The organism is Ruegeria sp. BB5, assembly GCF_056539405.1.
On sequence record NZ_JBQFUX010000002.1, the window covers coordinates 281,372 to 334,309 of the forward strand.

Genomic DNA, 52,938 nt, shown 5'->3' on the forward strand with positions numbered 1-52,938 from the left:
CGCCAGTTGCGCGAGCGTGTGATGCGATTGGTCGAGGCGCGCGTCGGTACGGGCAATGCTGTCGTTGAGGTCAGCGTCGACACCGTGACCAAGACCGAATCCATCCGCGAACGCCGTTTTGACCCCAATGGCCGCGTTGCCATCAGTACTGATGTCGAGGAACGATCGGACAGCGCCCGCAATCAATCCGCCGATGTCACCGTGGCGTCGAACCTGCCGGATGGCGATGGCGCGGGTGGAGACGAATCGAATTCGAACGCAACGCAGACGCGGGAACGGGTGAATTACGAGGTCTCGGAAACCGAATTCGAAGTCCACAATGCACCCGGTGCGATCAAGCGTCTGACGGTTGCGGTTCTGGTCAACGGCACACGGTCCGTGGATGCGACCGGAGTCGAGACATTTGAGCCGATGCCCGAAACCGAGATGGAGGCCTTGAAGGAGCTTGTGGCCTCGGCCGTGGGGTTCGACGCCGAACGCGGGGACGTCATCACCCTGAAATCGCTGGACCTGCCGGTGGTAGAGCCGCAGGGCACATTGGCAGCGGCCTCGATCTGGCAAAAGGTTCATTTCGACGCGATGTCGCTGATCCAGATGGCAGTGTTGGCGATTGTCTCGCTGGTGCTTGGGCTCTTCGTGATCCGTCCGATCCTGACTCAACCGGCGATGGCCCCGGCCTTGCTGCCCGCCGGGGCACCTCCTGAGCCCGAGGCCATTCTGACCGGCGAGATAGCGACTGACGAAAACGGACAATTTAGCGCGCTGCCGGGCCAGACTGCCGCTGGCGACGTCCCGGCGCTGGCCGCGCAGGCGGGCGCTGATCCGGTCGACCGGTTGCGGGCTATGATCGGCGAAAAACAGGAAGAAACCGTCGAGATCCTGCGCAGCTGGCTTGAAGAAGGTGAGGAGCGTGTCTGATGTCGATTGCTCATCTTCTTGAGGATTTCACGCTGCAAGCCGGGGGTGGCAAGCTGCACCTGCTGGACGAGGACGCGCTGGAGGAACAGCGGCTGGCAGCGTTCGAGCAAGGCTATAGCGCCGGTTGGGAAGACGCGCTTCAGGCGCAAGAACAAAGCCGAGGTCAGGTCTCAGACGGGCTGGCCAGATCGTTGGAGGATATGTCCTTTACTTATCATGAGGCTGTCACCCGCATGACTTTGTCGCTGGACCCGATGTTCAAGAGCCTGGTGGACACTGTCCTGCCCGAAACGCTGGATCGCGGTTTTGCTGTCCGGTTGGCCGAACAGCTGACCGAAATGGCGCGGGAACAGATTGGCCAGCCGATGCAAATCTTCGTGCCCAAGGGGCGCGCGGCTGGGGTAGAGGCCCTGCTACCGCAGGAACTGTCCTTACCCACTCGCATGATCGAAGACCCATCGTTAGAGCCAGGACAGGCCCGGTTGCAGGTCGGCACAACCCAGCGTGAGGTGGATTGCAGCGGTCTGCTCGCCGCGGTCGCGGGGGCATTTGACGCATATGTATTTGAGGCAAAAGAGGCAGTGAACCATGAATGATCCCCAGACTCCGAAACCCGAAAAAGCCAATCCGTTCGAGGCGGTTCCGATTGAGGTAACGGTCTCGGTCGGGCGTGCGCGCCCGCTGATCCGCGACCTGCTGAACATGGGGGAGAACGCCGTGCTGACGCTGGACAAGCGGATCGAGGACCCGGTCGACCTGTATGTCGGAGACCAACTGGTCGCCCGCGGCCTGCTAGAGGAGATGGAGGGCGATCAGGCCGGGCAGCTTGCTGTGCGCCTGACAGAGATTGCGGATTTGCAGAACGGGATCGGTTGATGCGGCTTCTGCTTTGGTTGGTTGTTGCGCTGGCGACGCTGTCCCCGTCTCTGGCTGCGGCGCAAGAGCTGTCGCTGTCATTGGGCGAGGGGGGGTCGATCTCGGCGCGGACCATCCAGCTGATCCTTTTGATCACGATCCTCAGCCTGGCACCTGGGCTGGCGATCATGGTCACCTGTTTTCCGTTTCTGATCACCGTTCTGGCCATTCTGCGTCAAGGGATCGGATTGCAGCAATCGCCACCGAACATGCTGATCGTCAGCCTGGCGATGTTCCTGACCTATTTCATCATGGAGCCCGTATTTTCCGAGGCCTGGGCCACCGGTATTCGACCGATGGTCGAAGAAACCATGGCGGTCGAACCCGCGTTGCAGATTGCCATTCAGCCCTTCCGAGCCTTTATGACCGCGCGGCTGGACCCGGATACGTTTCACGCGATGGCGGCCTTGCGACCTGGCGGTGACGCTATCGTCCTGACGCCCGAGGCGCCGCTGTCGATCCTGATGCCGTCCTTCATGCTGTCCGAGATTGCACGCGCCTTTCAGATCGGCTTTCTGATTTTCCTGCCATTTCTGATCATTGATCTGGTTGTGGCGGCGGTGCTGATGTCGATGGGAATGATGATGGTGCCGCCTGCGACGGTATCGCTGCCATTCAAGCTGGCGTTTTTTGTTATTGCGGATGGATGGTCTCTGATCGCTGGCGCGTTGGTGCGCAGCTATATGACATGAGATATCACTGCCGGGTGATTTGCAACCGCGCACGCAAACCCTGATCCCCGGCCTCGAAGCTGAGGGTGCCCCCATGCTGTTCGGCAATTGTGGCCACGATAGTCAGGCCCAGACCGAACCCGTCTGAGGATCCGGTGTTCGACCCGCGCCGGAACGGTGCCATCAGGTTTTCAATATCAGTGACGGACAGATCGGCACCCTTGTCCTCGACCGTGATGGTCGCGGTGCGGGCGTCGGTTTCCAGCTGCACCTCGGCATGGCGGCCGTATTTCAGGGCGTTGTCGATCAGATTTGTTAACGCCCGTTTCAGAGAGATTGGCCGCCCCATCACCAGCATCCGCCGTGTCTCGGGCAAGGATCCATGCCCGCGTCGGGACATGAAGACCGATGGCGCGCCTTCGACTGCGACCGGGGCGATTTTCTTCAGGGTCACCGGCAGGTCCATGTCCTGATAATCAGCGACCACAGACTCGACCAGCGCGGTCAGGGAAATCTGACGGGGGTCTTCAACGCTGAGTTCCGAGCGTGTGTAAGTCAGCACGCTTTCGATCATGCCCGTCATCTGATCCACATCGGCCTCAAGCTTTTCGCGCAGTTCGTCATCGGCAATCAGGGCCGCGCGCAGGCGAACACGCGTGGCAGGGGTGCCAAGATCGTGACTGACACCAGACAGAACGGTAGCGCGTTTTTCAAGCTGCATGCGCTCTGCATCCAGATGGTCGTTCACGGCTGACACGATGTCGCGCAGTTCCGCCGGGCCGTCGGCATCATAGCTGCTCGGCCCGCCCCGGCGCTTGCGGCCGCGCAGGGCGTTGGAAAACCGGGTGAAACTGTCCGAGACATTGCCGATCGATGTCAGGATGACCGCCAAAGCCACGATGGCGGCCAGAATGGCGGGCAGGCGCAGGTCGGCAGGGGCGGCCTTGCAACCCCAGATATCGGTGCCGTCCACCTGCTGCCAGCCCCTGTGTCCGAACCGGGCGACCAGGATTGGCTCGCTGCAATAGGTGGCCAGAAGGCGGGTCAGATTGCCCATCTTCTCGGCCCCGGTCTGGTCAACGCGGGACAGAAGATCAGACACCGGATAAACCAGCCGGTCGGACATCACCGCCAGCGTCAGTTCGCGCCCGGCCAGGGGGGCGGTGTTGTCGGTCAGGATCGACAGGTTGGTGACAAAGCTGCGATCCGACAGGCCGGGCAGTTGCTCGAACCGCCCGGCATCGGCCAACTGCGCAGCTTCGGGGGACAAGGGGGTGATCCTGATCCCCGGCGGCGGGATTTTGCTGACCCGCAGCTCTTCATAGACGGAAAACCCTGCGACATAGGCGCGGGTTAGAAAGTTGTCCCAGGCGCGGGCCGAAGAAAACCACAGCCCGGCGGAGAGAAGCCCCGAGGCAAAGGCGGCCCCTGTCCAGATCCAGCCCAGACTGCGCAGGCGCGGGGCGTGTGTGGTCATGCGTCCTCTTCCACCGACACTTCGGCCGCAAAGACATAGCCGACCCCGCGTTCGGTACGCAGCATCTGCGGGTCTTTCGGGTTGACCTCGATTTTCGAACGCAACCGACCAACCAGCATGTCGATGGCCCGCCCTTGCGCCTCGGGTTTGTCGGCGCTGCCGGTGACGTCCAGCGCAGCGGCGATTTCATCCCGGGTCAGGGGGATATGCGGGTTGGCCAGCAAAACCTTGAGCAGCGCAGTTTCCCGTTGCGACAGAGGAACCAGGTAGCCTTCGGGTGAATGCACCTCATCCCGTTTGCCGTCATAGGCCCAGTCGTTGAACCGAAAGCTGTGTGTGCGGCGGCGATAGGCCAGCGACGGCGTACGCCGGGCGCGTTGCATCACCGCACGAACCCGCGCCAGCATCAGCTGCGGATTGAAAGGCTTGGCGATATAGTCGTCGGCCCCGACCTCGTACCCCGCCATGCGCTGATGGTCGGCTGACAGGGCCGAAACCAGAATGATCGGCACGTCCTGTTCAGCCCGCAGGCGGGCGCAGATCTCAACTCCGTTCTCATCCCCAAGCATCACATCCAGCAGGATCAGGTCGATCCGTCCCGCTGTCAGATGGTTGCGGATTTCAGCCTCGGAACTGGCGGGCAGGGCGACGAACCCGTTCTGATGCAGGAATTGGGTCATCATCGACCGCATTTCAGGGTCGTCATCCACCACCAAAAGTCGCGGAATGCTCACGCGGTTTGTCCTCCCAGTTTCTGCTGCTCCGACATCATCCATTGTAACGAACGGAAACAGATTCAATGTCAACGTAACACGCTGTAACAAAAGCAGTGAATTTTTGGGTGGTTGCCGGGCTTTGGCGCGGATTCAGCGTTGCCAGATGACGAACTGGTCTCAGAATAACGGGCATCGCTGCATCAGCAGTCACTAAGTTCTCTAGGGAGGAGACAGACAATGAAGCATTTTGCATTCGCCACCGTTTCGACATTGGCCGTTGTGGCCGGGTCGTCGGTTCTGGCCGAGCCGCAGGCCGAGGTTCTGCATTGGTGGACGTCGGGTGGTGAGGCCAAGTCGGTCGCCGTACTGCAGGAAGAGTTCGCGTCGAATGGCGGAACCTGGACCGATATGCCGGTTGCAGGTGGCGGCGGTGACGCGGCCATGACCGCGTTGCGTGCCCGGGTGCTGGCCGGAAACGCGCCGACCGCAGTTCAGCTGAAAGGCCCCGCAATTCAGGAATGGTACGAAGAGGGCGTTCTGGCCGATATCTCATCCGTGGCCGACGCCGAAGGCTGGGCGGATGTGCTGCCCGCATCCATCGCAGGTCACATGAAGTGCGAGGGCACATGGTGCGCCGCACCAGTGAACGTACATCGCGTAGACTGGATCTGGGCCAATGCTGATGTTCTGGCCGCAAACGGCATCGAGATGCCGACAACTTGGGATGAGTTCAACGCCGCTGCGACCAAGTTGATGGATGCCGGTGTTATCCCTCTGGCCCACGGTGGTCAGTCGTGGCAGGACGCCACTGTGTTCGAAGCCGTTGTGCTGGGTATCGGCGGCCCCGAGTTCTATCAGAAAGCACTGGTTGATCTGGACCCCGAAGCCCTGACCTCGGACACGATGGTTCAGGTGTTTGACCAGATGCGCATGATGCGCGGTTACGTGGACGAGAACTTCTCGGGTCGTGACTGGAACCTGGCCACCGCGATGGTGATGAATGGCGAGGCCGCTTTCCAGATCATGGGCGACTGGGCCAAGGGTGAATTCCTGGCGGCTGGCAAGAAGCCCGGCGAAGACTTCCTGTGCGCCTCGACCCCCGGCGACGGCTATCTGTACAACGTCGACAGCTTTGCCATGTTCAACGTGGACGGTGACGACAAGAAAGCCGGTCAGGATCTGCTGGCCAAGCTGATCGTCGCACCGAACTTCCAGAAAGTGTTCAACCTGAACAAGGGCTCGATCCCTGCTCGCACCGACGTGGCGCTGGATGACTTTGACATCTGCGCCAATCTTTCGGCCGAAGACATGGGGTCGACCTCGGCAGCTGGTTCGCTGTTGCCGTCCTATGCCCATGGCATGGCGCTGCGCGGGTCGCAGTCCGGTGCGATCACCGACGTTGTGACCGCGCATTTTAACTCGGATATGTCCTCGGCTGACGCGGTTCAGCAACTGGCGGACGCGGTGGCAAACAGCTACTGATCCAATACGCTCTGCCCCCTATAATGCGGGGCAGAGCATCTTTCCCCGGAGGAAAAAATGTCCGAATGGCTGGAAAACCACCTGCCCAAGGTGGTGCTGGCACCGTCGTTCATCGCCGTATTGATCTTTGTTTACGGATTTATCGGATGGACCGCATGGGTGTCGCTGACACGATCTAAACTACTGCCGAAATATGAGATCAACGGGTTCATCCAATATGAGCGCCTGTTTGATTCACCCCGCTGGGATACGGCAATCAACAACCTGTACATCTTCGGTGCTCTGTTCATCGTGATCGCGATGGTACTGGGTCTGCTTCTGGCCATCCTGCTGGATCAGAAGATCCGCGTCGAAGGAGCGATCCGGACGATTTACCTGTACCCCATGGCGCTGTCGATGATCGTGACTGGCACGGCTTGGAAGTGGATTTTGAACCCCGGGTTGGGCATTGAATCCATGGTGCAGGGTTGGGGCTTTCCGAATTTCGAGTTCGACTGGCTGGTGAACCCTGACTACGCGATCTATACGATCGTAATCGCTGCTATCTGGCAGAGCTCGGGCTTTGTCATGGCGTTGTTTCTGGCAGGTCTGCGGTCTGTGGATGGCGAAATCATCAAGGCCGCGCAGGTCGATGGTATTCCCACTTGGCGCATCTATACGGCGATCATCATCCCGTCGATGGCTCCTATCTTCCTGTCGGCGTTCATCGTGCTGGCGCACCTTGCGATCAAGAGCTTTGACCTGGTCATCGCCCTGACAGGCGGCGGTCCGGGCTACGCGACCGATCTGCCTGCCACTTACATGTATGCCATGGCGTTTTCGCGCGGCGATATCGGTCAGGCGGCATCCTCCGCGATGATCATGATGCTTGTCGTCTTTGCCATCGTGGTTCCCTATCTTTACTCAGAGCTGAGGGCGAAAAATGACTGATCTGTCGATGCCCCAAACACAAACCCGCACCCAAAGCGCCACGGGCAAGATCGCCTTGCGCTGGTTGCTGTATGTCCTGCTGGGCCTGTTCGCGCTGTATTACCTGATGCCGCTTTTCGTGATGTTGACCACGTCGCTTAAAAGCCTTGAGGAAATTCGCACAGGCAGCCTGATCTCGCTGCCGCGTGAGGTCAGCTTTGACGCCTGGAAAACCGCGTGGTCCGGGGCTTGCACCGGTATCCAGTGTGAAGGGCTGCGGCCTTACTTCTGGAACTCGGTCCTGATCGCGGTGCCTGCGGTGGCTCTTTCGACCCTGCTGGGCGCGCTGAATGGCTATGTCGTGGCGCAATGGCGGTTCAAAGGCGCTAATATCATCTTCTCGCTGATGCTGTTTGGTTGCTTCATCCCGTTTCAGGTTGTGCTGCTGCCGATGGCGCGGCTGCTGGGCATGATGGGGATCGCCGGGACCATTCCGGGTCTGATCTTCGTCCACGTGATCTATGGCCTCGGTTTCACCACACTGTTTTTCCGCAATTACTATGTCACCATTCCGGCCGAGCTGACCAAGGCGGCCCGGGTCGATGGGGCCGGGTTCCTGCGGATATTCTGGTCGATTTTCCTGCCGCTGTCGCTGCCCATCATCGTGGTGACCGTGATCTGGCAGTTCACGCAGATCTGGAACGACTTCCTGTTCGGCGTGTCATTCAGCCAGGCAGGCACTCAGCCCGTGACCGTTGCGCTCAACAACATCGTAAACTCCACCACCGGCGTCAAAGAGTACAACGTCGACATGGCCGCCGCGATCATCGCGGGGCTGCCGACGCTGCTTGTCTATGTCGTTGCCGGTAAATATTTCATCCGCGGCCTGACCGCTGGCTCAGTGAAGGGATAACCCATGGCTCCCATCCTCGATATCAACAATCTGTACAAGAATTACGGCGCAACCGAGGTTCTGAAGGACATCAACATTTCGATCGAACCGGGTGATTTCCTGGTGCTGGTCGGCCCCTCGGGTTGCGGCAAGTCCACCCTGCTGAACTGTATTGCGGGGCTGGAGGAAATTACCGGCGGCACGCTGTCCATCGGGGGCAAGGACATGACGCATGTCAGCCCCAAGGATCGCGACATCGCGATGGTGTTCCAGTCCTACGCCCTGTACCCGACAATGTCCGTGGCCAAGAACATCACCTTTGGCATGAAGGTACGCGGGGTCGATCAGGCGACACAGGAGGCCAAGCTGAACGAGGTTGCCTCGTTGCTACAGATCGAGCCGCTGCTGAACCGCCGCCCCAGCCAATTGTCAGGCGGTCAGCGTCAGCGGGTGGCGATGGGTCGGGCACTGGTGCGCGATCCCAAACTGTTTCTGTTTGACGAGCCGTTATCGAACCTTGACGCGAAGCTGCGGGTCGAGATGCGAACCGAGATCAAGAAACTGCATCAAACGCTGGATGCCTCGATCGTCTACGTGACCCATGACCAGATCGAGGCGATGACGCTGGCGACCAAGATCGTGGTTCTCAAAGGTGGAATCGTGCAGCAGATCGGCAGCCCGGCTGAAATCTACAACAACCCGGCCAACCTGTTTGTGGCTGATTTCATGGGCTCACCGGCGATGAACCTGATCCCGGCGCGAGCGTCCAAGACCGGCCCGGGCACGCAGATCGCCATTGCACGTGAAGCGGGCGAGACACTGGTTCTAAACGATGCCCGCGATCTGTCACTGCCCGAGGATGTGATTCTGGGCCTACGCCCCGAAGACATTGCCGAGGCCGGGTTCCGTGCCGGTGATGGTGTGCAAGAGGCCTCCTGTATGGTCGACATGGTCGAACCGGCGGGGGCTGACACTTATGTGGTGTCGGAACTGGGCGGCAAGCAGGTCACTGCGCGGCTGCACGCGGAAACCAGTGCGCAGGCGGGCAAGATGTTGAACCTGGCCTTTGACATGAGCAAGGTGTCCTATTTCGCCAAGGAAACTGGCGAACGCCTGAACTAAAACCAAAAAAGCGCCGCGCGAAACCAATCGCGCGGCGCTTTTTCATTTGTGAACCGGATCAGCTGAGCTTGTTTCGGCTCATATCCTTGATCAGGCGGTTCAGATCGCCCCCACGCGCATCCAGCATGGCGCCGACCTCTGTCCGTTCGGTCAGCAGCATGTTCACCCCTTCGATGAACATGTTGAAGAACTTGTCGCGGCCCGATTTGTCCGACACCAGGAATGTCACCTCAAACGGGGAAGACCCCTGCAACTTGACCGAGGTGCGCACCTCGTAGCCCGCCTTGATTTTGCGGGCATTGCGAACAGTGACTTGGCCACCAATGAACTCGCGGAAGCGGCGGCCATATTTGTTGGAAATATAGCCTTGAAACGCTTTGGTGAATTGCTTGATCTGCGAGGGGCTGGCTGAGCGGCCATCGGCCCCCAGCACATAGCGCGCCATGATCGGCACATCGGCATATTGCACGAAGATCTTTTCAAAATCGCGGATCATCGCCTTTTCGGATTTGCCGGAGGCGATCACGCGGTTGATATCGTCCACGACACTGACAACCAGTGCCTTGGCGCTGGCCTCGGTCTGGGCAAAGGCGGGCAGGGCGGTCAGCATCGCACTGGCTAGGCCAGTGGCAATAAAACCACGTCGGTTCAGATGGTTATTCGGCATAGGGGTCCTCGTAGGGGTCTAGGTAGGGGTCCCTGACTGGGTCAGTCCCGATATCTGCATAAGGGTCATCGTACAGACCCAGATAGGCGTCCTCATCGTCGCGTGCCAGTTCAAAGCGGCGGTTTTGGATGTAAATTGTCTGTGCCTGCGCATAGCTGTCGGCGCTTTCATACAGGATTGAATCCACCGTATCCGAGAACCGGCCCCGATCACCCATGCGGCGGACGACCTCGGCATATACGCCGATATTGTCCACCGGACGGACCGGTGTGAAATTGATCGGATTCGAGAATAGATTGACTACAACACCAATCGCATCCCGTTGGGTTGACGGGCCATAGAAAGGCAGTTCGACATAAGCGCCCTCGCCAACGCCCCAAACATGCAGGGTCTCGCCGAAATCGGTATCCACCGGCGGCAAGTTCAACTCGGCAGCGGGGTCAGACAGGCCCAAGCCGCCCACAGTGGTATTGACCACAAAGCGCAGCAAAGCGTTGCCGGATTGTTTGACATTGCCTTGCAATAGGTAGTCCAGCGCCTGCCCGGGCATCGTCAGGTTTTCAGCGAAATGGTTAAAGCTTGTCACCATCGGATCGGGTACGATCTTGACATAGCCTTTCGAGGCCGGACGGAACAGAAACCGGTCAACGCCCAGGTTGAATTTGTGAATGCCCCGGTTGGTGTTCTCATAGGGATCGAACACCTCATTCGACGGGGTCCCCTCCGGCGGTCGCGTGGCGCAGGCGCTAAGGACCGCCATCACGGACAGGACGATAAGGTGCTTCAGGCGGGGTCTGCTCAACACGGTCTTTGCCACTCCTAAACGTTCGGGTTCCACACGCCCGAACTGTCAATCAATACTGCCCGTGGCCACATAGCATGGCCCAATCCGATGTCACATATACGTTTCGCAACCAGTATGAAACAAAAAGCGTTTAACCTGTGCGACGTACTTACGTAAAGTGGTACAGGTTCAACTGTTCGGCATAGGAAGAGTTACGCTGACCGCTCTGGGTCGTCTATCCCCGTTTTCGTACTTTCCGATCCCGGTCTTCCCGGTTAGCTTCGCCCCGACTCAAAGATTGGGAGGAAACTTCATGAGCATCGCAGCAAAACTGGAAAGCCTGGGCGTCACCCTGCCGGACGCGCCTGCGCCGGCGGCGAACTATGTACCCTTCGTTCGGGTGGGCAACATCGTCTATGTCTCGGGCCAGATTTCCAAGGATGACGATCTGATCACCGGCAAGCTGGGCGATGACATGGAAATCGAAGCCGGTGCCGCTGCCGCGAAGGTTTGCGCCATCAATCTGCTGGCGCAGGTCAAGGCAGCCTGTGGCGGTGACATCGATAAGCTGGTGAAAGTGATCAAGCTGACCGGTTTCGTGAACTCGACCGCCGATTTCACAGCACAGCCCCAGGTGATCAACGGGGCGTCGGATTTCCTGGTCGAGGCGCTGGGCGAGGCTGGCCGTCATTCCCGCTCGGCCGTCAGCGCCGCGGCACTGCCGCTGGGCGTGGCCGTCGAAATCGAAGGTATTTTCGAGGTTCAATGACACCGTCCTTGCCGTCCGTATTCCTGCAGGCCCCGATTGCGCATCGGGCGCTGCATGACTTTTCGGATAACCGCCCGGAAAACAGCCGGGCGGCCATCCGTGCGGCTGTCGAGGCCGGGTACGGGATCGAGATTGATTTGCAGCGAACCTCGGACAGCCGGGCAATGGTGTTTCATGATTACGACATGACACGCCTGACCGGGCAGCCCGGCCCTATTCAGCAGGTGACGGCGACACAGGCGCAAGCGACGCAGCTGCTGCATGCTGATGATGGTATTCCGACGCTGGACGACGTGCTTGCACTGGTGGACGGCAAGGTTCCCCTGCTGATCGAGTTCAAGGATCAGGACGGCGCGATGGGTCCCAATGTCGGATCACTTGAGGCTGACGCAGTGCGGGCCTTGCAAGGGTATGACGGATCGGTGGCCTTGATGTCTTTCAATCCCAACAGCGTGGCCGAACTGGCGCGTCTTGCCCCCCATTTGCCGCGCGGGTTGGTGACTTGTTCTTACCAGCCCAAGGTCGAGCTGCTGCCGCAGAAGGTCTGCGATCGCCTGCGCGACATACCCGATTTTGACAGGGTCGGTGCCAGCTTTATCAGCCATGAGGTCGCCGATCTGTCCCGCCCCCGCGTGGCCGAATTGAAAGCGCGCGGCGTGCCGGTTCTGTGTTGGACCGTACGCTCGGCCGAGCAAGAGGCTCAGGCCCGAAGGGTTGCCGATAACGTGACCTTCGAAGGGTATTTGGCCCCACATCCGGGTTGAACCTGCCCCTCGGTGTCACAGATAAAGATCAGACGCGGAGGGCACATGGATCAGGCGCAAATCGAAGTTCAGGTTCTGAGATCGCTTTCGCAGATTTCTGCGACCGAATGGGATGCCTGCGCCTGCCCCGAGGCCGCCGACGGTGGTCGACCGCTAGATCCCTTTACCACGCATCGATTCCTGCTGGCGCTGGAAAACAGCGGTTCGGTTGGGCCGGGCACTGGCTGGCAGCCTCAATACCTGACCGCATATCTGGATGGGATGCTGATCGCGGCCGCGCCGATGTATGCCAAATCGCACAGTCAAGGCGAATACATCTTCGACCACAGCTGGGCCCATGCTTATGAAAACGCAGGCGGGCGGTATTACCCCAAACTGCAGATCGCGGTACCGTTCACTCCGGCCACCGGGCGGCGGTTTCTGGTGCGACCGGGGTACGAGGTTCCGGGCATGTCGGCCCTGGTGCAAGGGGCCGTGCAGATTGCAGCCGATAACCGGGTGTCTTCGGTTCATGCCACGTTCTGCACCGAGGACGAAGCGCTGGCGGGCGAACAGATGGGTCTGTTGCTGCGTCAATCACAGCAGTTTCACTGGCTTAACGGCCAATATGCGGATTTTGATGGGTTTCTGGCCGCGCTGTCCTCGCGCAAGCGCAAGAATATCCGTAAGGAACGCGCGCAGGCCTGCGAATTTGGCGGAGAAATTCACACCTATTCCGGTGATGATCTGCGCCCTGAACATTGGGATGCGTTCTGGCGGTTCTATCAGGATACCGGCGCGCGGAAGTGGGGATCGCCTTACCTGACGCGACAATTCTTTGATATCGCTCAGGAAACCATGACTGACGATATGGCGTTGGTTCTGGCAGAGAGGGATGGCTATCCGATTGCCGGGGCACTGAATTTTATTGGGCGCGAAACGCTTTATGGCCGCTATTGGGGCTGCGTCGAACATCACCCCTGTCTGCATTTTGAATTGTGCTACTATAGGGCGATCGACTTTGCCATTGCAGAAGGATTGGCCCGTGTTGAGGCCGGTGCGCAGGGCGAACACAAGCTGGCGCGGGGCTATCTTCCCATGCGCACGTATAGCTTGCATTGGGTCGCCGACCCCGGCTTTGCCGATGCGATCAAGAAATATCTGGACGCCGAGGCCCACGCAGTGGGACAAGAGATTGAGATTCTGACGGAATACGGCCCGTTCAGGAAATCGAACCCGGAGGAACAGCAATGACCGAACTATTGTCGCCCGAGACCCGCGGACCGCTTCTGGACCCGCTGTTCAACAACGGCTGGACCATGGTCGAAGACCGGGATGCGATCACCAAGACCTTTATCTTCGAAGATTTCGTGCATGCCTTTGGCTGGATGACGCAGGTGGCGATTTTTGCCGAAAAGTGGAATCACCACCCCGAATGGTCCAACGTCTACCGCACGGTCGAGGTGACGCTGGCCACCCATGACGTCGGTGGCATTTCGGCGCTGGATGCCAAGCTGGCGCGCAAGATGGACAGCCTGGTTTAGCCTCTGTCGCTCTGCGAGCCTTCGCCGCCGGCCAGGGATGCAGCAATACCCAATTGCCGGAACTCATCAGGTGTCACGGTTCCGTCGCTGACGTTGATATTGCCAGGAATTTGCGTCGTCCGATTGCCGATTTGGCGCACACTGCGGGCTGCCGGATTAATATCCAGACATTTGGTGTTATAGCAGGTCAGCCCGGAAGTGTTGATCTGGATAAATGTCTGCCCGTCCGGTCCGTTCACAACCGGCGCCTGCGGTACATCGCAGGCCGCCACCAGTAAAAGCGCACCCAAACGGATCCATTTGTTCATCGTGCGCTCCTGTTGCTAGTCCAGTTGACCGTTGCCGTTCTTATCCGCCGCGTTGAAATCGTCGTTCATCTGCGCGTCGTATTCCGCCCGAGAGATAAAGTCGTCATTATCGCGGTCAACGTCCTGAAACTGTTTTATGTCCAGAAACGGCTTGGCTTCGTCCAATCCCAGCGTGCCGTTCTTGTCGTCATCCATTTCCTGAAAGGCATAATCGGAAAAGGCATCGAACTCATCACGGGACAAGAAGCCGTCATTGTTCTTGTCGATGGCCTTCAGTTCGTTTTCATGCAACTCGCCCACGGTCTCGGCTGTGGCCGCACCGGCCAGTATAAGGGCCGCAGCAATCAAAATTCCACGTGTCATCTCGGCTCTCCTCAGCATGCGTATCTGTTGCCTTCAATCGCGCCTGCGGCTGCGCCTGCCGCAGTCAGGATGGATTTACCTGATCCACCACCGAATTGGTTGCCGATCGCGCCGCCGATCAATGCACCGCCCAGTGATCCGCTGAGACATGCGATTTCATGCTGCCGCGCCGCCTGTTGCTGAGGGGTGGGTGCCGGGCCGCAGGCGGCCAATGCCCCCGCTGTGCCCAGTAATAGAGTGAATACTTTCAGTTTCATCAATGAACTCCCTGATTGTATGCCACAACTATTGGCTGATCAGGGCGTTGCATCAAGTTAAATGCGTTTGCGGCCCCGAGGTGACCCAGGGCCGCGCGCAGGATCAGATCGCGTCCAGCAAAGTTTCGCCTGCCGAAATCTCGCAGGTGCCGGGGCTTTCTTCCAGGTTCAGCGCAGTGACCTTGCCGTCTTCGACCAGCATGGCATAGCGTTTGGAACGGGCATATAGTCCGGCGGGCGGGGCGTCGAATTCCATGCCAATGGCCTTGGTGAATTCGGCTGAGGCATCGCCCAGCATAGTCAGGCCTGCATCGGCCGCGCCTGTGGCCTCGCCCCAGGCTTTCATAACAAACGGGTCGTTGACCGAAACGCAGATGATCTCATCCACGCCATTGGCGGTAAACTGGTCTTTGGTGCGAATGAAGCTGGGCACATGGGCCGAACTGCAGGTCGGCGTGTATGCTCCGGGCACCGCAAATATCACCACTTTGCGCCCTTTGGTTTTGTCTGAAATCCGCACCTCTTCGGGGCCGTCTGCGCCCAGTTGCGTCAGTGTGGCGTCGGGCAGTGTCTCACCTTTTGAAATCATTTTTTAAGCTCCTGTCGTTTGGATTTGCAGAGTCGGGCTTAGCCGCAATATAGGTGGTCGCGTGGATGAGACCACGGGAATTCGACACGGTGGGAGGAACATGAGCCATATTGTCGTCATCGGTGCCGGGCAGGCGGGGTCGTCGCTTGTTGCCAGGCTGCGCAAAGACGGGTTCGAAGGGGACGTCACTCTGATCGGGGCCGAGCCGCATCTGCCTTATCAGCGCCCGCCGCTGTCCAAGGCTTATCTGCTGGGTGAAATGGAGCTGGAGCGCCTGTTCCTGCGGCCCGAAAGTTTCTATGCCGAGAACAATATTACCCTACGTTTGGGTCAGCGCGTGACGGCGATTGATCCGCAGGCCAAAACCGTGACCGTAGGGGATGAGGTCATCGCATATGACGAACTGGCCCTGACCACCGGGTCGGACCCGCGCTACCTGCCTGCCGCGATTGGCGGTGATCTTGAAGGTGTCCACGTAGTACGCGATCTGGCCCATATCGACGAGATGGAGCCCCGCGTGAAAGACGGCGCGCGCGCCCTGATCGTGGGCGGCGGCTATATCGGGCTTGAGGCCGCGGCAGTCTGCGCCAAGCGCGGGGTCAAGGTGACTTTGGTCGAAATGGCCGACCGCATCCTGCAACGGGTCGCCGCGCCCGAGACCAGCGATTACTTCCGCGCATTGCACAGTGAATATGGCGCCGATATCCGCGAAGGTGTCGGGCTGGATCGTCTGGTGGGCGACAACGGCAAGGTGGTTGGTGCGGTTCTGACCGATGGCACCGAGATCGAGGTTGATTTTGTTGTTGTCGGTGTCGGCATCGTCCCATCAACCCAACTGGCCGAGATCGCAGGGCTTGAGTTGGAGAACGGCATCAAGACCGATGCGCATGGTCGAACCTCTGATCGGGCGATCTGGGCGGCAGGCGACTGCGCGTCCTTCCCACATGGCGATGCCCGTATTCGTCTGGAAAGCGTGCCGAACGCGATTGATCAGGCCGAGATCGTGGCCCAAAACATGCTGGGCGCAGCCAAGGACTATGTGGCGACACCGTGGTTCTGGTCGGATCAGTATGACGTCAAACTGCAGATCGCGGGCCTGAACACCGGCTATGACCGCGTGGTGACCCGTCAGGGTGACGGTCAGACCGTGTCCTTCTGGTACTACAACGGCGATCAGCTGATCGCCGTTGACGCGATGAATGATCCGCGCGCGTATATGGTTGGCAAGCGCCTGATTGAGGCGGGCAAAACCGCTGATCCGGCCGTGGTCGCCGACCCTGACGCGGATCTGAAACCGCTGCTCAAGGCGTGAGGATCATCGCCGGAGAGTTCCGGGGCCGGGCCTTGGCGTCGGTCGGCAAAGGGGATGCGGGCGCTCATTTGCGCCCCACCACCGACCGGGTGCGCGAAAGCCTGTTCAACGTGTTGGGTCATCAAATCGACTTTGACGGGCTGCGCGTTCTGGACCTGTTTGCCGGAACCGGCGCGCTGGGGCTTGAGGCGCTGTCGCGTGGCGCTGCACAGGTGACCTTTGTGGATGACGGGCGGGTGGCGCAGGGGCTGATCCGCAAGAATATCGACCTGACCCGCAGTGCCGATCGCACAACCTTGATCCGCCGGGACGCCACGCGGCTGGGCGAAAATTCAGGCGCGCCCTATGATCTGATCTTTCTGGATCCGCCTTATGGAAAATCCATGGGGCAAAAGGCCATCGCTGCCCTGTCCCATGGCTGGATCGCCGACGACGCGCTGATCGTGTGGGAGGAAAACAGCCCCATGGCAGCTCCGCAGGGGTTCGACCTGCAGGACAGCCGGAAATACGGTGACACGCATATCTCGTTGATGTGGCGAAATGTTTCAGGCTGAAACCCTGCGGGCAAGGTTCTGCTGACACCCGGTTTGCACCTGCGCGCACGGTTGGTTAGGCACAGTGCAAAACAACGAGGGCAGGCATGCACGATCTGGTCATTTTCGATTGCGACGGTGTTCTTGTGGACAGTGAACCGCTGTCCAATCAGGTGCTGGTCGACAATCTTGGACGGTATGGGCTGAACTTGACGCTGGAAGACAGTGTTGCGTTCTTTCTTGGGGGTACAATGACCGGAGTGCGCGACAAGGCCAGCGCGCTGGGCGCAAACCTGCCCGAAGATTGGGTCGATGAGGTTTATGCAGAAACCTATGATCGTTTGCGGCAGGGCGTGGAACTGGTTTCGGGTATTCCGGAACTGCTGACCGCGTTGGATGCCAAGGGCATCCCCTTCTGTGTGGCGTCAAATGGAAGTCCCGACAAAATGCAGATCACTCTGGGCCAGAACGGTTTGTGGGAGCGTTTTAGCGGCGCAATGTACTCCGCCCATGTCTTGGGAACCGCCAAGCCTGATCCGGTCATGTTCCAGACGGCCGCCGATCAATTCGGGGCCACCGCACCAGTGGTGATCGAAGACAGCCAGAACGGCGTAATGGCAGCCAAACGCGCGGGCATGCGCTGTCTGGCCTACGCGCCGCATGGGCAGGGCGAGAAGCTGGCGGAACTTGGGGCCGAAGTCTTTACCGATATGGCCGAGGTCCCGACGCTTTTGGGAATCTGACCCGGACGTGCTAGCATTCGGGGCATGGACCGTACCTTAAATCCCCCGATCTGGACCCTTTCAAAGGATACGGAATCGACTACCGGCCCCGAACGCAATCCCATGCGCGCACCGGTATTCATCCACGACGCAGTGACGCCGTGGCGGGATGAGACATTGCTGCTGAAGCTATTGCGCGATCAGGCCATCAATCAGGACGAATAGGTTGGGTGAAACTTGTTGCCCGGTGACAGGGTAAAGATCTCAACCCCATCTGCCGTGACACCCACCGAATGTTCGAACTGCGCCGACAGTGACTTGTCACGGGTCACGGCGGTCCAGTCATCGGCCAGCGTTTTGGTCTCGGGGCGGCCCAGATTGACCATCGGCTCGATGGTGAAGAACATGCCTTCTTCCAGCTTCGCTCCGGTCCCCGGACGGCCATAGTGCAGCACGTTGGGCGGGGCGTGGAACACACGACCCAACCCGTGGCCACAGAAATCGCGGACAACGCTCATCCGGTGCGCCTCGACATAAGCCTGAATCGCGTGGCCGATATCGCCGAAGGAGTTGCCCGGCTTGACCATCTCAATGCCTTTGAACAGCGCATCATGGGTCACCTGAATCAGACGCTCTGCCTTGCGGGGCAGTTTACCGGCCACGAACATGCGCGAAGTATCGCCGAACCAGCCGTCAACGATGACGGTAACGTCGATATTCAGGATGTCGCCATCCTTCAGGCGCTTGTCGCCTGGGATGCCGTGGCAGACCACATGATTCACGCTGATACAGCTTGCGTGCTGATAGCCCTTGTAGCCGATGGTGGCCGACGTTGCGCCTGCATCCTCGACCATCTGAGTGATCAGGCGGTCGATCTCACCGGTTGTTTGGCCGGGAAAGACATGATCCGCAATATCGTCGAGTATCCGCGCAGCCAGTGCCCCTGCCGCGTGCATGCCGGCAAAGTCACCCTGTTCATAGATGCGGATGCCATCCTTGGTCAGACGGCCACGATGTTCTTTCATGGATGCGAGGCTCCAAATGTTTCGCGCAGCACTCCTTTTACGCTGCTTGTGCAGAAAGTACCAGAGGGCGTTGGGTCGTAATGTCAAGTCCGCGCCCGGTCTGGTACCTGATCGCATATAGACCCTCAGGTAATTTTCAACTAGCACAAAGCAAGGCTGCGCGGGTGCGCGAAACAGGAGAAGGCGTGCAAATGCAAAGAAAAGCAGACCAGTTGAGGGCCGAGATCACCAATATCAGCGCGCTTCTCCAGGCTGGTCGGCTGGATCAGGCCTTTAAACGCGCCACCAAGGCGGCCAAGAAATGGCCTAAGGCTGCGGCGTTGCCCCGAATTGCCGGTCTGTGCGCAATTCAGCAGCAGAACTTCAAGCAGGCCCAGATGTATTTTGAACGCGCTTGGCGGCTGGACCCCGGCAATGCCGAACTGATCCAGAACTATGGTCTGAGCTTGATTCAAGGCGGCGAACCGGCTGCTGCCTTGAAGTTTCTGGAAAAAATTAGCGCACGTGGTCCTCTCAGCCCGGCGCAGCAGTTCATTCAGGCGTTGGCCCAGCTGCAAGAGCAAGAAGCGGAAATGGCCCTTGTAGCAATCGAACAAGTCCTGAAGCGCGAACCCGCCAATGTGAATGCGCAAATTCTGAAGGCGGACATTCTGGACGCGTTGCAGCAATGGGATAGTGCTGTAGACATGTTGAATACGCTGGTTCAAAAAAACCCGCGATTTCTTCCCGGTCTGTTACGTCTTGCCAGATCTCAGTTGGGTTTGGGCCAGCTTGGCGAGGTGTTAAAGAACCTACGCGCAGCCCTGGTGCTAGCGCCTGGTCACCCCGAGGCGCTTGAGATGATGGCGGGGTTGCCCAACCTGACCTTCGAGGATGCCGCAACGCTGAAGACGCAGATCGCAGCTGCGCTGGAGCGCGGCGTGCCAAACCCTAAGGATGCTGTGATGGTTTGCTTTGCTGCGGCCAGCCTGGCACGCCGCGAAAAGAACACACCGCTTGAAATGCAGCACCTGTCTGAGGCTCATTTGATGCAGCGTGCAGGGTTTGACTCTTGGGAAGAACGCAGCGTGCAGGAATGCGATAAACGGCTGGCTGCGCCATTGCCCGCTGCCCAGCCCAAACCATCCAAGGGCGGTACCCGGCCGATTTTTGTGGTTGGTCTACCCCGGTCGGGCACCACGCTGGTCGAGCGTATTCTGGGCCGTCACTCTGCTGTTCAAGGTTTGGGTGAGCTGGCATCAGTACACCAATGGGCCAGACAGGCCGAAGCGCAACCACCCGAATGGCGCGAGGCTCATAATCTGGCCGATTTCTACATGGGTAAGCTGCCTTCGTTGACAGATGGCGCAGTGGCTTTTGTGGACAAAGCACCGGGCAACTACGCTTTTTTGGGTGAGATTGCGCAAGCTTTCCCCAATGCCGTGATTATTAACGTGCTGCGAGACCCGCGCGATGTCGCGCTGTCCATGTGGCGCGCGAATTTTGGCGCGGGCGGGTTGTATTTCACCCATGACCTGGACTGGATGGCGGCCGAGGCCAACCGGTATCAGCGCTATATGCGGCACTGGCACAAGGTACTGCCCGGGCGCATTCACGACATTCGGTATGAGACGTTGGTTGGCAATCTGGAAAAAACCGCAAAAGAACTGGCTCAGGCCTGCGGTTTGCCCTTTGAGGAAGCGATGCTGTCACCGGACAAGTCCCCGAACGCGATTAAGACGGCCAGTAACCTACAGGCGCGCAAGCCGGTCAATGCCGCCTCGGTCGGGGGCTGGCAGGCGGTGACAGATGAGTTCGAGCCGTTTGTGAACGGACTGGATGCCGAGTTGTGGGCAGAGTTTCTGGATGCGCCAGGCGATGCTGAGGAACAGCAAGCCTAAAACCGGTTGCGCCCTCAACCATTGGGGCCGCTTCGGTTCAGTCCCTTGCGGGCAAACGATCGCGCGCAAGCGCAGTCCAGAAATCGACCCCCAAGGGTAGCAATTCATCATTGAAATCGTAATCGCTGGAGTGCAGCGGTTGCCCATGCGGTCCGGTTTCGCCATTCCCCATCAGCAGAAAACAGCCCGGAACGGCCGCGCTGAAATGGGCGAAATCTTCGGAAAAGCTCATGGGCTGGCGGTCGGGGATGGTGTCGGCGCCGATGGATTGTGCGGTCCGAACAACGGCCTGTGTGGGTTCCTCGGCATTGATTGTTTCGATGAATTCCGTGTTGAACATGACATCGACCGAGACCCCGTGGGCGATGGCCACACCGCGTGCGATTTCGCGCATCAGGCCCTCGATAGTGATGCGGTCTTCGGGGCTGCGGGCGCGGACGTCGCCTTTCAAGGTCGCATGTCCCGGCAGAACATTGCGCTGCCCATCGGTCAGAAACTCGGTCACTGACACCACGGCCCCGGCACCGGGGGCAAGTTTGCGCGATACGATGGTCTGCAATGCCTGCACCATGTCCGCGCCAATGGTGATCGCATCGCGCCCTGCTTGCGGCATCGAGGCATGACCCCCCTGACCGGTGATGGCAATCTCGAACAGGCTTTCTGAGGAACAGATCAACCCGGTCCGCGTCGATATCTGCCCGACAGGGGCACCGGGAAGGTTGTGAATGGCATAGATCTCGTCCACCGGAAACTGTTCCAGAATCCCTTCATCAATCATCGCCCGCGCGCCGAGCCCATGTTCTTCATTGGGCTGGAACAAAAAAACTATGGTGCCATCGAAGCTGGGATCAGCAGCCAGTTCCTGCGCGGCGCCCAATAACATCGACATGTGGCCGTCATGCCCACAGGCATGCATCACGCCGTCGGTCTCCGAAGGGTAATCGTGCTGGCTGGTCTCATGGATTGGCAGGGCATCCATATCAGCGCGCAGCCCGATGGCCCGGTTGCCTGTACCCGCTTTCAACACCCCCACGACGCCGACGCCTTCGTGAACGTCCAGCCCAAGGTCGCGCAGAAACTCCGCTACTTTGGCCTTGGTACGTGTCTCATCGAACCCAAGTTCCGGGAAGCGGTGAAAATCTTGCCGCAAGGCAACTAGCTTTTCTTGATTGGACTCCAAGTGCGTTCCCCTGACTGGTTAGTAAATCGTTGGTGCGGGTGACCCGGGCATAGTCAAACGCGCGGACCGGGAAATGGCAACGGGTGCAACAGATAAAATCCGGCCTTACCCGGGTTGCGCTCGAATCCTTTCGCCGACCGTGATTTCGGTGGGTGCAATGCGCGTGCCGTAAATCAGCCGCTCGACCCCTTGCCCCTGCGCGACCTCGAACGCGGCCGCGTAGGCTGGGTCGATATCCGCGGCCAGCGCGAACCGGTCGCAATCGGTGCGCTGCACCAGATACAGCATGATCGCGCGGTGCCCCTGCGCCGCCATCTCCGCCAATTCGCCCAGATGTTTTGTGCCGCGCGCAGTGACGCTGTCCGGGAACTCGGCCAGTCCCGGTTGGCGAGACAGGGTGACGCTTTTGACCTCGACATAGGCATCTGGCAGGCCCGGTTGGGTCAATAAAAAGTCGATGCGGCTGTTTTCGCCGTATTTCACCTCGGGGCGGACGGTCCTATAGGCAGCAAGTTCCTGAATCTCACCAGCTTCCAGTGCCGCGCGCAGGGCTTTGTTGGGAACCGAGGTGTCGACCCCGGTAAAGTGTCCATTTTCATGATCGACTAAACGCCAGCCGTATTTCAGTTTCTTCTTCGGGTCGTCATTGGGCTCAAGCCAGATTTTCTCGCCCGGCTCCGCCAGACCCATCATTGAGCCCGGATTGGCGCAGTGTGCGGTCACCTCGCGCCCGTCCTCCAACGTGCAATCGGCGAGGAAGCGTTTGTAGCGTCGGATCAGGCGGGCGGGGACAAGGGGGGTTTCAAATTTCATGCCTCAGGGCCTATACCTGCCCCAAAGGTCGATCAAGAGGGAGGCACGCGCCATGGCCAATCCAACCGCTGCAATGCTGGTGATCGGGGATGAAATCCTTTCAGGCCGCACCCGAGATGCGAATATGCATTACCTCGCCGGTGAACTGACCAAACATGGCATCGATCTGAAAGAGGTGCGCATTGTCAGCGACGACGCATCCGCCATTGAAACGGCGGTCAAGGCGTTGTCGGAAGCCTATGACAATGTCTTTACCAGCGGTGGGATCGGCCCGACCCATGACGATATCACCGCCGACAGCATTGCCCGTGCGTTCGACACGCCTATCGACGTGCGCGAGGATGCGCGCGCTTTGTTGCAGGCCCGCTATGACAAATCCGGGCAGGAGTTGAACGCGGCCCGCCTGCGTATGGCGCGCATTCCGGACGGGGCGGCGCTGATCGACAATCCGGTTTCGACCGCGCCGGGGTTCACCATTCAGAACGTGCATGTGATGGCCGGGGTGCCCTCGGTGTTTCAGGCGATGGTTGCCAGCGTGTTGCCCGGCCTGACCGGTGGCAGCCCGTTGTTGTCGCAAACCCTGCGCGTAGAACGTGGTGAGGGTGATATCGCGGGACCGCTGTCCGCCTTAGCTGAAGATTTCTCGGACCTGTCCATCGGCAGCTACCCGTACCAGATCAACGGCGTGTTTGGGGCGAACGTGGTTGTGCGCGGCACAGACGGGGCACGGATCGACGCGGCTGTCACCCGGTTGGCGAAAGAGCTTGATCTGTGAGCGTCAACTGGTCCGACATCGTTGACGGCACCTGGCCCGCTGCGGGCTATGAACGGCTGGGTCCGTTTCAGCTGCGACAAGGGCAGGGCGGCGGATCGCGGGTGTCAGCGGCCAGTGCATTGGGTCCGGCGACCGAAGCTGATATCAACGGTGCCGAGGCTGCGATGCAGGCGATGGGGCAAAAGCACCTGTTCTGTCTGCGTCCGGGGGATGAGGCATTGGATGCTCAGCTTGCCGCGCGCGGGTATGAGGTTCTGGATCCGGTTAACATCTATGCCTGTCCGACAGGCCTCCTCACCGATACACCGATCCCGCGCGTGATGGTCTTTCCCACGCCGGAACCCCTTGCGATCATGCGTGAAATCTGGGCGCAGGGGGGAATTGGCCCGGCGCGGGTTTCCGTGATGGATCGGGTGAAAGGCCTAAAAACAGGGCTGCTGCTGCGCCGCGACGATCAACCCGCCGGTACTGTATTTGTCGCGATACAGGACGGTGTTGCGATGGTTCACGCGCTTGAGGTTCTGCCGCAGCACCGGCGACACGGGTTGGGTGCCTGGGCGATGCGCGCAGCAGCCTTTTGGGCACAGGAAAACGGTGCCGAAACACTCAGCGTGATCTGCACCAAGGCGAATGCTGCGGCCAACGGGCTTTATCACGCACTTGGGATGGAGATTGTCGGCGAATACCACTACCGTCAGCTTGTCCAAGGAGAGAGCCTGACGTGACCGACCAGAATATGCCCACCGCGCTGAATTTGCCGATGGTGGACCCGCTGCCGCCCGAGACGCAGAAATATTTTGATATCTGTGTGGAAAAGCTGGGCTTTGTACCGAATGTGCTGCGGGCCTATGCGTTTGATATCGACAAGCTGAACGCATTTACGACGACGTATAACGATCTGATGCTGGGCGACAGTGGGCTGAGCAAGCTGGAACGGGAAATGATCGCCGTGGTCGTGTCGGCGATCAACAAATGCTTTTACTGCCTTGTGGCCCATGGCGCAGCGGTGCGGCAATTGTCGGGCGATCCACAACTGGGTGAGATGCTGGTGATGAACTACCGTGTGGCGCCACTGGACCCGCGACAGCGCGCGCTGCTGGATTTCGCCGCCAAAATGACGACTTCCAGCGCCGAGATCGAAGAGCCCGATCGCCAACACCTACGGGATGTCGGGCTGACAGACCGGGATATCTGGGACCTTGCCAATGTCACCGGATTTTTCAACATGTCGAACCGGGTTGCCAGTGCTACGGCCATGGCCCCGAACGACGAATATCACACGCAGGCCCGATGACCCGAATTGCCTTTCTGATCCTGGTGTTGCTGGCCGGACCGCTTGCCGCGCAAGACCTGACCCTGCCTAGCGGCGCGCGCCAGCTCAGCGACCGTGTCAGCCCCTTGGACAGTTACGATCTGCCAACTGGTCCCTTTGCCGATGGCAGCCTGCCCGTGCGCCACGTCGAAGGGCAGGTTGAGCGCATCACATGGCGTGTGCAATCGGGCTCTAGCACCACGTTGCAATTGTTGGCGCCATTGCGTGAACAGATCATCGCGCAGGGCTATGAGGTCTTGTTCGAATGCGAAGCTCGGAACTGCGGCGGATTCGACTTTCGCTTCGGAACCGAGGTGGTGCCGACCCCCGACATGTATGTCTCGATCCAGGATTACCGCTTCTTGGCTGCCACGCGCGGGGATGAGGTGCTGAGCCTGCTGGTCAGCCGCAACCCGCCCAGCGGCTATGTGCAGATGATCCGTGTCACCCCGGTTGGTGTCGCTGCTCCACCACCGCTGGTGATCGAGGAAACGGTCAGTGGTTCGGACGGCCTGCTGAGCGAATTGGCCCAGAACGGGCATGTGATTCTGGACGACCTGCATTTCCGTACCGGTGAGATCACGCTGGGTGACGGGCCCTTTGCCTCTCTGGATTTGATTGCCGGGTATTTGGCCGACAATCCGGGTACGCGGCTGGCGTTGGTGGGCCACACAGATGATACCGGCGCGCTGGATGCTAACATCTCGGTTAGCACGGGTCGGGCGCAAGCGGTGCGAACCCGCCTGATCGAGGCGCATGGGGTTGCCGCCGACCGGCTTGAGGCGCGGGGGATTGGGTATCTGGCGCCGTTGACGTCAAACGCGACCGCCGAAGGGCGCGACCTGAATCGCCGGGTTGAGGCCGTATTGCTGGTCAATTGATCGCACCGACTTAGGTCAGTGAGAGGACCAAGAGTGAAGGAGCCCGCCATGGCCGATCAGACACAAACCCCTCAGGCATTGATCATCGGCGCGGGGGCAGGCCTGTCGGCCTCATTCGCGCGGGCCTTGGCGCGGGATGGATATGCGCTGCACTTGACCGCGCGCGATATCGCGAAACTGGAACCACTGGCTGCCGAAACGGGTGCGACGCTTCATCAGCTGGACGGTACGGATGCCACGGGCGTGGCGGCGTTGGTCGCCGATCTGCCGGGTGAATTGCGTGTGGCCTGTTACAACCCCTCGGCCCGGCAGCGTGGTCCCATCACCGATCTGGACCCCGAAATGGTACGCATGGCGGTTGAAGTAACGGCCCACGGGGCCTTTTTGTTAGGGCAGGCCGCTGCCCGCCGCATGCTGGACCAGCCGATGCGGGACAACCGGCGCGGAACGATTCTGTTCACCGGTGCCTCGGCTGGGGTCAAAGGCTTTCCGCTGTCCGCACCCTTTGCCATGGGCAAATTTGCACAACGCGGATTGGCGCAATCCATGGCGCGCGAGTTGCACCCCAAAGGCATCCACGTGGCGTGGGTCAATATCGACGGTGGCATCCGCAATGCGTCCCGTCCGGAACGGGTTGAGGCCACGGACAACCCCGACAGCATGTTGGACCCGGACGCCATCGCGCGGGAATACATGCATTTGGTACATCAGGACCGATCCGCCTGGAGCAACGAGCTGACCTTGCGTCCTTGGGTCGAGCGTTTCTAAAAGACAATCAAGAAAAAAAGACCCGCACTGATGCGCGGGCCGTCGAGGTTCACCGGGGGAGATATTTCCTGTTACTTGCACTGTCACTGGCAAAAGAGACGATTTGTCGACAAAACGAAGACGATCTGTGGTTGTTCTTAGACTAATCGCCTTCGGTTGGCTCTGACCGTCAGGGTTTCTGACTGCGACGTTGATTTCGCAAGCGCGCAATCAGGCCATTTTCCGCGATCCAGTCAGCATAGGCGTGATAGTCCTCGTCGGTCATAAGATGCTTTTCTTCCGTCTTGGCGCGCGCGTAATACAGTGCATTCACCCCCAACAACAAAATGCAGCTTTGAAGGGCGGCCGCTGGTCCGACGGCCGAAAGAAATGGCATGTAAAGCATCCACCACATGATGTTTTTGGACAGATAGGCAGGATGCTTGGAATAGCGAAACGGCCCGGTCGTGATAATCCCGCGATGGGTCAGGTTCGAAAAACGAAGCCCGAACGCAGCGGTTGCCCAGGCATAGATTATGGCAAGCAACAGAATTACGCCGCCCCAAACAATCAAAAGCACAGGCTGATCCGACAGCCAATCCGTCCATGATTGCGTGCCTGCGCGATAGTCGAGCGGGCCGCCAGCGGTCATCAACGCGAAGGGGGGATAACACACCAGCGCAGCGACCCAGGCAGACAGATACGGGTTCGCAGTTCTAATATGTGAATCGAGAACCCGGAACGTGCAGACATAGCCAATCGACCCGATGCACACATCCACAAGAAAGGAAACCTGGATCAAGAGCAGGATGAGCGACACTGGATCGGCAAAAAAGCTCTCTAGATCCGCGTTGGTCACGAAACTGACGATCTGCGGTAGGATGGTGATCATGAAGGCCAGGAAAAACCCTTTGACCAGCCATGTCCTGCAATGGTCTTTGATCTTGTCAGAATCCACGACGGAAAGCTGCAGGGTGATCAGCTTACCAAAGTGCCAAAGTTCGTCGCGCGGCTCGACCATGTGGCGGGTGGTGAAGGCAATATAAGCTGGGGACAGAATCCAAATTATAGGAAACCACGCAAGGGTCAGTGCGCGAACCAGCTCGTATTTCGACGAGTCGTAGGTCGGAATGATCTGGTAGGCCATGGCGATGACGAAAAAGGTCGCCCCAAGGCCCAGGGTCTTTGTTACCGTGATTGAGACAACATCTGAAGAGTGCCTCCTAAGCCTATAATCCAATCCTGTTGAGGCGCGCAAATGGGCCTTGTCCAGCAGGATAGACGACACAATCATCGGAAGCGCGGCACCCGCCAACAACAACTGAATGGACTGCAACAACGGCGTGTCGAAATAGACGGCTGCCAATGTTGCTGCAAAAAGGCCGACTACGCCAATCAGGCCAGTGATTTCGCTTACGGCTGAAACCGGGGGCGTTTTCGACCCTGTTGACGATGCAGGACGTGCGTCGCCATCGGCGTGCTCGGTGCTATTCTCGGTCTGAATAGCTGTATTCATTTGTTCAGCCTGTTGAGCATCGGGTCAGTCCACCCAATCCATCAGGCCTTTTTCCGCAAAGGACTGAACCAGGAAATCGATGAACGCGCGTACTTTGGGCTGCGTGAAGCGGCCGGGTGGATAGACGGCATAGATACCCTGCACCTCATCGGGCAATGACGGCATCGCATCCAGTACCTCGCCGGATTTCAGCGCCTCGGCATACAGGTAGCTGGGCAGATACGCGATCCCCAGCCCCGAGATCGCCGCGTTCAACAGCGACTGACCGTCATTCACGCTGAGCCAACCGGCGGTGCGCACTTGTCTTTTTTCACCTGACGGTGCCGTCAACCTCCAGACATTGCCCGAGGATTGGCTCGAGTAATGCAGCAGCTTGTGTTCATTCAGATCGTCGATTTTCTGCGGACGACCGAATTTCTCGATATAGCTGGGCGCGGCGACCATCCGTTTCACGGTTTCGGTCAGTTTACGTGCGCGCAGGGTGCTGTCCTCAAGCTCACCAATGCGTACGGCGACGTCGAAGCCTTCGGAAATCAATTCCACGTAACGGTTGTTCAGAACCATATTCACGGTGATATCCGGGTACGCGGCCAAAAAGTCCGACAGCACCGGCGACAGATGGTTCACCCCGAAATCCGTCGCCACGCTGATTCGCAGCAAGCCAGAAGGTGCCGATTGCATTGAGGTGACCAGCGCATCCGCTTCGCCCGCGTCATTCAGTACGCGGCGCGCGCGGTCGTAATAGGCCAGCCCGATTTCGGTCGGGGATACCCGACGCGTGGTGCGGTTCAGCAATCGTGCGCCCAGCCGTGCCTCAAGGCTTGATACATGCTTTGATACTGCAGATTTAGAAATACCCATCTTCTTGGCCGCATCGGTGAACCCACCCTGATCCACCACATTGGCAAAGGCTTCCATTTCGGTCAGTCGGTCCATACTCGTTCCCCGGGTGTTTTGTCTCTGCCTGACTTTGGCGCCCAATCTGGGCGGAAACGGGGCAGACATGGGATAATATCAGGGATTTAATTGCTATCGTTTGCAGATGGGAAACGCGGAAACAATAGTTTCCAAGGTGACTACACCCCAAAAAAGACAAAGGGTTTAGGGGCATTGGCGCGAATATGCTAAGATGAGAATGGCAAATTTGTGACCACGGAGGAGATCATGAAAGCCTTTTTCGCCCTTGCTGCCCTGTGCCTGTCCGCAACCCTTGCGTTGGCCGGTGGAGAAACGCCATCCAACCCCGAAGCAAAGGTTTATTTCGTCAATCTGGCGGACGGGGATACCGTCAAGTCCCCTGTGACGGTGGTCTTTGGTCTTAGCGGCATGGGCGTGGCCCCGGCTGGGACCGAGAAGGAAAACACCGGTCACCATCATTTGCTGATTGACCGCCCACCGCTAGGTGAGGGCGAAGACGGCGCAGATGAGCTGGCCTATGGTTTGCCCGCAGACGACAATCACCTGCATTTTGGTGGCGGTCAGACCGAAGTGACGCTGGACCTTGCCCCCGGTGAACACACGCTGCAACTAGTGTTGGGCGATGCAGGGCACGTGCCGCATGCAACACCAATTGTGTCCGAGGTGATTACGATTACGGTGGAGTAGTCACCAGAACTGCCAGCGAAAACGGTTTACATTAATTTGATTGTCGGAAACTCTGCCTCGGAACAAGTTGGAGGCGGCATGTCGCTTGAGTTTTTTCTGACATCTCTAATTGTGGTGCTATTGCCCGGGACCGGTGTGATATACACGCTGGCCGTTGGTCTTGGGCGCGGTTTTCGCGCCAGCCTTGCGGCCGCAGTTGGATGTACAATTGGAATCGTTCCGGCAGCGCTTGCCAGTATCATCGGGCTTGCCGCGCTTTTGCATACCAGCGCGCTGGCGTTTCAGCTCATCAAGTATCTGGGTGTCCTTTATCTGTTTTATATGGCTTGGGGGATTCTCAAAGATGGCGGCGCATTGGAGGTCAATGCCGAGAAATCCTCGGTAAGCCACGTCAAAATCGCGGTGACCGGAACTTTGATCAATGTTCTGAACCCCAAACTATCCTTGTTCTTTCTGGCCTTCCTGCCACAGTTCTTACCGGCAGGTACGGCGAACGCAGGGCTGGAACTGATCAAGCTCGCCCTTGCCTTCATGGCACTGACCTTTGTGGTCTTTGTTGGATACGGAGCCTGCGCGGCGCTGGCGCGGGATTATGTCATTCACCGACCATCCGTCATGACCTGGATCAAGCGGTGTTTCTCAACCGCGTTTGGTGCGCTGGGCGTCAAGCTCGCGCTTTCCGAGTAACCTTTGTACGAACTCAGAGGCTAGCCGCCAACCGTGTGCCCTGATTGATCGCCCGCTTGGCGTCCAGCTCTGCCGCTACATCCGCGCCACCAATCACGTGCGGGGTGATGCCGCGATCGATCAGCGCGTTGGCAAGGCAGCGTTCAGACACCTGACCAGAACACAGAACAATCGTATCCGCTGGGATGACAGTCGGATCAGCGCGTTCTTCGCCAAAGGTTACATGCAGGCCGTCCTCGTCGATGCGTTCATAGTTCACGCCGCCTACGAAATTGACGTTTTTCATCTTTAGCGTTGCGCGGTGAATCCATCCCGTAGTTTTGCCCAGCCCTTTGCCGTGTGCCTGCTTCTTGCGCTGCAACAGGGTGATCTGCCGCTTAGGAGCCTCGGGCTGCGGGCCTTCGGGGGCCAGGCCCGAGCGGTGATCCTCGGGGTCGGTCACACCCCATTCCTTCATCCAGACGGGCAATTCGGTTGTGGGGCTATGTCCGTCTTCAATCAGGAATTCGGACACATCAAAACCAATGCCGCCTGCGCCGATCACGGCGACGGACGCACCGACCTCGGCCTTGTTGCGCAGCACGTCGATATAGCTGAGGACGTTGTCCCGATCCTGTCCCGGTATCTGCGGATCGCGAGGGGTAACACCGGTGGCGATGATCACTTCGTCAAAACCGGTCAGGTCATCGGCACTAATCTCGCGGTTCAGTTCCACTTTCACACCCAGATCAGCCATCATGGTGCGGTACCAGTCGACCAGGCCCCAGAACTCTTCTTTACCCGGTACCTGTTTGGCCATGTTCAGCTGACCGCCAATTTCACTGGCGCGGTCGAACAGGGTGACCTCATGGCCGCGCTGGGCGGCGGTCATGGCGGTGGATAGACCAGCCGGGCCAGCACCGACAATAGCCACCGTCTTGACCGTATCTGCCTTGGCAATCTCCAACTCGGTCTCGTGGCAGGCGCGCGGGTTAACCAGGCATGAGGTCAGCTTGCCGCTGAACGTGTGATCCAGGCAGGCCTGGTTGCAGGCGATACAGGGCGCGATCTTGGCGCTGTCCCCGGCAATCGCTTTGTTCACGAAATCCGCATCCGCCAGCATTGGGCGGGCCATTGAGACCATATCGGCGCAGCCTGTCGCCAAAACCTTTTCGGCCACTTCCGGTGTATTGATCCGGTTTGAGGTGATCACGGGGATCGAGACCTTGCCCATCAGCTTTTTGGTCACCCACGCAAAGGCGGCGCGGGGAACACTGGTCGCAATCGTCGGAATCCGTGCTTCGTGCCAACCGATGCCGGTGTTGATGATCGTCGCACCGGCCTGTTCGACCCGCCGCGCCAATTCCACCACCTCATCATGGGTCGAGCCGTTGGGGATCAGGTCAATCATCGACAGGCGGTAGATGATGATGAAGTCCGTTCCCACCGCCTCGCGCGTGCGGCGTACGACTTCGATGGGCAGGCGCATCCGGTTCTCATACGACCCGCCCCAACGATCGGTGCGCTTGTTGGTGTGGGTTACAAGGAACTGATTCAGGAAATACCCTTCAGAGCCCATGATCTCGACCCCGTCATAGCCTGCCTTCTGGGCCAATCGGGCAGCGTTGACGATATCGCTGATCTGTTTCTCGATGCCGTCTTCGTCCAACTCGTTTGGCGGAAACGGCGAGATCGGAGACTTCACAGGGCTGGGGGCCACACATTTCGGGCCATAGGCATAGCGGCCCGCGTGCAGGATCTGCATCGCGATCTTGCCGCCTGCTTCGTGTACCCGCTGCGTCACGATGGAATGGTTCGCCACTTCTTTGTCGTTGGTCATCATTGACGCACCCGGCAGGACCGAGCCTTCAAGGTTCGGGCCAATCCCGCCCGTCACCATCAGTGCCACGCCACCCCGCGCACGGTCGGCATAGAACTCGGCCACGCGGTTCCAGTCGCCGGTTTCCTCAAGCCCTGTATGCATCGAACCCATCAGCACGCGATTCTTCAACGTGGTAAAACCCAGATCCAGCGGGGCCAGCATGTTTGGGTACGCAGTCATGGCGAAACTCTCCCTCACGAATTTGCAACCTAAATTGACGCGCGCGTAAACTTTGTCACGCGAAACCTAACGTCACCCCCTTTGCGGACCTCGCGGCGCTTGTTAGAGGTTGCCTGAACATCCCCATGAGGCCACGCATGACCCCCGAAGAAATCGCCAAACTGCCCTATCGCCCCTGCGTCGGGTTGATGCTGATGAATGCCGACGGCAAGATTTTTGTCGGCCAGCGTAATGACCGCCATAAGGACGCGTGGCAGATGCCACAGGGTGGGGTGGACAAGGGTGAGAACCCCCGCGTTGCTGCCTTGCGTGAGCTATGGGAAGAAACAGGCGTGACCGCTGATCTGGTCAAGGTGGTGGCCGAGACCGATGGCTGGCTGCCTTATGACCTGCCGCATGAGATTGTGCCCAATATCTGGAAAGGCCGTTTTCGCGGGCAGGAACAGAAATGGTTCCTGCTGCGCTTTACCGGCCGCGACGATCAGATCAATATCGCAACGGATCACCCGGAATTCACCCGCTGGAAATGGCAAGACCCCGGCAAGCTGATCGCGGAAATCGTGCCCTTCAAGCGTGAGGTCTATGAGCAGGTGGTGGACGCGTTCGCCGATTATCTGTCATAAACCAGCATGCAGATCGAAGATATTTGGCCGAAATATCGCGCTCGTCTAAAGGCGTTTTTGCATTCGCGCGTGTCCAATGCGGCGGATGTGGATGACCTGCTGCAAGAGATTTCGGTCAAGGTCTTCACCGGCCTGCCTGATTTGAAAGATCCGGCCAAGCTGCAGCCGTGGCTGTTTCAGACGGCGGATCGCACTATCATTGACCACTATCGCAAATCGGGCCGTGCGCAGGCGCATCCGGATGACCTGTGGTATCATCGTGATGATCCCGAAACCCGTCAGGATCTTGAAGGCTGTGTCGAACCCTTCATTCGGGGTTTGCCCGCCGAGACCGCAGATAGGTTGATGGCCATAGACATCAATGGCATGTCACAACGCGATTATGCACAGGCGCATGGGCTGTCCTATTCGACCCTCAAGTCACGCGTTCAAAAAGGTCGGTCCGAGCTGCGCAAGGCGTTTGAAGACTGCTGCAATATTTCGATGGATGTGCGGGGAAACATCTCGGACGTGCAGGAAAAATCCACCAATTGCAGAAAATGTTGATCTGATCGTCGTCTTTTTGGCGTGGGCTTCGTCTGACAGGTGAAGCAACCAAAAGGAAAGACCAATGATCCGTATTATCAGCTTTAAAATCTGCCCCTTCGTTCAGCGCGTCACGGCGCTGCTTGAAGCCAAGCAGGTGCCTTATCAAATTGACTTCATCAGCCTTAGCGACAAGTCTGATTGGTTTCTTGAGCTGTCGCCCACAGGCCAGGTGCCGGTGCTGGTGACCGAAGGCGGCACGCCGCTGTTCGAGTCAGACGCAATCGCTGAATATCTTGATGAAGTCGCTGCCCTGCTGCAACCCGATCTGACGCCCGAACAGCGCGCCTTGAACCGAGCGTGGAGCTATCAGGCCAGCAAACACTATCTGGTTCAGTGCAGCACCATGCAAAGTGCGGACAGCGCGGTATTTGGTGAACGCGTGACCAAATTGAACGCCGCCTTTGCCAAGGTGGAAAAACAACTGGGCGATGGTCCGTTCTTTGCAGGGGAAACGCTGGGCAATGTGGATATGGCATGGCTGCCCTTGTTGCACCGCGCTGCGATTGTCGCCGATCACAGTGGGCACGACATGCTGGCCGATTATCCCAAGGTGAAAGCGTGGCAGCGGGCCCTACAGGCCACGGGCATTCCGCAGAAATCCGTGTCCGACGACTTTCACGACCGCTTCACCGATTTCTATCTGACTGAGCGCACCTGGCTGGGTCGGGGTGCGAATGTGAACGAGGCTCCGTCGGCGACCGAAGTGAAACAATCCGGTGGCTGCTGCGGCTGATCGTTCACCGGCCCGCACGTTGGCGTGAGAGGGCGTGGTCGCATGTCCTAGCCCTCTCTAGCTTGGTGCGTATGAAAGACACCGCGCATCCCCAGCCCGCCATTGCCCCTGCCGGACGCAAGTTCACAGGCACCGACCGTCGTGCCCCCTTGCGTGGCGGTTTGCAAAGTTGCAGTGAATTTGGCGCGGGACAGACAGCGGGGCGGTTTTACCCCATCGCCTGCGTCGCGCTTGAGGTCACCCAGCACTGCAATCTGGATTGCACGCTATGCTACCTCTCGGACCGGGCCGAGATGACCTTTGACCCACCGCTTTCGGTTCTGTTTGCACGGCTCGCCACGATCCGCAGCCACTATGGCACAGGTGTCTCGGTACAACTGACGGGCGGTGATCCGACCCTGCGCAAGGTCGAGGATCTTGAGGCCCTGTGCTGCGAGATCCGCCGTCTGGGCATGCGGTCCTGCCTGATGACCAACGGTATCCGCGCCAGCCGGGCTTTTCTGACGCGGCTGGCAGCGGCAGGGTTGGATGATGTCGCCTTTCACGTCGACCTGACCCAGGAACGAAAAGGGTTCAGCTCCGAGGTCGAATTGAACACCGTGCGCCGCGCCTACATCCGCCGCGCGCGCGGGTTGGGGTTGCGTATCCTGTTCAATACCACCGTGTTTGGCGGCAATTTCGGCGAGATACCGAAATTGGCCCGGTTTCTGCGTGACCGCCCCGAGGTTACCTTTGTGTCGTTCCAGATGCAGGCCGATACCGGGCGTGGTGTTCTGCGCGTGCGGCCCGATGCGATCACGCAGGACAGTGTGACGCGCGCGATCGAAGCAGGCTACGGCACGCCGCTGCATTTCGACACTGCTGCCGTTGGGCATTCCAAATGCAATCGTTATGCCAGTGTGGTCACCGCTGGAGGGCGCGCGGTCTCGTTGCTGTCGAACCGGCGGCTGGTGCATCGGGTGATCGCCGCGCTTGAGGGCGTTGACGATAAGCAGGACGCGCATATCCGCATCCGCCCCAAACTGCGGCGCATGATCTGGCGGCACCCGCTTCTGGCCTTGCGGGCGCTTGGTCATCTGGCGTTAAGCGTGGTGCGTCTGGGATCAGGGCTGCTGCGCGGCCCGGTGCGGCGGCAGGCCGTGTTCATCCATAACTTCATGGCGGCGGATGCGCTTGAGGAGGATCGCTGCGCCTCATGCGTGTTCATGGTCGCGACGGCCAACGGACCGCTGTCGATGTGTGTACACAATGCGCAGCGCGATATGCATCTGGTCAGCCCGGACCGGATCGAAGGCCCGACCGGCCCAAGCTGGTGGAACGCCGCCGTGCCGCGCCTGTCTGGTGGGCCGGATCTGCCCGAGCTTGGCGACCCCTCGCTTGCCCCGCTGAAGCGGCTCAAGGGTCAGATGCGGGCCCTGCGCCAGACCCGGAAGGACGCGTCATGAGATACCTGCTGATCCTGCTGCTGCCCTTGCTGGCCGCCTGCGCCAGTGTTGAGCGTTTGGCGCTGCCCGCGCCTGAGACCTTGCCGGGGCAGACCTTGACCAGCTACGCGCCACTGCCCGGACAACGGGTTGATCACGGTGATTGGACGGCTTTCCTGTCCCGTTATGTCGCGCCGGATGCGCAAGGTGTAAATCGGCTGGCTTATGGGCAGGTGACGCAGGCCGACCGGGCGCGGCTGGATGGTTATCTGACCGATTTGCAAGCCGTGGATCCGATGCAACTGACCCGCGATCAGCAGCTGGCCTATTGGATCAATCTCTATAATGCAGTGACGGTGGATGTGGTTCTTGATAACTATCCCGTGGCCTCGATCCGCGACATCAAAGACGGGCCGCTGTCGATCGGCCCCTGGAACCGACCTCTGGTTGAGGTGGCGGGGCAGACGCTGACCCTGAACGATATCGAACATCGCATCATTCGACCCACATATGATGAGCCCCGCATTCACTATGCGTTGAACTGCGCGGCCGTGGGTTGTCCCAATCTGATGAGCCGCGCTTGGCAGGCCGAGACCTTGGAGCAGGACTTTGCCGCGGCCGAGCGTGCCTATGTCAATGATCCGCGCGGGGTGCGGTTCAATGATCGCGGGAGGCCTGTCCTGTCAAAAATCTACATCTGGTTCCGCGAAGATTTTGGACCAAATGAACAGGCCGTGCTGTCCTATATTCGAACGGCCGCCGATCCCGACTTGCGGGCCCGATTGCAGCAAACACAGCGGGTCAGGGCGTATGATTACGATTGGCGGCTGAACGACGCGGCCGGTTCATAGCACGATCTTCCGATCACACCTGGCCGAGAATACCCTGCGGGAGTTCCACGACGCGGTTCATGTCGGGTGTCGCAACAGGCACAAGGATACCGCGCCGATACCAGGCCGGTCTGTGGCGATTGCTTTGAACGTTCCGGACGTGACTTAGATGAGCATCGCTATCATCGACCTGACCCAAAGCAATGTGGTCAAGAATAATCCGTTCCCACTTGTCCAGATTCTTCCACGAACGCGGCGCGTTCTTCATCATGATCTTTCGGTCACGATGGGCCTGATGCACGGCGTTCGAACACATCCGCATGTGCAGCAGATACAGCCCTTCAGGCATGTTTACAGTGTAGGAAGATGACCCTCGAGGGTTTATGTGAACCCCATGGTTTTCCAGCCGCATGCCATTTCGTACCGCAAACGCCTTGGAATACCTGGCAAGAACCAGACCATAGCGCCGCTGGGCGGTGATAGGGTCTGGCGTCAGTTCCTTTTCGCTTTCGTGCTGGAAAACCTCAAGGCCGAGAGCAAAGGCGAACGGAACATCCTGACGCTGCAGGATCTCGGGCACGGTTCCATATGCCCTGTCCGCGACAATGAACTCATCCGAATCCGTGCGAATGACCCATTCATAGGAACTGGACAGAAATTGAACGAAGCGATGCAGCATTTCGAACCGCCACGTGTCGAAATTCGCGACCGGCTCCCTTGGGACAGTGATGCAGTTGCACCCTTGGGCAATCTCACGGTGCCGTGGGTCGGCACCATGAGAGACGATAAAAAGGTTTTCGCGGCCCAGCATGTCGCCGTAATAATCGCACCAGCGCGCCAGCATTTCATAGTCGCGGTACACCATCGTCAGCGCAGCTATTTTCATGCGATGCCCTCTGTCCGGCCCTGACTTTTTACAGCAAGCCTGCGGCGCGCAGCAGTTCCTGCATATTTGCTTCGGGCCTTGGGCCGATATGGCTGATCACTTCGCGGGCGCAGACATTGCCGATGCGGGCGCAGGTCTCATAATCGCGACCGGTGGCCATGCCATACAGGAACCCGGCGGCAAACTGGTCGCCCGCGCCGGTCGCGTCCACCGGCACCACCTTTTCCACCGGAACATCGGTGCGTTGGCCGTCATATAGAACCGTTACCCCGTCACCCGACCGGGTACACACAACCAGAGGGCAGATCGCGGCGGTCTTTGCTAGCGCTTCTTCCAGATCGTCGGTTTCGAACAGCGACTTGATCTCGGCCTCGTTGCCGATGACGAAATCCAACTCGTTCTCGATCAGCAGCAGGAAATCGACCCGGTGACGTTCCACGCAGAACGGGTCCGAAATAGCGATGCCCGCCATTCCGCCGCCTTTGTGACAGTTTCGCGCAGCCTCAAGAAACGCCGCCTTGCCCTTTTCCTTGTCGAACAGATACCCCTCAAGGAACATAAGCTGGCTGTTGCCTGCCACGTCGCTTGAGACGTCTGCTGAGGACAGCTCGGAAGAAATCCCCAAATAGGTGTTCATCGACCGTTCCCCATCTGGCGAGACAAAGATCATTGAGCGCGAGGTCGGCAGTTCGCCACCCGGCACCGGCGGGTTCACGAAATCCACGCCATCCTCGTTCATCGCATCTGCATAGAACCGGCCCAGCGCGTCATCATGCACCCGCCCGATAAACGCGGCATCCAGCCCCAGTGCGCCGGCCCCGGCGATGGTATTTGCCACAGACCCGCCCGGTGTCTGAACCCGACCTTCCATCGAGGCATACAGCACCTCGCCGCGTTCCTGTTCGATCAGCTGCATGATGCCTTTTTCGATGCCCATCAGTTCCAGGAAACTGTCATCGGCCTGGGAAATCACGTCCACAACGGCGTTTCCGATGCCAACAAGCTGGTAGGTTTTCATAGGTTCTTGTCCTCAAATTCGCAGAGATCGCGGATGATACAGGTGCCGCACATGGGTTTGCGCGCCTTACAGTGATAGCGGCCATGCAGGATCAGCCAGTGATGTGCATGCAGCTGGAAGTCGGTTGGAATGTTGTCTTCGATGGCACGCTCGACCGCGTCCACGTTTTTGCCCGGGCAGATGCCGCTGCGATTGCCGACACGAAAGATATGGGTGTCCACCGCCTGCGCCGGATAGCGCCACCACATGTTCAGCACCACATTCGCCGTCTTGCGCCCCACCCCCGGCAGTGATTGCAAGGCCGCACGGGAATTGGGAACCTCGCCGCCATAGTCTTCAACCAGAATACGGCTGAGCTTGATGACGTTCTTGGCCTTTTGCCGGAACAGGCCGATGGTCTTGATATGTTCGATCAGGCCCTCTTCGCCAAGATCCAGCATCTTTTGCGGCGTGTCGGCAACCTTGAACAACGCGCGTGTGGCTTTGTTGACGCCCGCGTCCGTCGCCTGCGCAGACAGCGCCACAGCAACGACCAAGGTGTAGACGTTGACGTGCTCCAACTCGCCCTTGGGTTCGGGGTCGGCGTCATGGAAACGCGTAAAGATCTCGCGGATCGTATGATAATCGAGTTGTTTTGCCATCCGGGCCTTAATGCCGCCCGCTGGCCCGTGACACAAGCCCAAAGCCAATGCGCAAGTTCCGGGTCGCTTGGACGTGGCCTGCGCGCTATGGTTTACCCCAGATAATGAGGTGAAAGACATGAACGTCCAGACTCCTGAAAGCGGCTATCACTACAACGTCATGCGACGCGCGATCGAGTTGATTGATCAGGGCGGAGAGCCCCTCAGCCTGGATGAGCTGGCCCGCCAGATGGACATGAGCCCGGCGCATTTCCAACGCCTGTTCTCACGCTGGACCGGCGTGTCACCGAAACGGTACCAGCAATACCTGACTTTGGGTCACGCTAAGGCGCTGCTGCGCGAACGGTTCACGACGTTGGAAACCGCCCACAATGTCGGTCTGTCCGGCTCTGGCCGTCTGCACGATCTGTTCCTGAAATGGGAATCCATGAGCCCCGGCGAATATGCCCGCAAAGGGGCAGGACTGACGATTTATTGGGGCTGGTTCGAAAGCCCCTTTGGTCCGGCGCTGGTGATGGGCACCGACAAAGGCATTTGCGGCATGGCCTTCGGCGCCGAGACCGGTGAAGAAGACGCGATGGAGGATATGCTGTCGCGCTGGCCACAGGCGGACTTTGTCGAGGACCCTATGCGCCTGCGCCCGTGGGTGCTGAGCGCGTTTGGATCGGTCAGCGACCGCTTGGAGCCTACGCCCCTATACCTGATCGGCTCACCTCTGCAGATCAAGGTGTGGGAGGCGCTGATGCATATCCCTTCGGGCCAGGTCACCACCTATTCCGAGATCGCGCAGTGGGTGGGGTCCCCGCAGGCCGTGCGAGCGGTTGGTACGGCGGTGGGGCGCAATCCGGTCAGTTGGTTGATCCCCTGTCACCGCGCGCTGCGGAAATCTGGTGGGTTGGGGGGGTACCATTGGGGTCTGCCGGTCAAACGCGCCATGCTGGCCTATGAGGCTGCACAGGCGGAAGCCTGAAAACAGAGCGAGGCACCGTAAGGTGCCTCACAATTGGATTAATCAAACTTGATTACTCTGAGGCCCAGCCACCGACGGATTTGACTTCCAAAAAGTCCTCCAAGCCCCAAACGCCGCCTTCGCGTCCGTTGCCGGATTGCTTCATCCCACCAAACGGTGATCCGGCACTGCGTGACTGGCCATTCATTTCAACCATGCCCGACCGCAGCACCCGCGCCATACGATTGGCGCGCGCGGGGTCTTGTGTCTGGACATAGTTGGTCAGACCATAAGGCGTGTCATTGGCGATCTCGATGGCATCTTCTTCGGTGTCGAAGGGCATCATGGTCAGGACCGGGCCAAAGATTTCTTCACGCGCGATAGTCATCTGATTATTGGCGTCGGCAAAGACGGTGGGGCGGACGTAGTAGCCCTTGTTCAAACCCTCGGGCCGTCCGGTGCCGCCAGCAACCAGACGCGCGCCCTCATCAATGCCCTGTTGGATCAGGTCCTGAATCTTGGTCCATTGCACCTCGTTCACCACAGGGCCGATATGGCGACCTTCCTCAAGCGCGGGACCAACGGTGACTTTGTTGGCTACCTCTGCCGCAATCTCCACCGCCTGATCATAGATCGGGCGCTGGACCAGCATGCGGCTGGGCGCGTTGCAGCTTTGGCCGGTGTTGTTCATCATGTGCAGCACACCGCGTTTAACGGCCTTTTCATCGGCATCGGCAAAGATCACGTTCGCGCCTTTGCCGCCCAGTTCCAGATGCACTTTCTTCAGCGTTTCGGCCGCAGCCTTGGAAATCGCGGTTCCGGCACGGGTCGATCCGGTAAAGCTGACCATATCCACATCTGGGTGTGCCGAAAGTTGCGAGCCGACGCCCACCCCATCGCCATTCACCAGATTGAACACGCCGGGCGGAAAGCCTGCGGCGTCCATCATCTCGGCAAAGATCATCGCGTTCAGCGGGCTTTGCTCGGATGGCTTCAGCACCATGGTACAGCCCGCAATCGCCGCAGCACCGACTTTGAGCGTGATCTGGTTCATCGGCCAGTTCCACGGTGTGATCAGGGCCGCAACGCCGACGGCCTCGTGAATGATGCGGTCATTGGGGGCATGATCGCCCAACGGGCGTTCGAACGGGAAATCCTTTGCGGCGCGGATGAAGTTCTTGAGGTGATAGATGCCCGCACCTGCTTGCGAACTGCGTGACATATCCAGCGGTGCGCCCATCTCAAGCGACATAGCCTGCGCCAGATCTTCCGAGCGGGTTTGATAGACCTCGACAAGTTTTTCCACCAGCGCGATCCGTTCCGCAACCGGAGTGGCCATCCAGCTGGGCAGAGCCGCCTTGGCCGCAGCGACGGCGGCATCCGTATCGGCCTGCGCGCCCAACGAGATCACCGCGCAGGGTTCCTCGGACGAGGGGTTGATCACGTGAAAGTCATTGGCCGCCGAGGGGGCGACCCACTGACCGTTGATATAGAAATCGCGTTTTTCGATCATAGCGCATCCTCCTGTGCCAACAGCCCGAAGCCGGGAATCGCGGCCACTCTGTCACCAGGGCAAGGGCACGGCAAGGGAAAATTTGATCAAATTATTTGACGCCCTTATGTGGTTTAACAATCGCGCAAAGTGTTTAGGTTTACGGCAACCGACTCGGGTTTTTCACAATAAAGGAGATTCGCCATGGGTTTGCGCATCAATGATACGGTTCCGAACTTCACTGCAGAGACGGATCAGGGCACCATTCAGTTCCATGATTGGATCGGTGACAGCTGGGCGATCCTGTTTTCGCACCCCAAAGATTTTACTCCTGTTTGCACCACCGAGTTTTCGGCTGTGGCGCAGCTGAATGACGAATGGGCGGCTCGCAATACCAAGGTTCTGGGCGTGTCGGTCGACGGGGTCGAGGATCACAAGAAATGGAAAAAAGACATCGAGGCTTACGGCAACACCAACCCCGGCTTTCCGATCATCGCCGATGACGGGCTGGCGGTGTCCAAGGCGTTCGACATGCTGCCAGCCGAGGCGTATCTGCCCGACGGTCGCACGCCTGCAGACAGCGCCACGGTGCGCTCGGTCTTTATAATCGGGCCGGACAAGCAACTGAAGCTGTCGATGACCTATCCGATGACCGTGGGCCGGAACTTTGCCGAGATTCTGCGCGCGCTGGACGGATTGCAGATGTCGGCCAAGGGCGTTGCGACGCCTGCCAACTGGGTGCCGGGTGAAGACGTGATCATCCCGCCTGCCGTGTCCAACGATGAAGCGAAAGAAAAGTTCGGCGAGTTCGAGACGATCTTTCCCTATCTGCGCAAGACCAAGGCACCGTCGTAAGGCGGCACCGGGTCTGGGGGGCTGTCTGCCCCCCTCGCGCCTAACCGCGTACATCCCCCGAAGGTATCTTCAGCCAGATGAAGTAGGCGGGCGCTGTGGGTGCAGGTGCAGCTTTGCCCGATAAGCTGCGCGTTTGAATTCGCGGGTCAGTTTATCCGACAGTGGCGGTTTGGTTTGGATGGTCGACCCACCGATTTCGCGCGCCACCTCTTGATTGCCACTGCCCAGCAGGGCGTGGATGGGTTGGCCGGTCAGCCAGTGCATTTGCATGAAGGTATCTACCGGGCGGTCAATCTGTTCGGTGGCGGCAAGCAATCGTTTGGCCGCGTGCCGACCCACCATCTGACAGACGCATTGCAACCCGATCACCTTGGGCAGGATCAGCCGAAGCCCGTTCTGTTCGGCCAGAGTCTGAACCGGGACCTCGCGCTGCTTTACCGGAATGCGGATATAATGGTCGGGTGTGGCGATCGGGGCCAAAACCTTGAGCGTCTCGGCCATGCGGGCGGGGTCGATACGTAGGTCATCTTCGGTGATGATGGCCAGATCAATTTCTTCATCGACCAGCTTGCGCCAGATGCGGCGATGGCTTTCGAACACGCCGATTTCAGCCGGACGCAAAGCAAAGGGGTAATGCGGGCGGTGCAGATTGCCGGGATGAAGCTGAACACCGGCGATCTGGTCAGGATCACGGCCATTCACGGCCTCGAACAGTTCGGCATTTGGCAGATCGGCGCACAGCTTGTCGGCATTGGGTCGCCGGGCGGTGCTAGAGGACATATGGATGATAAAAGATCGCATGATCCCGTGCATAGAACACGGGACCATGCGGGGGAAGAGGAACCGGATAGAAACTCTGCCCCCGTGCGCACTCAGAACCCGTAACGCAGGCCGACATTGACACTGAACGTGTCGATATCGTCTTCGACAGAGCCGGTGGAGGCTCCGTTGGGTGCCACGCGGTTGGTTGAGACGTCGAAGGCGCGAGAATAGCGGGTATCGAGGGTTAATGCAGTGGTTTCGTTGACCTCATAAGCCACGCCGGCGATGACTTGGGCTGCAAAGTTCGTCTCACTGTCGTCCAGCCGCACGCCCGGCCCGTAAGAGATGTCGATATCGGAATAGGTTACGCCAAGACCCAGACCCACATAGGGTGTGAAAGCGCTGTTTTGCTTGATGTCGAATAGCACATTGCCAAACAGCGAGGTCTGCGTGATATCGCCCGATGTATTCCCCTCATTTCCGGGGCCGTTGCCCGAGAAGTTGACGCCGTCCACGTCGTTGTCGCGGTAGGACAATTCCAGTTCGACCCGGGTGCCGATGCGGTCATTAGACCATTGTGGAATTTCCTTGCCAACGGCGATACCCAACCCATAGCCCGCGTCAAAATCGGTGTCCACGGATTGTGCCGATCCGTTGACCGTGCCGCCGAAGTCGCTGTCTTGCAATTGGCTGTAGCCTGCGAAGCCTTGAATATAAAGGCCATCAGTCAGGCTTTGGGCAGCCAGTGCCGACGCGCTGACCGTCAGGGCCGCCGAGGCGAGAATGAGACGAGAAACCATAACCATGTCCTTTGTTCCGAATTGGGTACAAGGCACATGTGGGCAATTGAGACGCGAAAAGAAGGCGCGGGACCTTCACGTTGAGTCACAGGTTATTTGCACGGTGTGAGTGAATAAATCCGCCTTGAATTTCAGGTTTGATCTTTCCTGGGCTTGGGCGCTTTGGGCTCGTTCATCAGGGGAGCGGTCCAAAGCTCTTCGACAAAGAAACTGAGCAGTTGAAGCCGCCCCGTGACATCTGCCTTACGATAAATCGCTGCGCTTTGTGCCTTGATCGTCCCTTCTTTGGTCTGCCTGAGTTCGGCGATTTCTGCGATGGACAGCCCTTTGATGGACAGCAGCGCGACATCACGTTCAGCGTCGCTGAGTTGCCATTCGCTGAACTGGTTGTCGATGATTTGGGCAAAGGCACCCTGCGCCACGCCAAGCTGACGCTGCATTTCGCGCACGCGCCGATTTTGCGTGCGTATCAGGGTAATGGTTGCGGCCAGTCCCCCCATCAGCGCCAGCGACAGAACCAGTTCAAACCCGTGCAGATGGCGGAACCCTGCACTTTCGCCTCCGGTCCAATCCAGGATCGCGTCGGTCAAGAAAAAGGCGGCGCAGAGGGCCTGCACCACCAGAAGAAGCCAGAGTAAAGACGTCTGTGAGAGCTTCATGGCGCTCCTTTGATTTCGCGCGGTCAGTCGTCGTCTTTTTCGATTTCGATGGCGGTCACCTCGCCATTCGTCTCGGTCAGGACCAGTTCAGTTTCCACGCCATCCTTGCTGAGTTCAACCTCGATCTCACCATCTTCGAACTCGATCTCCTCGATCTGGTATCCCTGCGCCTCTAGGGTCGCCCGGATTTCGGCCTCGCTGGTTCCCAGTTTGTCGCCAAGCCCTACGTTAGCCAGAGCCAAGGCCGGGGCAGTTACGATCAGGCCGGTCAGTGTCAGCATCTTGAAGGTTTCCATATCGCATCTCCTTTTGTGCATTGCGTCGATGCGATCGAACTGGGGATGGCCCCCGGCTGCTGCGATTGGATTTTGGTTGAAACTGGCGGGTTTAAACCAAGGTTTACGCCGCAATTTCAACGAAACAGGGGCATTTAGGCCTTACGGTTCTGAACGCAACCAATTTGTGGTAGGGTGTTGTCGGGGGAATAATCTACAGGCATGCGACCAACGACGTCGGGATTTTCAGACTGTGCATAACAGGAGAAGACGATGGGTTTTACTGATTGGTATATTGAAGGCGACGCTTTTGGGAACTGCAACTGCGGGTATGCATGCCCTTGCCAGTTCGAAGAATTGCCAACCCATGGCCATTGCCGCGGGTTTGAAGTGTTGGAAGTTTCAAAGGGGCATTTTGGCGACACGAATCTAAGTGGTACGAAGGCTGCTCTTATCTATGCTTGGCCGGGTCCCATTTTCGAGGGCGGCGGTGAAATGCAGGTGATCATCGATCCAAGTGCCTCGGACGCCCAACGCGCCGCATTGGAAAAGGTCTTTCACGGCGAAGAGACCGAGGAAATGGCGACCCACTGGCACGTTTTCCGTACGATGTGCGACAACGTTCACGAGACTCTGTATGTGCCGATTGATTTTGAGATGGACATGGACGGGCGTACGGCCCAGGTCACCATCGGGGATGTGCTGAAATCTTCCGGCGAACCGATTCAGGCACCGCATGGCGGTGGCCCGCATCGCGTACGGATCGATATCCCCGGCGGTATCGAATTCACCCTGGCCGAGATCGGCAGCGCGTCGACCAAGGCAGACGCGGCGATCAAACTGGACCTGAACGACAGCTACGGTCAGTGGCATGTCATGAAGCACGGGCCGACAGGGGTGGCGCACTGATTGTCGAGCAGCGCCGCATTTGTCCAAAACCCGAATTGCGGCGCAGTTCTCACTACATATCGAGTGTTCGAGCGCCTTTGAATGTCTCGAACCCGTTGGTTGTCTCGGTCAGTTCTGCCTCGTAATGGGCAATCATTGACATTGCGATGGGCTCGATCTGCTCGTGCCAGACTGGCCCTTCGTAGAAGTCATTCTTTATCCGCTCTCTTGCTTCCAAAGAGGGGAAAGCGCGCATCCAGTGTACTTTGTTGGCATCCTCCAGATCGCGGAGTGGCCCAAAAACAAGCATGCCTGCATCGCGCAGAGCAGAGCGGTTATGCTTTTCAAAAAACGCAATAAATTCCTCCCGGAGGCCGGGTTTCAGCGTGTAATGACGAATTTCCAGGATCATTGCATTGCCTCACAGAAGAACTCTTTAACTGTCGCCATGGTTCGAGGACGTTTCAAGGGCAACCCAAACAAAAAAAGACCCCGGCTGAAACCGGGGTCTTTCCTGTTCGGAATAGAAAGGCAGATTACTCTGCGCTTTCCTCTTTCTTCTCTTTCTTCTCGGGAACGATCTCTTCACCGGTTTCCTGATCGACCACTTTCATCGACAGGCGCACCTTGCCGCGATCGTCAAAGCCCAGCAGCTTGACTTTCACTTCCTGACCTTCCTTCAGAACATCTGACGGATGGTTCAGGCGGCGGTTTTCGATCTGGGACACGTGGACCAGACCGTCGCGCTTGCCAAAGAAGTTCACAAAGGCACCGAAGTCGACGATCTTGACCACTTTACCGGTATAGATCTGGCCCTCTTCGGGTTCTGCGACGATCGAGTGGATCATCTCATAGGCCTTCTTGATCGATTCACCGTCGGGCGAGGCGATCTTGATCACGCCGTCGTCGTTGATGTCGACCTTAGCACCCGACACTTCGACGATTTCGCGGATGACCTTACCGCCCGAACCGATCACTTCACGGATCTTGTCGGTCGGGATGTTCATGGTCTCAATGCGCGGGGCATGGACCGAGAATTCGTTGGTCTCGGACAGGGCTTTGCCCATCTCACCCAGGATGTGCATCCGGCCGTCCTTGGCTTGCGCCAGGGCTTTCTCCATGATCTCGGGCGTGATGCCTGCGACCTTGATGTCCATCTGCAGCGAGGTGATGCCGTTTTCGGTACCAGCCACTTTGAAATCCATGTCGCCCAGGTGATCTTCGTCACCCAGAATGTCCGACAGGATGGCGTATTCGCCGTCATCTTCCAGGATCAGGCCCATGGCCACACCGGCAACAGGTGCTTTCAGCGGAACGCCCGCATCCATCATCGACAGCGAACCGCCGCAGACCGACGCCATCGAGCTGGAGCCGTTGGATTCGGTGATCTCCGACACGATGCGGATCGTGTAGGGGAAGTCGGTCGCCGCAGGCAGAACCGCCTGCAAAGCGCGCCATGCCAGCTTGCCGTGGCCGATCTCACGACGGCCGGGGCCACCCACGCGGCCAACTTCACCAACCGAATACGGAGGGAAGTTGTAGTGCAGCAGGAAGTTCGATTTGAAGTTGCCATGCAGCGCGTCGATGAACTGTTCGTCGTCGCCGGTGCCCAGCGTGGTCACGGCCAGCGCCTGTGTCTCACCACGGGTGAACAGGGCGGAACCGTGCGTACGCGGCAGCATCGAGGTTTCTGCAACGATCGAGCGGATATCGGTGGTCGATCGACCATCGATCCGCTTGCCGCCTTTGACGACGTCGCCGCGCAGAATACCTGCTTCCAGCTTTTTCATCGCGGAACCGAGGTTGCCGTCTTCCAGCTGTTCCTCGGTCAGCGCTTCCTTGATCGCTTCACGGGCAGCGGCAACAGCAGCGGTGCGCTCCTGCTTGTCGGTGATTGCGAAGGCGGCGCGCATCTGCTCTTCACCGGCGGCCTTAACGGCAGCTGACAGTTCGGAGTAATCCGGCGCCTGGAAATCGAACGGCTCTTTCGCGGCCTCCTCAGCCAGCGAGATGATCAGGTCGATGACTGGTTGGATCTGCTCATGCGCAAAGTTCACCGCGCCCAGCATTTCCGCTTCGGACAGTTCGTAGGCTTCCGACTCCACCATCATCACGGCGTCTTTGGTGCCGGCAACAACCAGGTCAAGACGCTGTTCAGGGTTCAGGCGCAGGTCCTGCATGTCGTCGACGGTCGGGTTCAGAACGTATTCGCCATCCTCGAAACCAACGCGGGCACCGGCGATCGGGCCACGGAACGGCGCGCCGGAAATGGTCAGAGCAGCGGAGGCAGCGATCATCGCAACGATGTCGGGATCGTTGACCAGATCGTGGCTCAGCACGGTGCACATCACCAGAACTTCGTTTTTGAAGCCGTCAACGAACAGCGGGCGGATCGGACGGTCGATCAGACGCGCGGTCAGCGTCTCTTTCTCGGTCGGGCGCGCCTCGCGCTTGAAGAAGCCACCCGGAACCTTACCGGCGGCATAGTATTTTTCCTGATAATGCACGGTCAGGGGGAAAAAGTCCTGACCGGGTTTTTGTGCCCGCGCAAAGGTCACGTTTGCCATGACGCTGGTCTCGCCCAGCGTGGCAATCACGCTGCCGTCCGCTTGACGGGCAACTTTGCCGGTTTCCAGTGTCAGCGTCTCTTCGCCCCACTGCATAGATTTCTTTGTTACATCAAACATATGCGTATCCTAGATGGGAGCGCTCCCGGCCCTCCGGGTCTCCCGTTTGCATGGCGGCCCCATTGCCGCCGACCCCATTTTTACTTTCGTCTGAGTGCCGGGGTCAGGGCACAACGTCTCAGATATCGCGCGCATACATGAGATTGCGCCCAAAGGAAAGCGAAACCGAACCGGGTTGGCGGTCAGCCGCCCTGCTGAATTCGTGATGATGCCGGCATGGACCTGGGGTGGTACAGGCCGCTAAGGTACGGGGGCATTTCGGGTTTCGGGCGGAGAATGCAGATGACGGCCTGGCTAAAGATTTTACCGCTGGCATTGCTGGGTTTCATCGGCCCGGTTTCGGCCGCGCCAGGTGCTGCGTTGGATTGGGCCGCGCTGCCGGACCCGTCGGTCCAGACCTATGACGACCCGTTTCGCGCGCTTACCCCCGAGCAATTTGATGATCTGTTATTCGCGGTCCGCCTGCGCGGCAGGTTGCAGCAAGACGTCGGCAGCGCGGAAGACCGCCAGAAATGGCAAACACTTCTGATGGAAACCGAAGATGCCCTTGCCGCCGACCAGATTGACGTCGACTGGCTGCTGTCCCAGCGCGAATACGTGTCCGAGCGCCGAAACAGGGCCAACACAAGCGGCAATCCGGGTCTTGACGGTCAGACGGTGACCCTGATGGGTTATGCCATTCCTGCGCCATCGGATGAAGATGGCCAATCGGTGGCCTATCTGGTGCCTAAGCCCGGCATGTGCAGTCACCTGCCACCGCCCGCGCCGAACCAGATGATCCGGGTGAAATTGCGCAACGGCTGGACACCGGCCTATACGCATGAGCCGGTGCGCCTGACCGGGCAACTGGTAATCGATCCTTCGGACCATGAGATGAACGTCGTTGACGGGCTAATGCCGATGCGTGCCACATTCCGGATGGATGTCGACCTTGTCGAGACGCTGGAAAATCAAGAGGGTCAATCCACCTGGACGCCATCCCTCAGGGACCGGTTGCGCGCGGCGGGCAGTCGTAAAACCCGTGGGGCGCCGTTACAGGATTAATTGCCCGTTTTGCCGTTTTTGGCAGAAAAACCCCGAAAATTGCGCGGATTTGGCGAAATTTTGATGATCGTGTAAGCTCTTACCAGAAGACTCGCGGTCGACATGACGGGAAACGCGCCAAGGGAAAACCAGAAAACTTGCCGTCCACCGACCGAAGACCTTGGCGTTTGCACGCAGCAAACTGAGGGAAAGTCGAATGGCACAAACCAAGAAAATGCTGGATCCAGATCCACGGATCTATGATTTCGAGACCGAATATGAGCTGGGCCAGGATAATGTCAGGCCTTTCGGGCTGGATATCCACAACCCGGTCTTTCTGATCTCTAGTATCCTGATCTTTGCCTTTGTTCTGATCGCCTTAGCCAACCAAGAGGCCGCAGCGACGTTCTTTGGCTGGCTCCGGCCCTGGCTGACAAGCACGTTTGATTGGTTCCTGGTCCTGTCCGTGGACGCGATCACGCTGTTCTGCCTGGTGCTGATCATCCTGCCCGTGGGCAAGGTCCGGATCGGCGGCAAAGACGCCAAGCCCGATTATTCCTATGCAGGCTGGATCGCGATGATGTTCGCCGCCGGCATCGGCATCGGTCTGCTGTTCTTTGGAGTGATGGAGCCGGTCTATTACAACTTTGCCGAGGACGGTAATGCCGTGCCACTAGGCATTGATATCGCAGTGCCGGGCAACGAATATGCCGGTATCGTCGGCACCATCCACCACTGGGGTCTTGAAGGTTGGGCGGTGTACGCCGCGGTTGGCCTTAGCCTTGCAATCTTCAGTTACAATTTGGGCCTACCGTTGACCCTTCGGTCTGCGTTCTACCCGATCCTGGGTGAACGTGTCTGGGGCTGGTGGGGCCATTTCATCGATACGCTGGCCGTCTTTGCCACCCTGTTCGGCCTGACCACATCATTGGGTCTGGGCGCGCAGCAGGTTGCGGCGGGGCTGTACGAAGTGTTCGGCATCGAATCCAGCCCGACCGTCGTTGTCCTGCTTATTATTGGCATCACCATGATTGCACTGGGCTCGGTCCTGATGGGTATGGATGCAGGCGTCAAACGGCTGAGTGAGATCAACATGATCATGGCCGTAGGGCTGTTCATTTTCGTCATTGTTGTCACCGGAATTGGCACAGCCATCTCACGGTATTTCAACGTGATGACGGATTATGTGCTGCACCTTCCAGCGCTGTCCAACCCGTTCGGACGTGAGGATACCAGCTACTTCCATGGCTGGACCACCTTCTACTGGGCGTGGTGGATCGCATGGTCACCGTTTGTGGGCATGTTTATTGCCCGTATCTCGAAGGGCCGCACGGTACGTGAATTCGTCATCTGCGCCCTGCTTGCGCCGACAGCGGTTTGCGCCCTGTGGATGTCGACATTTGGCGGTGCAGCCATCGACATGCTGAACGCAGGCGGAGCGGAAGGTGTTCGCGCCACGGTGATCGACAGTTATGCCCCCGAAGGCGCGCTGTTCGGCTTCCTCAAAGAGCTGCCGCTGTATAGCATCGTGGCCCCAATTGCGCTGGTCCTGATCGTGGTGTTCTTTGTGACCTCGTCGGACTCGGGTTCGCTGGTGATCGACACGATCACGGCGGGCGGTAAGATGGACGCCCCAGTCATCCAGCGTGTGTTCTGGTGTACGCTCGAAGGTCTGGTCGCCATCGCATTGCTGCTGGGCGGTGGCCTTGCCGCCTTGCAAGGCGCAGCGGTGTCGACAGGTATCCCCTTCACGCTGGTGGTTCTGATCATGTGCTATTGCCTATGGCTGGCACTGAAATCAGAGAAGGCGAAGATGTGAGGTAATCCCTGAAACAACGGAAGCGCTCGCCATCAGGCGGGCGTTTTTTTGTTGCGCCTTAGGTCGGTTCTCGGCCTAAAACCTGAAAGCTTTGTTTTGCTATCAAACAGAAGAATTCTAAGCGGGGAATTCGCCGAACAGAGGTTTTTGATTGCTCTGATGCCGCTGGACAAGCTTTCGCATTTGTTTGCCCTTTTGGGGAATATAACGTGCCGACAGCGCCTGAACCTGCGGGTCGCCGCATCCGGGAAACAAATCCATTATCTCTTGCCGGGCCTCTTCCGAGACTGATTTTATGGCTTCTGGCCCTGTAAAAAGGCTTTCCGTTGGTGTGCCGTTGGACCAGATGATTTCATGCGTATCGAACAGAAGATGGAAATACACCACCCCGTCTAATGTGTTTTCCAGTGTCTCAACGCCGTCAAGCGGAAGAAGCTTGTTCGCCGGGATCAAGATATCCTTACAATCAAACATGCGCAGAGCGACCGTTGAGGAAACAAGAACACGATGCTGTGGTGAGACGACAAGATCCTGCTTGGGGTATCCTGCCCCCAAGGCACCGGCGCGGATCAAAATCGGTTTAAGTCTCGGCTGGGCCTCAAGTTCAGCGTTGCTGAGACAGCGTGACCCGATCCATCGGATAGGTTTATGGCCATGATCATAGGTCAGAACCTGATCTGACACTTGCAGGTCCTCGACCCGCCTTGGACCCTGAAGCGTTTCAATAAGGGTTCCGGACGCAAAGCATAGCACGTCCACAAACTCGCCGCTTGCGTTTGTTGGGCCCGTTTGTGACTGGTTGATGTCAATTTCGTTTTGCCCGCTATCATTCCAAGCCGCAGCAATTGCATCGGTGTTTACGGTCAATCCATTGAACAGCGCCAGCGGTTCCAGCGGCCCATTGTTCACCTTCACACCAAACAGCGCGATGGTTCCGTCCGGATTTACCTCTAACCGGACGACGGGCTCCCCATTCGTGTTTCCCAGCTGCCAAACGGCAGGTGTGTCGATCTCATACCTGTCACCGTCAGCAAACTGAACCGTTTGGCCCGCGGTTCCAGGTATCTGAAATTGAAGCTCATTTGGGGCTCCGGCAGGCCCGCCGACAAACAGATCGACGTCATTGATCTGAAGACTGAAACTGTTGTCCAGACTATCGAAGTCAATAACGAATCCGCCACCAGGGGACGTATCTGTAAAGTCGGTGGAGCCACCACCACTGATGCTGAAGTCTGTCATTTAATTTCTTCGGTCCCAAATCTTACGCGGACACAAAATCCATGTGCGGGGGTTCAATCAAGGCCGCAATTAGGTCATTTCGCGGCATCGGGAAAGTGTGTTCCGACGCTAAGGTTGGCGAAGTGTAAAGAAAAACTGTGTTCGTTTCAGCACGTTCGCGATTCATGCGCTTTACCATCACTGGCAAGGGTAAAACAAAAAAACGCCCGCCAAAAAGGCGGGCGTCTGAATTGTACCAGCTGTACAGTCCGATCTTAACGGCGGATGCCCAGCTTTTTGATCAGGTCCTGATAGCGTGCTTCTTCCTTGCCCTTCAGGTAGTCCAGCAGCTTACGGCGCTGGGCGACCATTTTCAGCAGACCGCGACGACCGTGGTTGTCTTTTTTGTGGGTCTTGAAGTGCTCAGTCAGGGTGGTGATGCGCGAGGTCAGGATGGCAACCTGGACTTCTGGCGAACCGGTGTCGCCGTCCTTGGTTGCGAATTCTTTCATAACGCGTGCTTTTTCAGCGGCAGTAATCGACATCGGGGTCTCCTTTAAAAGGTTAGAGTTGATGGCGCAGGCCGGGATGTCGTCCAGCACAGGCCCATGGA

60 protein-coding genes (1 of these 60 running past the window's edge) are annotated in these 52,938 nt (G+C 58.6%); 34 read left to right on the forward strand and 26 right to left on the reverse strand.

Annotated features, from left to right (window positions below; translation table 11 throughout):
• The 4 genes in view from fliF to fliP are tightly spaced (each overlapping or abutting the next) and all read left to right on the forward strand, a layout consistent with a single transcriptional unit that may run on beyond the window.
• Positions 1-918, forward strand: the 3' portion of a protein-coding gene (fliF, locus tag ACR0DL_RS09375) for a flagellar basal-body MS-ring/collar protein FliF (protein ID WP_480688768.1). It extends 672 nt beyond the left edge of the window; the window shows 918 of its 1,590 coding nt (coding positions 673-1,590); the start codon falls outside the window, past its left edge; the stop codon is at positions 916-918.
• Positions 918-1,514 (forward strand): FliH/SctL family protein, encoded by a 597-nt coding sequence (locus ACR0DL_RS09380; RefSeq protein WP_480688770.1) that lies wholly within the window; start codon positions 918-920, stop codon positions 1,512-1,514. The genes fliF and ACR0DL_RS09380 overlap by 1 nt, the downstream gene beginning before the upstream one ends.
• On the forward strand, positions 1,507-1,794 hold the full coding sequence (locus ACR0DL_RS09385) for a FliM/FliN family flagellar motor switch protein (protein ID WP_170360799.1): 288 nt from the start codon (positions 1,507-1,509) through the stop codon (positions 1,792-1,794). The genes ACR0DL_RS09380 and ACR0DL_RS09385 overlap by 8 nt, the downstream gene beginning before the upstream one ends.
• Positions 1,794-2,525 (forward strand): flagellar type III secretion system pore protein FliP, encoded by a 732-nt coding sequence (gene fliP / locus ACR0DL_RS09390; RefSeq protein WP_480688772.1) that lies wholly within the window; start codon positions 1,794-1,796, stop codon positions 2,523-2,525. Before ACR0DL_RS09385 ends, fliP begins: the two co-directional genes overlap by 1 nt.
• Before the next feature lie 4 nt (positions 2,526-2,529).
• Here the strand turns inward: fliP and ACR0DL_RS09395 are convergent, their stop codons facing one another.
• Together ACR0DL_RS09395 and ACR0DL_RS09400 are read right to left on the reverse strand one after the other, a co-directional pair.
• Positions 2,530-3,981, reverse strand: a complete 1,452-nt coding sequence (locus ACR0DL_RS09395) for a sensor histidine kinase (protein ID WP_480688774.1) — start codon at positions 3,979-3,981, stop codon at positions 2,530-2,532.
• The gene (locus ACR0DL_RS09400; protein WP_170410803.1) at positions 3,978-4,715 is read right to left on the reverse strand and encodes a response regulator transcription factor; all 738 of its coding nucleotides are present in this window, start codon (positions 4,713-4,715) and stop codon (positions 3,978-3,980) included. The genes ACR0DL_RS09395 and ACR0DL_RS09400 overlap by 4 nt, the downstream gene beginning before the upstream one ends.
• Before the next feature lie 219 nt (positions 4,716-4,934).
• Between ACR0DL_RS09400 and ACR0DL_RS09405 the strand changes: the two genes are divergently transcribed.
• The 4 genes from ACR0DL_RS09405 to ACR0DL_RS09420 are packed head-to-tail and all read left to right on the forward strand — an operon-like array spanning position 4,935 to position 9,102.
• Positions 4,935-6,179: an ABC transporter substrate-binding protein gene (locus ACR0DL_RS09405; protein ID WP_480688776.1), complete on the forward strand. Its 1,245-nt coding sequence runs from the start codon at positions 4,935-4,937 to the stop codon at positions 6,177-6,179.
• A 57-nt stretch (positions 6,180-6,236) separates the two neighbouring features.
• Positions 6,237-7,109, forward strand: a complete 873-nt coding sequence (locus ACR0DL_RS09410; RefSeq protein WP_170349752.1) for a carbohydrate ABC transporter permease — start codon at positions 6,237-6,239, stop codon at positions 7,107-7,109.
• Positions 7,102-8,001, forward strand: a complete 900-nt coding sequence (locus tag ACR0DL_RS09415; protein WP_170349753.1) for a carbohydrate ABC transporter permease — start codon at positions 7,102-7,104, stop codon at positions 7,999-8,001. Before ACR0DL_RS09410 ends, ACR0DL_RS09415 begins: the two co-directional genes overlap by 8 nt.
• Before the next feature lie 3 nt (positions 8,002-8,004).
• Entirely contained in the window at positions 8,005-9,102 is a 1,098-nt protein-coding gene (locus ACR0DL_RS09420; RefSeq protein WP_480688778.1) for an ABC transporter ATP-binding protein, read from the forward strand.
• 58 nt (positions 9,103-9,160) lie between these two features.
• On the opposite strand, the gene ACR0DL_RS09425 is transcribed toward ACR0DL_RS09420, so the two are convergent.
• The gene (locus ACR0DL_RS09425; protein WP_170349755.1) at positions 9,161-9,769 is read right to left on the reverse strand and encodes an MlaC/ttg2D family ABC transporter substrate-binding protein; all 609 of its coding nucleotides are present in this window, start codon (positions 9,767-9,769) and stop codon (positions 9,161-9,163) included.
• Positions 9,759-10,529 carry an MlaA family lipoprotein gene (locus ACR0DL_RS09430; protein WP_170361207.1) on the reverse strand — a complete coding sequence of 257 codons (771 nt, stop codon included), beginning with the start codon at positions 10,527-10,529 and terminating at the stop codon, positions 9,759-9,761. Before ACR0DL_RS09430 ends, ACR0DL_RS09425 begins: the two co-directional genes overlap by 11 nt.
• A 337-nt stretch (positions 10,530-10,866) precedes the next feature.
• Here ACR0DL_RS09430 and ACR0DL_RS09435 point away from each other — a divergent pair, with 337 nt between their 5' ends.
• Genes ACR0DL_RS09435 through ACR0DL_RS09450 form a run of 4 tightly spaced genes read left to right on the forward strand, consistent with a single transcriptional unit; the run spans position 10,867 to position 13,609 of the window.
• Positions 10,867-11,322 (forward strand): RidA family protein, encoded by a 456-nt coding sequence (locus ACR0DL_RS09435; RefSeq protein WP_480688780.1) that lies wholly within the window; start codon positions 10,867-10,869, stop codon positions 11,320-11,322.
• Positions 11,319-12,086 carry a glycerophosphodiester phosphodiesterase family protein gene (locus tag ACR0DL_RS09440; protein ID WP_480688782.1) on the forward strand — a complete coding sequence of 256 codons (768 nt, stop codon included), beginning with the start codon at positions 11,319-11,321 and terminating at the stop codon, positions 12,084-12,086. Before ACR0DL_RS09435 ends, ACR0DL_RS09440 begins: the two co-directional genes overlap by 4 nt.
• Before the next feature lie 45 nt (positions 12,087-12,131).
• Complete coding sequence (locus ACR0DL_RS09445; RefSeq protein ID WP_170360790.1) at positions 12,132-13,319, forward strand: GNAT family N-acetyltransferase; 1,188 nt, start codon at positions 12,132-12,134, stop codon at positions 13,317-13,319.
• Positions 13,316-13,609 carry a 4a-hydroxytetrahydrobiopterin dehydratase gene (locus ACR0DL_RS09450; protein WP_170349758.1) on the forward strand — a complete coding sequence of 98 codons (294 nt, stop codon included), beginning with the start codon at positions 13,316-13,318 and terminating at the stop codon, positions 13,607-13,609. The genes ACR0DL_RS09445 and ACR0DL_RS09450 overlap by 4 nt, the downstream gene beginning before the upstream one ends.
• Here ACR0DL_RS09450 and ACR0DL_RS09455 read toward each other — a convergent pair.
• The 4 genes from ACR0DL_RS09455 to ACR0DL_RS09470 form a co-directional block, all read right to left on the reverse strand.
• Positions 13,606-13,917, reverse strand: coding sequence for a hypothetical protein (locus ACR0DL_RS09455; RefSeq protein WP_170360788.1), 312 nt, complete (start codon positions 13,915-13,917; stop codon positions 13,606-13,608). The two genes, ACR0DL_RS09450 and ACR0DL_RS09455, sit on opposite strands and share 4 nt — an antisense overlap.
• Positions 13,918-13,932: 15 nt before the next feature.
• The gene (locus ACR0DL_RS09460; RefSeq protein ID WP_226689088.1) at positions 13,933-14,280 is read right to left on the reverse strand and encodes an EF-hand domain-containing protein; all 348 of its coding nucleotides are present in this window, start codon (positions 14,278-14,280) and stop codon (positions 13,933-13,935) included.
• Positions 14,281-14,291: 11 nt separating this feature from the next.
• Positions 14,292-14,537: a glycine zipper 2TM domain-containing protein gene (locus ACR0DL_RS09465; protein WP_058282649.1), complete on the reverse strand. Its 246-nt coding sequence runs from the start codon at positions 14,535-14,537 to the stop codon at positions 14,292-14,294.
• Positions 14,538-14,640: 103 nt separating this feature from the next.
• On the reverse strand, positions 14,641-15,126 hold the full coding sequence (locus tag ACR0DL_RS09470) for a redoxin family protein (RefSeq protein WP_480688784.1): 486 nt from the start codon (positions 15,124-15,126) through the stop codon (positions 14,641-14,643).
• Between the two features lie 100 nt (positions 15,127-15,226).
• Between ACR0DL_RS09470 and ACR0DL_RS09475 the strand changes: the two genes are divergently transcribed.
• From ACR0DL_RS09475 to ACR0DL_RS09490, 4 genes are all read left to right on the forward strand, one after another.
• Positions 15,227-16,438: an NAD(P)/FAD-dependent oxidoreductase gene (locus tag ACR0DL_RS09475; RefSeq protein WP_480688786.1), complete on the forward strand. Its 1,212-nt coding sequence runs from the start codon at positions 15,227-15,229 to the stop codon at positions 16,436-16,438.
• Positions 16,435-16,992: a 16S rRNA (guanine(966)-N(2))-methyltransferase RsmD gene (gene rsmD, locus ACR0DL_RS09480; protein WP_170349763.1), complete on the forward strand. Its 558-nt coding sequence runs from the start codon at positions 16,435-16,437 to the stop codon at positions 16,990-16,992. Before ACR0DL_RS09475 ends, rsmD begins: the two co-directional genes overlap by 4 nt.
• Before the next feature lie 86 nt (positions 16,993-17,078).
• Positions 17,079-17,714 (forward strand): HAD family hydrolase, encoded by a 636-nt coding sequence (locus ACR0DL_RS09485; protein ID WP_480688788.1) that lies wholly within the window; start codon positions 17,079-17,081, stop codon positions 17,712-17,714.
• 24 nt (positions 17,715-17,738) lie between these two features.
• Complete coding sequence (locus ACR0DL_RS09490; protein WP_480688790.1) at positions 17,739-17,918, forward strand: hypothetical protein; 180 nt, start codon at positions 17,739-17,741, stop codon at positions 17,916-17,918.
• On the opposite strand, the gene map is transcribed toward ACR0DL_RS09490, so the two are convergent.
• Positions 17,906-18,718, reverse strand: coding sequence for a type I methionyl aminopeptidase (gene map, locus ACR0DL_RS09495; protein ID WP_480688792.1), 813 nt, complete (start codon positions 18,716-18,718; stop codon positions 17,906-17,908). The genes ACR0DL_RS09490 and map overlap by 13 nt on opposite strands.
• 191 nt (positions 18,719-18,909) lie before the next feature.
• Here map and ACR0DL_RS09500 point away from each other — a divergent pair, with 191 nt between their 5' ends.
• A complete protein-coding gene (locus ACR0DL_RS09500; protein ID WP_480688794.1) occupies positions 18,910-20,598 on the forward strand; it encodes a tetratricopeptide repeat-containing sulfotransferase family protein in 1,689 nt (562 codons plus the stop codon).
• Positions 20,599-20,635: 37 nt separating this feature from the next.
• On the opposite strand, the gene ACR0DL_RS09505 is transcribed toward ACR0DL_RS09500, so the two are convergent.
• Together ACR0DL_RS09505 and sfsA are read right to left on the reverse strand one after the other, a co-directional pair.
• The gene (locus ACR0DL_RS09505; RefSeq protein WP_254429515.1) at positions 20,636-21,778 is read right to left on the reverse strand and encodes an amidohydrolase; all 1,143 of its coding nucleotides are present in this window, start codon (positions 21,776-21,778) and stop codon (positions 20,636-20,638) included.
• A gap of 105 nt (positions 21,779-21,883) precedes the next feature.
• Entirely contained in the window at positions 21,884-22,591 is a 708-nt protein-coding gene (gene sfsA, locus ACR0DL_RS09510; RefSeq protein WP_480688796.1) for a DNA/RNA nuclease SfsA, read from the reverse strand.
• Between the two features lie 52 nt (positions 22,592-22,643).
• On the opposite strand from sfsA, the gene ACR0DL_RS09515 reads away from it, so the two are divergent.
• The 5 genes from ACR0DL_RS09515 to ACR0DL_RS09535 are packed head-to-tail and all read left to right on the forward strand — an operon-like array spanning position 22,644 to position 26,327.
• On the forward strand, positions 22,644-23,366 hold the full coding sequence (locus ACR0DL_RS09515) for a competence/damage-inducible protein A (RefSeq protein WP_170349770.1): 723 nt from the start codon (positions 22,644-22,646) through the stop codon (positions 23,364-23,366).
• A complete protein-coding gene (locus tag ACR0DL_RS09520) occupies positions 23,363-24,091 on the forward strand; it encodes a GNAT family N-acetyltransferase (protein ID WP_480688798.1) in 729 nt (242 codons plus the stop codon). Before ACR0DL_RS09515 ends, ACR0DL_RS09520 begins: the two co-directional genes overlap by 4 nt.
• Positions 24,092-24,102: 11 nt before the next feature.
• Entirely contained in the window at positions 24,103-24,660 is a 558-nt protein-coding gene (locus ACR0DL_RS09525; protein WP_480688872.1) for a peroxidase-related enzyme, read from the forward strand.
• A complete protein-coding gene (locus ACR0DL_RS09530; RefSeq protein ID WP_170360773.1) occupies positions 24,657-25,559 on the forward strand; it encodes an OmpA family protein in 903 nt (300 codons plus the stop codon). The genes ACR0DL_RS09525 and ACR0DL_RS09530 overlap by 4 nt, the downstream gene beginning before the upstream one ends.
• 48 nt (positions 25,560-25,607) lie before the next feature.
• Positions 25,608-26,327, forward strand: a complete 720-nt coding sequence (locus ACR0DL_RS09535) for an SDR family NAD(P)-dependent oxidoreductase (protein ID WP_480688800.1) — start codon at positions 25,608-25,610, stop codon at positions 26,325-26,327.
• 169 nt (positions 26,328-26,496) lie between these two features.
• On the opposite strand, the gene ACR0DL_RS09540 is transcribed toward ACR0DL_RS09535, so the two are convergent.
• Both ACR0DL_RS09540 and ACR0DL_RS09545 read right to left on the reverse strand, forming a co-directional pair.
• Positions 26,497-27,822 carry a methyltransferase family protein gene (locus ACR0DL_RS09540; protein ID WP_480688802.1) on the reverse strand — a complete coding sequence of 442 codons (1,326 nt, stop codon included), beginning with the start codon at positions 27,820-27,822 and terminating at the stop codon, positions 26,497-26,499.
• Between the two features lie 24 nt (positions 27,823-27,846).
• Positions 27,847-28,758 (reverse strand): LysR family transcriptional regulator, encoded by a 912-nt coding sequence (locus ACR0DL_RS09545; protein WP_170349776.1) that lies wholly within the window; start codon positions 28,756-28,758, stop codon positions 27,847-27,849.
• A gap of 228 nt (positions 28,759-28,986) precedes the next feature.
• Here ACR0DL_RS09545 and ACR0DL_RS09550 point away from each other — a divergent pair, with 228 nt between their 5' ends.
• Positions 28,987-29,427 carry a DUF4399 domain-containing protein gene (locus ACR0DL_RS09550; protein ID WP_170376221.1) on the forward strand — a complete coding sequence of 147 codons (441 nt, stop codon included), beginning with the start codon at positions 28,987-28,989 and terminating at the stop codon, positions 29,425-29,427.
• A gap of 78 nt (positions 29,428-29,505) precedes the next feature.
• Positions 29,506-30,114 carry a LysE family translocator gene (locus ACR0DL_RS09555; RefSeq protein WP_170349778.1) on the forward strand — a complete coding sequence of 203 codons (609 nt, stop codon included), beginning with the start codon at positions 29,506-29,508 and terminating at the stop codon, positions 30,112-30,114.
• A gap of 13 nt (positions 30,115-30,127) precedes the next feature.
• On the opposite strand, the gene ACR0DL_RS09560 is transcribed toward ACR0DL_RS09555, so the two are convergent.
• Positions 30,128-32,155: a 2,4-dienoyl-CoA reductase FMN-binding domain-containing protein gene (locus tag ACR0DL_RS09560; protein WP_480688804.1), complete on the reverse strand. Its 2,028-nt coding sequence runs from the start codon at positions 32,153-32,155 to the stop codon at positions 30,128-30,130.
• 137 nt (positions 32,156-32,292) lie between these two features.
• On the opposite strand from ACR0DL_RS09560, the gene ACR0DL_RS09565 reads away from it, so the two are divergent.
• The 5 genes from ACR0DL_RS09565 (at position 32,293) to ACR0DL_RS09585 (ending at position 36,374) form a co-directional block, all read left to right on the forward strand.
• The gene (locus ACR0DL_RS09565; protein WP_480688806.1) at positions 32,293-32,778 is read left to right on the forward strand and encodes an RNA pyrophosphohydrolase; all 486 of its coding nucleotides are present in this window, start codon (positions 32,293-32,295) and stop codon (positions 32,776-32,778) included.
• Between the two features lie 6 nt (positions 32,779-32,784).
• Complete coding sequence (gene sigZ, locus ACR0DL_RS09570) at positions 32,785-33,324, forward strand: RNA polymerase sigma factor SigZ (protein ID WP_480688808.1); 540 nt, start codon at positions 32,785-32,787, stop codon at positions 33,322-33,324.
• 64 nt (positions 33,325-33,388) lie between these two features.
• The gene (locus tag ACR0DL_RS09575) at positions 33,389-34,099 is read left to right on the forward strand and encodes a glutathione S-transferase family protein (RefSeq protein WP_480688810.1); all 711 of its coding nucleotides are present in this window, start codon (positions 33,389-33,391) and stop codon (positions 34,097-34,099) included.
• A gap of 71 nt (positions 34,100-34,170) precedes the next feature.
• Positions 34,171-35,544, forward strand: a complete 1,374-nt coding sequence (locus ACR0DL_RS09580) for a radical SAM protein (RefSeq protein ID WP_480688812.1) — start codon at positions 34,171-34,173, stop codon at positions 35,542-35,544.
• Complete coding sequence (locus ACR0DL_RS09585; protein ID WP_170549924.1) at positions 35,541-36,374, forward strand: DUF547 domain-containing protein; 834 nt, start codon at positions 35,541-35,543, stop codon at positions 36,372-36,374. The genes ACR0DL_RS09580 and ACR0DL_RS09585 overlap by 4 nt, the downstream gene beginning before the upstream one ends.
• Positions 36,375-36,387: 13 nt before the next feature.
• Here ACR0DL_RS09585 and ACR0DL_RS09590 read toward each other — a convergent pair whose 3' ends face one another.
• The 3 genes from ACR0DL_RS09590 to nth are packed head-to-tail and all read right to left on the reverse strand — an operon-like array spanning position 36,388 to position 38,898.
• On the reverse strand, positions 36,388-37,239 hold the full coding sequence (locus tag ACR0DL_RS09590; protein ID WP_170549921.1) for a glycosyltransferase family 2 protein: 852 nt from the start codon (positions 37,237-37,239) through the stop codon (positions 36,388-36,390).
• Between the two features lie 28 nt (positions 37,240-37,267).
• On the reverse strand, positions 37,268-38,257 hold the full coding sequence (locus ACR0DL_RS09595) for an adenosine kinase (protein WP_170376205.1): 990 nt from the start codon (positions 38,255-38,257) through the stop codon (positions 37,268-37,270).
• Positions 38,254-38,898 carry an endonuclease III gene (gene nth, locus ACR0DL_RS09600; protein WP_366553148.1) on the reverse strand — a complete coding sequence of 215 codons (645 nt, stop codon included), beginning with the start codon at positions 38,896-38,898 and terminating at the stop codon, positions 38,254-38,256. The genes ACR0DL_RS09595 and nth overlap by 4 nt, the downstream gene beginning before the upstream one ends.
• A 118-nt stretch (positions 38,899-39,016) precedes the next feature.
• Between nth and ACR0DL_RS09605 the strand changes: the two genes are divergently transcribed.
• Positions 39,017-39,868 (forward strand): methylated-DNA--[protein]-cysteine S-methyltransferase, encoded by an 852-nt coding sequence (locus ACR0DL_RS09605; RefSeq protein WP_480688814.1) that lies wholly within the window; start codon positions 39,017-39,019, stop codon positions 39,866-39,868.
• A 52-nt stretch (positions 39,869-39,920) separates the two neighbouring features.
• On the opposite strand, the gene ACR0DL_RS09610 is transcribed toward ACR0DL_RS09605, so the two are convergent.
• Complete coding sequence (locus tag ACR0DL_RS09610; RefSeq protein WP_480688816.1) at positions 39,921-41,360, reverse strand: aldehyde dehydrogenase family protein; 1,440 nt, start codon at positions 41,358-41,360, stop codon at positions 39,921-39,923.
• Positions 41,361-41,543: 183 nt separating this feature from the next.
• Between ACR0DL_RS09610 and ACR0DL_RS09615 the strand changes: the two genes are divergently transcribed.
• Entirely contained in the window at positions 41,544-42,194 is a 651-nt protein-coding gene (locus tag ACR0DL_RS09615; RefSeq protein ID WP_480688818.1) for a peroxiredoxin, read from the forward strand.
• A 69-nt stretch (positions 42,195-42,263) separates the two neighbouring features.
• Here ACR0DL_RS09615 and ACR0DL_RS09620 read toward each other — a convergent pair whose 3' ends face one another.
• The 4 genes from ACR0DL_RS09620 to ACR0DL_RS09635 all read right to left on the reverse strand — a co-directional run bounded on the left by ACR0DL_RS09620 (position 42,264) and on the right by ACR0DL_RS09635 (position 44,711).
• Positions 42,264-42,995: a glycosyltransferase family 25 protein gene (locus tag ACR0DL_RS09620; RefSeq protein WP_480688820.1), complete on the reverse strand. Its 732-nt coding sequence runs from the start codon at positions 42,993-42,995 to the stop codon at positions 42,264-42,266.
• A gap of 71 nt (positions 42,996-43,066) precedes the next feature.
• Positions 43,067-43,756 carry an outer membrane protein gene (locus ACR0DL_RS09625; RefSeq protein WP_170515889.1) on the reverse strand — a complete coding sequence of 230 codons (690 nt, stop codon included), beginning with the start codon at positions 43,754-43,756 and terminating at the stop codon, positions 43,067-43,069.
• Between the two features lie 131 nt (positions 43,757-43,887).
• Entirely contained in the window at positions 43,888-44,415 is a 528-nt protein-coding gene (locus tag ACR0DL_RS09630) for a helix-turn-helix transcriptional regulator (RefSeq protein ID WP_480688822.1), read from the reverse strand.
• A 23-nt stretch (positions 44,416-44,438) separates the two neighbouring features.
• Positions 44,439-44,711, reverse strand: coding sequence for a PepSY domain-containing protein (locus tag ACR0DL_RS09635; RefSeq protein WP_170360740.1), 273 nt, complete (start codon positions 44,709-44,711; stop codon positions 44,439-44,441).
• A 252-nt stretch (positions 44,712-44,963) separates the two neighbouring features.
• Between ACR0DL_RS09635 and ACR0DL_RS09640 the strand changes: the two genes are divergently transcribed.
• A complete protein-coding gene (locus tag ACR0DL_RS09640) occupies positions 44,964-45,599 on the forward strand; it encodes a DUF1326 domain-containing protein (protein WP_480688824.1) in 636 nt (211 codons plus the stop codon).
• 52 nt (positions 45,600-45,651) lie between these two features.
• On the opposite strand, the gene ACR0DL_RS09645 is transcribed toward ACR0DL_RS09640, so the two are convergent.
• Positions 45,652-45,990 (reverse strand): NIPSNAP family protein, encoded by a 339-nt coding sequence (locus ACR0DL_RS09645; RefSeq protein WP_170360736.1) that lies wholly within the window; start codon positions 45,988-45,990, stop codon positions 45,652-45,654.
• Positions 45,991-46,114: 124 nt separating this feature from the next.
• Positions 46,115-48,265, reverse strand: a complete 2,151-nt coding sequence (gene pnp / locus ACR0DL_RS09650; RefSeq protein ID WP_170396549.1) for a polyribonucleotide nucleotidyltransferase — start codon at positions 48,263-48,265, stop codon at positions 46,115-46,117.
• 282 nt (positions 48,266-48,547) lie between these two features.
• On the opposite strand from pnp, the gene ACR0DL_RS09655 reads away from it, so the two are divergent.
• Positions 48,548-49,309: a DUF3299 domain-containing protein gene (locus ACR0DL_RS09655; RefSeq protein WP_480688826.1), complete on the forward strand. Its 762-nt coding sequence runs from the start codon at positions 48,548-48,550 to the stop codon at positions 49,307-49,309.
• Between the two features lie 196 nt (positions 49,310-49,505).
• On the forward strand, positions 49,506-51,107 hold the full coding sequence (locus ACR0DL_RS09660) for a BCCT family transporter (RefSeq protein WP_170349799.1): 1,602 nt from the start codon (positions 49,506-49,508) through the stop codon (positions 51,105-51,107).
• A 117-nt stretch (positions 51,108-51,224) separates the two neighbouring features.
• Here ACR0DL_RS09660 and ACR0DL_RS09665 read toward each other — a convergent pair whose 3' ends face one another.
• Entirely contained in the window at positions 51,225-52,346 is a 1,122-nt protein-coding gene (locus ACR0DL_RS09665) for a Hint domain-containing protein (RefSeq protein ID WP_480688828.1), read from the reverse strand.
• A 254-nt stretch (positions 52,347-52,600) separates the two neighbouring features.
• Positions 52,601-52,870 (reverse strand): 30S ribosomal protein S15, encoded by a 270-nt coding sequence (gene rpsO, locus ACR0DL_RS09670; protein ID WP_008757925.1) that lies wholly within the window; start codon positions 52,868-52,870, stop codon positions 52,601-52,603.
• Positions 52,871-52,938: the final 68 nt, after the last annotated feature.

Excerpts from the sequence above, each read along its gene's own strand:
- ACR0DL_RS09560 (WP_480688804.1), bottom strand. The coding sequence starts at position 32,155 with ATGACTGCGTACCCAAACATGCTGGCCCCGCTGGATCTGGGTTTTACC.
- ACR0DL_RS09630 (WP_480688822.1), bottom strand. The coding sequence starts at position 44,415 with ATGAAGCTCTCACAGACGTCTTTACTCTGGCTTCTTCTGGTGGTGCAG.
- ACR0DL_RS09525 (WP_480688872.1), top strand. The coding sequence starts at position 24,103 with ATGCCCACCGCGCTGAATTTGCCGATGGTGGACCCGCTGCCGCCCGAG.
- ACR0DL_RS09530 (WP_170360773.1), top strand. The coding sequence starts at position 24,657 with ATGACCCGAATTGCCTTTCTGATCCTGGTGTTGCTGGCCGGACCGCTT.
- ACR0DL_RS09645 (WP_170360736.1), bottom strand. The coding sequence starts at position 45,990 with ATGATCCTGGAAATTCGTCATTACACGCTGAAACCCGGCCTCCGGGAG.
- ACR0DL_RS09665 (WP_480688828.1), bottom strand. The coding sequence starts at position 52,346 with ATGACAGACTTCAGCATCAGTGGTGGTGGCTCCACCGACTTTACAGAT.
- ACR0DL_RS09465 (WP_058282649.1), bottom strand. The coding sequence starts at position 14,537 with ATGAAACTGAAAGTATTCACTCTATTACTGGGCACAGCGGGGGCATTG.
- ACR0DL_RS09550 (WP_170376221.1), top strand. The coding sequence starts at position 28,987 with ATGAAAGCCTTTTTCGCCCTTGCTGCCCTGTGCCTGTCCGCAACCCTT.
- ACR0DL_RS09385 (WP_170360799.1), top strand. The coding sequence starts at position 1,507 with ATGAATGATCCCCAGACTCCGAAACCCGAAAAAGCCAATCCGTTCGAG.
- ACR0DL_RS09555 (WP_170349778.1), top strand. The coding sequence starts at position 29,506 with ATGTCGCTTGAGTTTTTTCTGACATCTCTAATTGTGGTGCTATTGCCC.
- ACR0DL_RS09575 (WP_480688810.1), top strand. The coding sequence starts at position 33,389 with ATGATCCGTATTATCAGCTTTAAAATCTGCCCCTTCGTTCAGCGCGTC.
- ACR0DL_RS09435 (WP_480688780.1), top strand. The coding sequence starts at position 10,867 with ATGAGCATCGCAGCAAAACTGGAAAGCCTGGGCGTCACCCTGCCGGAC.
- ACR0DL_RS09440 (WP_480688782.1), top strand. The coding sequence starts at position 11,319 with ATGACACCGTCCTTGCCGTCCGTATTCCTGCAGGCCCCGATTGCGCAT.
- ACR0DL_RS09380 (WP_480688770.1), top strand. The coding sequence starts at position 918 with ATGTCGATTGCTCATCTTCTTGAGGATTTCACGCTGCAAGCCGGGGGT.
- ACR0DL_RS09425 (WP_170349755.1), bottom strand. The coding sequence starts at position 9,769 with ATGCCGAATAACCATCTGAACCGACGTGGTTTTATTGCCACTGGCCTA.
- ACR0DL_RS09490 (WP_480688790.1), top strand. The coding sequence starts at position 17,739 with ATGGACCGTACCTTAAATCCCCCGATCTGGACCCTTTCAAAGGATACG.
- ACR0DL_RS09470 (WP_480688784.1), bottom strand. The coding sequence starts at position 15,126 with ATGATTTCAAAAGGTGAGACACTGCCCGACGCCACACTGACGCAACTG.
- ACR0DL_RS09620 (WP_480688820.1), bottom strand. The coding sequence starts at position 42,995 with ATGCGATCTTTTATCATCCATATGTCCTCTAGCACCGCCCGGCGACCC.
- ACR0DL_RS09660 (WP_170349799.1), top strand. The coding sequence starts at position 49,506 with ATGGCACAAACCAAGAAAATGCTGGATCCAGATCCACGGATCTATGAT.
- ACR0DL_RS09565 (WP_480688806.1), top strand. The coding sequence starts at position 32,293 with ATGACCCCCGAAGAAATCGCCAAACTGCCCTATCGCCCCTGCGTCGGG.
- ACR0DL_RS09415 (WP_170349753.1), top strand. The coding sequence starts at position 7,102 with ATGACTGATCTGTCGATGCCCCAAACACAAACCCGCACCCAAAGCGCC.
- nth (WP_366553148.1), bottom strand. The coding sequence starts at position 38,898 with ATGGCAAAACAACTCGATTATCATACGATCCGCGAGATCTTTACGCGT.
- ACR0DL_RS09450 (WP_170349758.1), top strand. The coding sequence starts at position 13,316 with ATGACCGAACTATTGTCGCCCGAGACCCGCGGACCGCTTCTGGACCCG.
- ACR0DL_RS09540 (WP_480688802.1), bottom strand. The coding sequence starts at position 27,822 with ATGAATACAGCTATTCAGACCGAGAATAGCACCGAGCACGCCGATGGC.
- ACR0DL_RS09595 (WP_170376205.1), bottom strand. The coding sequence starts at position 38,257 with ATGAAAACCTACCAGCTTGTTGGCATCGGAAACGCCGTTGTGGACGTG.
- ACR0DL_RS09460 (WP_226689088.1), bottom strand. The coding sequence starts at position 14,280 with ATGACACGTGGAATTTTGATTGCTGCGGCCCTTATACTGGCCGGTGCG.
- ACR0DL_RS09500 (WP_480688794.1), top strand. The coding sequence starts at position 18,910 with ATGCAAAGAAAAGCAGACCAGTTGAGGGCCGAGATCACCAATATCAGC.
- ACR0DL_RS09405 (WP_480688776.1), top strand. The coding sequence starts at position 4,935 with ATGAAGCATTTTGCATTCGCCACCGTTTCGACATTGGCCGTTGTGGCC.
- ACR0DL_RS09515 (WP_170349770.1), top strand. The coding sequence starts at position 22,644 with ATGGCCAATCCAACCGCTGCAATGCTGGTGATCGGGGATGAAATCCTT.
- ACR0DL_RS09605 (WP_480688814.1), top strand. The coding sequence starts at position 39,017 with ATGAACGTCCAGACTCCTGAAAGCGGCTATCACTACAACGTCATGCGA.
- ACR0DL_RS09410 (WP_170349752.1), top strand. The coding sequence starts at position 6,237 with ATGTCCGAATGGCTGGAAAACCACCTGCCCAAGGTGGTGCTGGCACCG.
- ACR0DL_RS09580 (WP_480688812.1), top strand. The coding sequence starts at position 34,171 with ATGAAAGACACCGCGCATCCCCAGCCCGCCATTGCCCCTGCCGGACGC.
- sfsA (WP_480688796.1), bottom strand. The coding sequence starts at position 22,591 with ATGAAATTTGAAACCCCCCTTGTCCCCGCCCGCCTGATCCGACGCTAC.
- ACR0DL_RS09535 (WP_480688800.1), top strand. The coding sequence starts at position 25,608 with ATGGCCGATCAGACACAAACCCCTCAGGCATTGATCATCGGCGCGGGG.
- rpsO (WP_008757925.1), bottom strand. The coding sequence starts at position 52,870 with ATGTCGATTACTGCCGCTGAAAAAGCACGCGTTATGAAAGAATTCGCA.
- ACR0DL_RS09585 (WP_170549924.1), top strand. The coding sequence starts at position 35,541 with ATGAGATACCTGCTGATCCTGCTGCTGCCCTTGCTGGCCGCCTGCGCC.
- ACR0DL_RS09635 (WP_170360740.1), bottom strand. The coding sequence starts at position 44,711 with ATGGAAACCTTCAAGATGCTGACACTGACCGGCCTGATCGTAACTGCC.
- ACR0DL_RS09640 (WP_480688824.1), top strand. The coding sequence starts at position 44,964 with ATGGGTTTTACTGATTGGTATATTGAAGGCGACGCTTTTGGGAACTGC.
- fliP (WP_480688772.1), top strand. The coding sequence starts at position 1,794 with ATGCGGCTTCTGCTTTGGTTGGTTGTTGCGCTGGCGACGCTGTCCCCG.
- ACR0DL_RS09545 (WP_170349776.1), bottom strand. The coding sequence starts at position 28,758 with ATGGACCGACTGACCGAAATGGAAGCCTTTGCCAATGTGGTGGATCAG.
- map (WP_480688792.1), bottom strand. The coding sequence starts at position 18,718 with ATGAAAGAACATCGTGGCCGTCTGACCAAGGATGGCATCCGCATCTAT.
- ACR0DL_RS09395 (WP_480688774.1), bottom strand. The coding sequence starts at position 3,981 with ATGACCACACACGCCCCGCGCCTGCGCAGTCTGGGCTGGATCTGGACA.
- ACR0DL_RS09590 (WP_170549921.1), bottom strand. The coding sequence starts at position 37,239 with ATGAAAATAGCTGCGCTGACGATGGTGTACCGCGACTATGAAATGCTG.
- ACR0DL_RS09420 (WP_480688778.1), top strand. The coding sequence starts at position 8,005 with ATGGCTCCCATCCTCGATATCAACAATCTGTACAAGAATTACGGCGCA.
- ACR0DL_RS09655 (WP_480688826.1), top strand. The coding sequence starts at position 48,548 with ATGACGGCCTGGCTAAAGATTTTACCGCTGGCATTGCTGGGTTTCATC.
- ACR0DL_RS09615 (WP_480688818.1), top strand. The coding sequence starts at position 41,544 with ATGGGTTTGCGCATCAATGATACGGTTCCGAACTTCACTGCAGAGACG.
- ACR0DL_RS09610 (WP_480688816.1), bottom strand. The coding sequence starts at position 41,360 with ATGATCGAAAAACGCGATTTCTATATCAACGGTCAGTGGGTCGCCCCC.
- ACR0DL_RS09430 (WP_170361207.1), bottom strand. The coding sequence starts at position 10,529 with ATGGCGGTCCTTAGCGCCTGCGCCACGCGACCGCCGGAGGGGACCCCG.
- ACR0DL_RS09455 (WP_170360788.1), bottom strand. The coding sequence starts at position 13,917 with ATGAACAAATGGATCCGTTTGGGTGCGCTTTTACTGGTGGCGGCCTGC.
- ACR0DL_RS09485 (WP_480688788.1), top strand. The coding sequence starts at position 17,079 with ATGCACGATCTGGTCATTTTCGATTGCGACGGTGTTCTTGTGGACAGT.
- pnp (WP_170396549.1), bottom strand. The coding sequence starts at position 48,265 with ATGTTTGATGTAACAAAGAAATCTATGCAGTGGGGCGAAGAGACGCTG.
- sigZ (WP_480688808.1), top strand. The coding sequence starts at position 32,785 with ATGCAGATCGAAGATATTTGGCCGAAATATCGCGCTCGTCTAAAGGCG.
- ACR0DL_RS09445 (WP_170360790.1), top strand. The coding sequence starts at position 12,132 with ATGGATCAGGCGCAAATCGAAGTTCAGGTTCTGAGATCGCTTTCGCAG.
- ACR0DL_RS09625 (WP_170515889.1), bottom strand. The coding sequence starts at position 43,756 with ATGGTTTCTCGTCTCATTCTCGCCTCGGCGGCCCTGACGGTCAGCGCG.
- ACR0DL_RS09475 (WP_480688786.1), top strand. The coding sequence starts at position 15,227 with ATGAGCCATATTGTCGTCATCGGTGCCGGGCAGGCGGGGTCGTCGCTT.